This window comes from Streptomyces sp. NPDC026538, from assembly GCF_055567535.1.
Genome location: NZ_JBVHQG010000017.1, coordinates 57,672 through 114,129, shown reverse-complemented (window position 1 = coordinate 114,129; position 56,458 = coordinate 57,672). Strand labels below are relative to the sequence as shown.

The window sequence follows — 56,458 nt, the reverse complement described above, 5'->3', positions numbered from 1 at the left end:
AAGCTTGTCTTCGCCGGTACCCCCGAAGTCGCCGTTCCCGCTCTGGACGCTCTCATCGCCTCCGGGCGGCATGAGGTGGCCGCCGTGGTCACGCGGCCCGACGCGCCGGCCGGGCGGGGCCGCAGGCTGATCGCTTCGCCGGTGGCCGAGCGGGCGATGGAGGCCGGCATCGAGGTGCTGAGGCCGCTGAAGCCGCGCGATCCGGAGTTCCTGGAGCGGCTGAAGGCCATCGCGCCGGACTGCTGCCCGGTGGTGGCGTACGGAGCACTGCTGCCGCGGGTCGCGCTCGACGTGCCGGCCCACGGGTGGGTCAACCTGCACTTCTCGCTGCTTCCGGCGTGGCGTGGGGCGGCGCCCGTCCAGCACTCCCTCATGGCGGGCGACGAGATCACCGGCGCGTCCACCTTCCTGATCGAGGAGGGCCTCGACTCCGGGCCCGTCTACGGGACCGTCACCGAGGAGATCCGGCCCACCGACACCAGCGGCGACCTGCTGACGCGGCTCGCGTTCGCCGGGTCCGGGCTGCTCGCCGCGACCATGGACGGCATCGAGGACGGCACGCTCAAGGCGGTACCGCAGCCAACCGAGGGCATCACCCTCGCTCCGAAGATCACCGTCGAGGACGCCAGGGTCGACTGGTCGGCGCCCGCGCTGCGGGTCGACCGGTTGGTGCGCGGCTGCACTCCCGCCCCCGGTGCCTGGACCACCTTCCGGGGTGAGCGGCTCAAGCTGATCCATGTCGCGCCGGTGCCCGAGCGGACCGATCTCGCCCCGGCCGAGATCGCCGTCGGGAAGAACAGCGCGCACGTGGGGACGGGGTCGTACGCCGTGGAACTGCTCTGGGTGCAGGCCCAGGGCAAGAAGCCGATGCGGGCGGCCGACTGGGCGCGCGGTGTGCGCATCGGCGCCGGAGAGACCCTCGGCGACTGAGCCGCCCCTTCTCGGCAGCGGCCTTCCGGTGTGCGCGGCGTACGCTGGGAGTCGCATCATTCTCATACCCGGAGCACCTTTTTCGTGAGCCAGCAGTCCAGGGGGCCGCGTCGGCCCGCCAAGCCCTACCGCCGTCCCCAGAAGGACCCCGTCCGTCTCCTCGCCTTCGAGGCGCTGCGCGCCGTGGACGAGCGGGACGCGTACGCCAACCTCGTGCTGCCACCGTTGCTGCGCAAGGCGCGGGAGAAAGGCGACTTCGACGGGAGGGACGCGGCCCTCGCGACCGAGCTGGTCTACGGGACGCTGCGCCGGCAGGGGACGTACGACGCGATCATCGCCGAGTGCGTGGACCGGCCGCTGCGCGAGGTCGACCCGCCGGTGCTGGACGTGCTGAGCCTCGGCGCGCACCAGCTGCTCGGCACGCGGATCCCGTCCCACGCCGCCGTCTCCGCCTCCGTCGAGCTGGCCCGGGTGGTACTGGGCGACGGGCGTGCCAAGTTCGTCAACGCCGTGCTGCGCAAGGTCGCGCAGGACGATCTCGACGGCTGGCTCGCGCGGGTCGCACCGCCCTACGACCGGGACCCCGAGGACCATCTCGCCGTCGTGCACTCGCACCCGCGGTGGGTCGTCTCCGCGCTCTGGGACTCGTTGGGCGGGGGCCGCGCGGGGATCGAGGAACTGCTGGCCGCCGACAACGAACGGCCCGAGGTGACGCTGGTCGCCCGGCCCGGGCGGGCCACCCCCGAGGAACTGCTCGGCGAGGAGGCGGCCGTACCGGGGCGCTGGTCGCCGTACGCGGTGCGGCTCAGCGAGGGCGGGGAGCCCGGCGCCATCGAGGCCGTGCAGGAGGGGCGCGCCGGCGTGCAGGACGAGGGCAGCCAGCTGGTGGCCCTCGCGCTCGCCAACGCCCCGCTCGACGGCCCTGACGCGACCTGGCTCGACGGCTGCGCCGGGCCCGGCGGCAAGGCCGCGCTGCTCGCCGCGCTCGCCGCGGAGCGCGGGGCCGTGCTCCTCGCTGCCGAGAAGCAGCCGCACCGGGCCGGTCTGGTCGAGAAGGCGCTGTCCGGCAATCCGGGTCCGTACCAGGTGATCACCGCCGACGGCACACGGCCGCCGTGGCGGCCCGGCACCTTCGACCGGGTGCTGATGGACGTCCCCTGCACCGGTCTCGGCGCCCTCCGCCGGCGCCCGGAGGCGCGCTGGCGCCGTCGGCCCGAGGACCTCGACAGCTTCGCTCCGCTGCAGCGTGCGCTGCTGCGGACGGCGATCGACTCGGTGCGGGTGGGCGGGGTCGTCGGGTACGCCACGTGCTCGCCGCATCTGGCGGAGACGCGGGCGGTGGTGCAGGACGTGCTCAAGCAGCGGCCGGAGACGGAGCTGCTGGACGCGCGTCCCCTGCTGCCGGGCGTGGCCGCCCTGGGGGAGGGCCCGGACGTCCAGCTGTGGCCGCATCTGCACGGCACGGACGCGATGTACCTGGCGCTGATCCGGAGGACCGGCTGAGGCGGGGTTCCGCTTACCGGCGCGTGCAGGGTGCCGCCCGCTGCCACGGCTGGGGGTCCTGGAAGGACGCGCCTGGTGCAGCACCCCGTCAGGGGCGCGGGAAACCGCGCGATCAGGCACGAATCGCCTGCGCTGTCCGAACAACGGTCCCCATCCCGAACCTGGATCGGCCCTCCCCGCCAGGGCATGGCACGCTTGACGCATGGCCGCGCAGATCAACCCCAGCATCCTGTCCGCCGACTTCGCCCGCCTCGCGGACGAGGCCAAGGCGGTCGAAGGCGCCGACTGGCTCCACGTCGACGTCATGGACAACCACTTCGTCCCGAACCTCACGCTCGGCGTGCCGGTCGTAGAGTCCTTGGCCCGGGCCACGGACACCCCGCTGGACTGCCATCTGATGATCGAGGCCCCCGATCGCTGGGCACCGCAGTACGTCGAAGCGGGTGCCTCGTCCGTCACCTTCCACGTGGAGGCGGCGGCGGCCCCGGTGCGGCTCGCGCGCGAGATCCGTGCGAAGGGCGCCCGCGCCTCCATGGCGCTCAAGCCCGCGACGCCCATCGAGCCGTACGAGGACCTGCTCCCCGAGTTGGACATGCTGCTCATCATGACGGTGGAGCCGGGCTTCGGCGGCCAGGCGTTCCTCGACATCATGCTGCCGAAGATCCGCCGCAGCCGGGAGTTGATCAGCAAGCACGGGCTGGAGCTGTGGCTGCAGGTCGACGGTGGAGTTTCGGCGTCGACGATCGAGCGGTGCGCGGACGCCGGAGCCGACGTTTTCGTGGCAGGTTCCGCGGTGTACGGGGCAAACGACCCGGCAGAGGCGGTACGTGCACTACGCACCCAGGCCGAGACGGCCACGGCTGCCGCGTCCTGGGCGTGCGACCACTGAGGTACGGGAACGTGAACGGCTCCGATCAGGGCTGATCGACTGCGCCGGATCTGCAAGGATGAACGGCGTATCCAGAGTGTGAACAGCAGTGAGGAGATGGCCGTGTCGGGTATGTCGGCGGGCCGGTCAGCCATGCGGATGGGACCCGCTGAGCTGGTGCAGGCGGCGGCCATGGCCCGCCGCTTCTACCTTGAGGGCAAGTCCAAGATCCAGATCGCTGAGGAGTTCGGCGTCAGCCGCTTCAAAGTGGCCCGGGTACTGGAGACTGCCCTCGAAAGGGATCTCGTACGCATCGAGATCCGTGTGCCGGCCGAACTGGACGCCGAGCGCTCCGACGCGCTCCGCGCCCGCTACGGCCTGCGGCACGCCGTGGTGGTCGAGTCCCCGGCCGAGGCGGAGGAGACCCCCGACCCCGAGAACCTCGGAGAAGTGGCCGCCGACCTGCTCGGCGAGCTGGTCAACGAGGGCGATGTGCTCGGCCTCGCCTGGGGCCGATCCACCATCCACATGGCGGCGGCGCTCGACCGGCTGCCTCCGTGCACGGTGGTGCAGCTGACGGGCGTGTACGACGCCGGGACCTCCGAGCGCGGTTCGGTCGAGGCCGTCCGGCGCGCCGCCCAGGTGTCCGGCGGCGACGCCCACCCCATCTACGCGCCGATGCTGCTGCCGGACGCGGCGACCGCTGCCGCGCTGCGCAACCAGACCGGCATCGCCCGGGCCTTCGAGTACTTCGACAAGGTCACGGTCGCCTGCGTCTCCATCGGCTCCTGGGAGCGCGGCATCTCGACGGTGCACGACATGCTCAGCGACGAGGAGCGTGCGCACTACGCCACGCTCGGCGTCGCCGCCGAGATGGCCGCGCACCTCTTCGACGCCGAGGGCCGCCGGGTCGGACGCGACCTGGGGGAACGATGCATCACGGTCAAGGCCGACCAGCTGCGCCGTATCCCCGAGGTCGTCGCGATCGCGGGCGGGCAGCGCAAGGCGGCCGCGATCGACGCGGTGCTGAGGTCGGGGCTGGTCACCAGCCTCGTCACCGACACCTCGGCCGCCGACTACCTGATGACGGCGGGGCCGACGCCCAAGCCGACGCTGAACCGTTCCGACCCCGACGGTTCCTGACGGGGATCGCCGCGGTGGCATCGCCGACAACGCTGCCGCGGTGCTCCCCGCTGCCCCGCTCCGTGTCAGACGCCGGTCGTGAGCATCATCCGGAAACGGGCCTCGTCGCGCATCATGCGGTCGTGCGCGGCGGCCGCCTCCGCCGGCGGGGCCTCCTCTACCCAGGCCCGCACCCCGTGCCGCGCGGCGAGGCGGGGGTGTCCCCGACGCCCATGGCGTCTCCGCTCGGACGACCGTGCGCGGTACGGGAGTTGGTGACGAGCTGGGGCGAGGGCTGCTGCACGGGGGCCGCGCCGATGCCCACCACTAGCAGTTCACCGCCGGCCTTCAGACCGCCCGTCACGACGGCCATGGCTCAGGCGTCGGCCTGCGGCCTCACGAAGGCCTTCTCAGGGTTGGCCGGCGGCCTCACGAAAGGCCTTCTCAGGAAACGGGCTCCGCGGGACCGGCGGACAGCGCCGCGTCGATCAGGACGGCGGCGGCCTGCCGGGCGACCGCGCCCGCCGACGGGTCGCGGTCCATCCGTGCGGACAGGCCGCCCCCGTCGTACAGCAGGTGGAGCTGGCGGGCGAGGATCTCGGGATCCGGGGCGCCGGCCTCCCGGGCGAGGTCGGTGAACAACGCCCGGACCCAGGCGCGGTAGGTGTCGGAGACCTCTTCGATGGCGCTGCCGTGCTTGGCCTCCGCGCTGGCCGCCACGAAGGCGCACCCGTGGTAGCTCTGCTCGGCGAAGAGCGCGGCCTGCGCGTCGAAGACGGCCAGCAGCCGCTCCCGCGGATCGTCGGTGCCGTGGATGGCCCGCAGCAGGCGGGCGGACATCCGGGCGTACCGCGAGTCGAGATAGGCGCGGACGAGCTGTTCCTTGCCGCCGAAGGTGTTGTACAGCGAGGCCTTGGCGACCCCGGCGCGCTCGATGATCCGGTCGATGCCGACCGTCTGCACGCCCTCCGCGTAGAACAACTCGTTCGCGGCCGACAGCAGTCGCTCCCGGGCCGTGGGAGCCTTGGCAGTCGACGTCTTCGTCATGCCACCCACCTTCTCGACACTTCCACTCTACGACTGACCAGACCGGTCTACTCAGTCACCGGGACGCCGTGTCGGCACGCTCGGACTCCCGGGCGTCGACAGCGGGCGAGCCTCCGGCGGCCACCAGGACCCCGGGCGCGCTCTGCGGGCCGCGGCGCAGCAGCAGAGCGGCGAGGGCCAGCAGCGCCAGGGCGATGACCACCGCGCCGTACTCCTCGGAGGTCGGGACCAGCCCGCCGCCGTGCACCACCAGCGTTCCGGCGACGACGGAGGGGACGCCCATGCCGAGGTAGGCGACGACGAACAGCAGGGACAGCACGCCCGAGCTCTCGTGCGGCCTGGTCAGCGGCAGCACGGTGCGGATGCCGCCCTGGAAGCCGCTGCCGAAGCCGAAGCCGGCGACGGCCGTACCGACGAAGAACAGCACTGGTGCGCTCTGGCCGACGGCCAGCAGGGTGACGGCGACGCCGACGACCAGCGCTCCGATGCCGGTGTACATCACGGTCGTCGCCGTGGCAGTGCGCAGCACGAGGACGGAGGCGGCCGCCACGAACGCGAGGACGAAGAGGCCGAGGCCGCCGTAGACGGCGGAGTCGGAGCCGACCAGGGTGCGGACCAGGGCGGGGCCGAGGGAGCCGTAGAAGCCGGCGAGGGCCCAGACGGCGAAGATGACCGGGGCGGCCGCGAGGGCGGCACCGCGGACCGTGCGCGGAAGCTTGATCTCGGGCACCAGGCTCGCCAGGGCGCCGGGCTCACGGGTGACGGTCTCGTCGACCAGGGCGATGGCCACGGCCTGGGCCACGAACACACCCAGCAGGCCCAGGTAGATCGTGTGGGTCGGGGCGGGCAGGTACTGCACGACGAATCCGCTGACCAGGGCGCCTGTCGCGGTGCCCAGGCCGGGGGCGAAGGCGTTCGCCACGGTGCCCCGGGAGCGGTTGATGTCCATCATCGCGGCGCCGACCGCGCCGAGCGCGGCGCCGGTGGACAGGCCCTGCACGACCCGGGCGGCGAGCAGTTCGCCCACGCCTCCGGCGGTGGAGAACAGCACCATCGCGACGGCCTGCGCGGCGATCGCGGTGATCAGGACGGGGCGGCGGCCGACGTGGTCGGACAGCTTGCCGAGGACCAGCAGGCCGGTGAGCACGGCGATGGCGTAGATACCGAAGACCACGGTGGTGGTGATCGGACTGAAGCCCCATTCGGCTTGGTAGGAGGCGTAGAGCGGGGTGGGCGCGCTGGAGGCGGCGAGGAAGGAGACGACGACGGAGGCGAGCACGTAGAACGCCGCGCGCGGCGGGATCGGCTTGCTCGCCGGCTTGGTTCGCTCGTGCGGTGCGAGGTGGTTCATCGGGGAGATCCTTCGCGGGGCCGGGGCCGGATACCGTCGGTTGACAGATGGTGAGTGAGTAGACCGGTCTGTCTACATGTGCTGGTCAACCTCATAGACAGGTCTGTCTATTCCGGCGGCGCGAAAAAAAGTGCCGGCACCGCCGGATCGCTCGGCCCCGCGGATCCGGAAGGACGGCTCCCGCATCGCGGACCTCCTCCGGACTCCGTAGCGCACTCCGCGCAGTGCACTCCGCGAGCCGATCTCGACGCTGTCGCGTGGAGCGTCTGCGCCGACCGGGCGCCGCCGGCCCCGATTATGTGTACGACATACGTGTACGACCTACGTGCGCGGCTCATGTGTACGACGGGCCGAGCGCCGATCGCATCGGGAGGACGCGGTGAGCACTGAACCCCAGCCCGCACGGGAAGCCGAACCACAGCCGGTGCTAGGACCGTTGACCACCGCCGCGATCTTCCTGGTGGTCACCGTGCGCCCCGGGTACGAGGAGCGGGTACGGGAGGTGCTGGGCGATCTGAGCTCGCTGCGGCGCAGTTTCGGCTTCGGCGCCCCGGAAGCCGCCCTGAGCTGTGTCGCGGGGATCGGCTCCGAGGCATGGGACCGGCTGTTCGACCATCCGCGCCCGGCCGGACTGCGTCCCTTCCAGCCGTTGGAAGGCTCCCGGCACACCGCGGTCGCCACCCCCGGCGACGTCCTCTTCCACATCCGGGCCGGCCGCTTCGACCTCTGCTTCGGGCTGGCCGCCGAGATCATGCACCGGCTGCGGGACGCGGTGACCGTCGAGGACGAGGTGCAGGGCTTCAAGTACCACGACGCCCGCGACCTGCTGGGCTTCGTCGACGGCACCGAGAACCCGGTCGGCGCCGCCGCCCGCGGGGCCGTCCTGATCGGCGCGGAGGATCCCGCGCACGCCGGCGGCAGCTATGTGATCGTGCAGAAGTACCTGCACGACCTGGACGCCTGGAACGCACTGCCGGCCGAGACGCAGGAGCGGATCATCGGCCGTACCAAGGCCACCAACATCGAGCTGGAGGAGCCGGGCTCGCACGTCGACCTGAACACCGTCACCGGACCGGACGGCGAGGAGCAGGACATCCTGCGCGACAACATGCCCTTCGGCAGCCCCGGCCGGGGCGAGTTCGGCACCTACTTCATCGGGTACGCCCGTACCCCGGACGTCATCGAACGCATGCTGCGCAACATGTTCCTCGGCACGCGGGACGCCACCCACGACCGGATCCTCGACTTCTCCACGGCGGTCACCGGCACGCTCTTCCAGGTGCCGTCCGGCGACTTCCTCGACGACCTGCCCCCGGCTCCCGGGAAGGCATGACGCCGGTGCGCATTGTCACGCGGCGCACCGGTGGGATCTACTACACCGTGATCCCTACAACTCCTCCCGGGCGGTGCTGAGATGACGACGAGTCCGCATCTGGTCGTGCTCGACCTCGCCGGGGTCCAGGACAAGGCCGGTCTCATGGACCGCGCCGTCTCCGCCCTGAGCCTGCCCGACTGGTTCGGCCGCAACTGGGACGCCCTGGCCGACAGCCTGCGCGACCCCTCGGTCTGGCCGCCGGAGGCGGTCGACCGCGGACTCCTCCTGGTCGTGACCGGCTGGCAGGGCTACGCGGGGACCCGGCCGGACGAGTGGAAGACGGCCCAGGACGTGTTCGCCCAGGCCTCGGACGGCGAACCGAGACTCACGGTGGCGCTCGCCCTCGGCTGAGGCGGGAAGCCGTGCGCACCGCCCTTGGAGGTTCCTCCTAACCGCCGCTGACCTGCCTGGACGTTCGTCCTGGGCACCGCATACCGGTCGCCATGGGACAATCAAGTACGTGCTTTTCCCCCTGGCCGGCCGGTCCGGGGGTCACCTCTGATCGACCGGGATGTGCGGCACGTGCGTTTCCTCAATGACATCCAGCCCGCGTACGACCTGACGTACGACGACGTCTTCATGGTGCCGAGCCGCTCCGCGGTCGGCTCGCGTCAGGGCGTGGACCTCGACTCGCCGGACGGCACGGGCACCACCATCCCGCTGGTCGTCGCCAACATGACCGCGATCGCGGGTCGGCGGATGGCCGAGACGGTGGCCCGGCGCGGCGGACTCGTCGTGATCCCGCAGGACATCCCGATCGACGTGGTCACCGACGTCATCACCTGGGTGAAGAGCCGCCACCTGGTGCTGGACACCCCGATCGTGCTGGCCCCGCACCAGACCGTCGCCGACGCGCTGGCCCTGCTGCCCAAGCGGGCGCACAACGCGGGTGTCGTCGTCGACGAGGACGGCCGCCCCGTCGGCGTCGTCACCGACCGGGACCTCAGCGGCGTCGACCGCTTCACCCAGCTGGCCGAGGTCATGTCCCGTGACCTGCTGCTGCTCGACGCGGACATCGACCCGCGCGAGGCGTTCAACAAGCTGGACGCGGCCAACCGCCGCTACGCGCCCGCCGTCGACCGGGACGGCAAGCTGGCCGGCATCCTCACCCGCAAGGGCGCCCTGCGCGCCACCCTGTACACCCCGGCCACCGACGCGCAGGGCAGGCTGCGGATCGCCGCCGCCGTCGGCATCAACGGGGACTTCGCCGACAAGGCCAAGCAACTGCTCGACGCGGGCGTCGACACGCTCGTCATCGACACCGCGCACGGCCACCAGGAGTCGATGATCAGCGCGATCAAGCTGGTCCGCGGCCTCGACCCGCAGGTCCCGATCGCGGCCGGCAACATCGTCTCCGCCGAGGGCGTCAAGGATCTCGTCGACGCGGGCGCGGACATCATCAAGGTGGGTGTGGGCCCGGGCGCCATGTGCACCACCCGCATGATGACCGGCGTCGGCCGGCCGCAGTTCTCGGCGGTGCTGGAGTGCGCCGCGGAGGCGAAGAAGTACGGCAAGCACGTGTGGGCCGACGGGGGTGTCCGGCACCCGCGGGACGTCGCCATGGCACTGGCCGCGGGCGCCTCCAACGTGATGGTCGGCTCCTGGTTCGCCGGCACCTACGAGTCGCCGGGCGACCTCCAGCAGGCCGCCGACGGGCGGCTGTACAAGGAGTCCTTCGGCATGGCGTCCGCGCGGGCGGTGCGCAACCGGACATCCGACGAGTCGGCCTACGACCGGGCCCGCAAGGCGCTCTTCGAGGAGGGCATCTCGACGTCCCGGATGTTCCTCGACCCGGGCCGGCCGGGCGTGGAGGACCTGATCGACTCGATCATCGCGGGCGTGCGGTCCTCGTGCACCTACGCCGGTGCGGGGTCCCTGGAGGAGTTCGCCGAGAAGGCAATCGTGGGGATCCAGAGCGCGGCGGGCTATGCGGAGGGCAAGCCGCTGCACGCGAGCTGGAGCTGACCCAAAGAGGGTGCCTCGCCGTTTTCGGGTGCGGGGCCGTTGTGGTTGCTCGCGCCCACGCGGCGCAGCCGCATGTCGATACGGCCCCACGCCCCTTGCAGGGGCGCGTCGCACCCGGGGTGCAATGAATGTGCACCCTGCGACCACACACGCAACGATCTTGCGTGTACGAGCAAGGTTGCTGCATTACGCCCGTGAAGGGCTGGCTCATAGGGTCATGCGCTGTACGTGGCGTGGCCGGGACCCCGCTCGGTGGGGCCCGGCGGGATGGGCGCCGCCGGTCCCGGCCGCCCAGACCCGCAGCGACGAAGGAGCCGCGCGTGCTTGACCAAGGCGCACCCCCACGAACCGACGTTTCCCCCTCCGTCGGTGCCCGACTGATGCGGCGGAAGCCCGTCGAGCGGCTGGTGGCCGAAGGCGGGCAGGGCGAGGGGGGCACGCTCCGGCGTTCCCTCGGGCTCTGGCAGCTGACGATGATCAGCATCGGCGCCACCCTCGGCACCGGCATCTTCGTGGTCCTCGGCGAGGCCGTCCCCAAGGCCGGCCCGGCCGTCACCCTCTCCTTCGTGATCGCCGGGCTGACCGCGCTCTTCTCGGCGCTCTCCTACGCGGAGCTGGCGGGCACCATCCCGGTCGCCGGCTCCTCGTACTCGTACGCGTACGCAACGATGGGCGAGCTGATCGCCTGGGTCTGCGGCTGGTGTCTGCTCCTGGAGTACGGTGTCTCGGTCGCCGCGGTCGCGGTCGGCTGGGGCGAGTACCTCAACGAGCTGCTCGCCGGGACCATCGGCGTCACCCTCCCGAAGGCCCTGTCCGCGCCGCCCGGCGTCGACGGCGGTCTCTTCAACCTGCCGGCCCTGATCGTCGTGCTCCTCGCGATGGTGTTCCTGCTCGGCGGTGCCAAGGAGTCGGCGCGCGCCAACACGATCATGGTGTGTGTGAAGATCGCCGCGCTGGTGCTGTTCTGCGCCATCGGCTTCATGGGCTTCAGGTCCGGCAACTACGCGCACTTCATGCCGCTGGGCATGGCCGGCGTGAGCGCGGCCGGGGCGACGCTGTTCTTCTCGTACATCGGGTTCGACGCCGCCTCCACCGCAGGCGAGGAGGCGAAGAACGCGCAGCGCGACCTGCCCCGGGCCATCATGCTGTCGCTGGTCATCGTGACGGCGCTGTACGTCCTCGTCGCGGCCGTCGCCGTCGGCGCGAAGCCGTGGCGGCAGTTCAACGACTCCGAGGCCGCCCTCGCCCAGATCATGCGGGACGTGACCGGCCAGAGCTTCTGGGGCACCCTGCTGGCCGCCTGCGCGGTCGTCGCCATCGCCAGCGTCGTCCTGACCGTGCTCTACGGCCAGACCCGCATCCTCTTCGCGATGTCCCGGGACGGCCTGGTGCCCAAGGTGTTCGCCAAGGTCCACCCGAAGACCGGCGCGCCCCGGGCCAACACGGTGATCGTCTCCGTCTTCTGCGGGGTCCTGGCCGCCGCGATCCCGCTGGGGCAGTTGGCCGACGCCACCAGCATCGGCACGTTGTTCGCCTTCGGCCTGGTGAACATCGCGGTGGTGGTGCTGCGCCGGACGCGTCCCGCGATGCCCCGCACCTTCCGCGTCCCGCTGTCCCCGCTGCTGCCCGCGCTGGGCTTCGGATTCTGCGTCTGGATGATGGGCAGCCTCTCGGCCGTCACCTGGGTGGTCTTCGGAGTCTGGATGGCGGTCGGGCTCGTGTTCTACTTCGTATACGGCTATCGCCGGTCCCGTCTTGCAACACCTGAAAGCTGAACGACCCCTTGCTGAACGATCTCGACGAACGCATCGTGCACGCCCTCGCCGAGGACGCCCGCCGCTCCTTCGCGGACATCGGGCAACTGGTCGGCCTGTCCGCGCCTGCCGTCAAACGGCGCGTGGACCGGCTGCGCGCCACCGGAGCGATCACGGGTTTCACCGTGCGGGTCGATCCTGCGGCCCTCGGCTGGGAGACGGAGGGGTTCGTCGAGATCTACTGCCGGCGCAACACCTCACCGGAGACGATCCAGCGGGGGCTGGAGCGGTACCAGGAGGTGGTGGCCGCGTCCACGGTCACCGGTGAGGCCGATGCGGTCGTGCAGGTCTTCGCGTCGGACATGCGGCACTTCGAGAGGGTGCTGGAGCGGATCGCGGGGGAGCCGTTCGTGGAACGCACCAAGTCGGTACTGGTGCTGTCGCCGCTGCTGAGGAGGTTCTCCTCAGGCGCGCCGGGGTGAGGGGCGGGGAGGGCTCGGGGGGCGCGGTCGCGTGCCGGGTGCGGGTAGATCGTGGCTGATCGCGCAGTTCCCCGCGCCCCTGAAGGTGGGACCAGTTGAGTTGCTTTCAGGGGCGCGGGGAACTGCGCGAGCAACCCCCACCCACCCGCACCCGGCACACGACCGCACCCCCCCCGGCCCCCTATCCCGCGGTCATCCGCGCCAACGCGTTGCTGTCGATGGAGTTGTGCACGCTGAAGCTGACCGCGTCCGACCGGTATCGGTCGTCCGACCACTCCACCGGGCGCCCTTCCCGTGTCGTCGTCACCCGCCGCACCCGCAGCAGCGGGCTCGACCGGCGGACCCCCAGCAGTTCGGCGTCCCGTGCGCCGCAGGCGACCGCGTCGATGACGTGCTCGCCGTACGCGAAGACCAACCCCGTGTCCTCGTACAGGCGTTGAGTCACCGACGGGCACTCCGGCTCTATCGCCGCCACCGCCGGCGAGATCCAGTCCGCGTACACCGTCCGCTCCAGCAACACCGGTTCGCCGTCCAGGCCACGTACCCGGAGTACGTGCAACACCGGTGTGCCGAGGGGGAGTTGGAGGCGTACCACGTCCTCCTGGGTGGCGGGGCGGTACTCCTGGGACACCACGTGTCCGGTCGCCTCGCGGCCCATCGACCGCGCCCACTGCGCGAAGCTGCGCAGCTCCGCGAAGCTCTGGCTGCGGCGGCTGGCCAGCACCACCCGGCGGGCGCCCTGGCGGGAGCCGATCAACCCCTCGGAGGTGAGCGCGGCGACGGCCTGGCGGACGGTACCGCGGGACACGCCGTACTGCGCCGCCAGCTCCGTCTCCGAGGGCAGCCGGCTGCCGACGGTGTACTCCTCACGGTCGATGGCGCGCCGCAACTCGTCGGCGATCTCCTCGTGTCGCGCCGTCATGCTTCCCCTCTGATCAGGCTGTTGTGCACAGCGTGACCAGCCTAATCGACGTTCTTGGGTGATTCGTGTCAGCCGTGAATGTGCAGGGAATCAGGGGTCGGTGTTTGTGCTGTGTTCATGAACAGGTCACTCACGCCGGGCGTACTGGGGCCGACTTGTTCAGACAAGTTCGGTCGGCGCCGGTCACCGCGCCGCCCACCGCGCCACCCACCCTCGTGCGTACTCCCTGGAGAGACCGTGACCGTGTCCCTGCCGAGAACCGCCGTCCTTGGCGGCTCCCTCGCCGTCGTTGCCGCGCTCGCCCTGAGCGCCTGCGGCGCCGCCCCCGACAACGCGTCGTCCACCACCTCCGACGGCAAGAACGCCGCCACCGCCACCTCCGCCGCCGACCTCGGCGGCATGGACAAGCTGGTCGCCGCGGCGAAGAAGGAGGGCACGCTGCACATCATCGCCGTGCCCCGCGACTGGGCCAACTACGGCGCCATCATCGACGGCTTCAAGAAGAAGTACGGCATCAAGATCGAGGACGAGAGCCCCGACGGCTCCAGCCAGGACGAGATCACCGCCGTGACCTCGCGCAAGGGCCAGGACCGCGCCCCGGACGTCCTCGACCTCGGTTCCTCCTTCGCGCTCAGCGCGGCCCAGCAGGGGCTGCTCGCGCCGTACAAGGTCACCTCGTACGCCGACATCCCCACCGGTCAGAAGGACCCGCAGGCCCGCTGGTACAACGACTACGGCGGCTACATCTCCATCGGCTGCGACGCCAAGCGCGTCAAGACCTGCCCGACCACCTTCGCCGACCTTCTCAAGCCGCAGTACAAGGGGCAGGTCGCCCTCAACGGCAACCCGACCAAGTCCGGCTCCGCCTTCGGCGGCGTGTACGCGGCCGCGCTCGCCAACAAGGGCTCCTTCGACGACATCCAGCCCGGCCTCGACTTCTTCGCCAAGCTGAAGAAGAACGGCAACTACACGCCCGTCGAGTCCACCCCGGCCACCGTCGAGAAGGGCGAGACGCCCATCTCGATCGACTGGGACTACCTGAACGCCGGGTACGCCGACGAGTTCAAGTCCAAGGGCGTGGACTGGAAGGTCACCATCCCGACCGACGGCCAGTACGCCCAGTACTACTCCCAGGCCATCAACAAGGACGCCCCGCACCCGGCGGCCGCCCGCCTGTGGCAGGAGTACCTGTACAGCACCGAGGGCCAGAACCTGTGGCTCAAGGGCTACGCCCGCCCGGTCCTGATGACCTCCATGGAGTCGGCCGGTTCGCTGGACAAGACCGCCGCCGCCAAGCTGCCCGCGGTCACCGGCACGCCGTCCTTCCCGACCGAGGCCCAGCAGGACAAGGCCAAGACGGTCCTCGCGACGGGCTGGTCGAAGGCCGTCTCCGGATGACGGCCACGCTCACGCGGGCCGACGTGGCGTCCGCCGCTTCCCAGAAGCGGCGGCGCCGCGCCCCCGGCTGGCTGGCCGTCGTCCCGCTGCTCGTCTTCACGGCCGTCGCCTTCGGGCTGCCGGCCGTGGCCATGCTGAACGGGGCCTTCACGGTCAAGGACCCGGCGAGCGGGGTGTCCTCGTACACCGGGCGGAACCTCACGGACTCGCTCCAGGGGCCGTACCTCACCGCCCTCGTCGGCAGCGTCAAGCTGTCCGCGCTCTCCGCCCTGATCGCCGCCCTCCTCGGACTGCCGCTCGCGCAGGCCGTGGTCAGCTCGCGCTCCCGGGCACTGCGCGAGGCCGTGCTCACCGCCTCAGGTGTGCTCGCCAACTTCGGCGGCGTGCCGCTGGCCTTCGCGTTCGTGGCGACCCTCGGCAACGCCGGCGTGCTGACCACGCACCTGCACCTCACGGACCACGGCTGGAACCTCTACAGCTTCTGGGGCCTGGTCCTCGTCTACCTCTACTTCCTGATCCCGCTGATGGTCCTCACCATCACCCCGGCCCTGGACGGACTGCGGACGCAGTGGCGGGAGGCCGCGCTCAACAACGGCGCCACCGGTGTGCAGTACTGGCGGTTCGTGGCGCTGCCCGTGCTCGCGCCCTCGCTGCTCGGCGGGCTCGTGCTGCTCTTCGGCAGCGCCTTCGCCGCCTACGCCACCGCCGCCGCGATGGTCGGCAGCGCGGTCCCGCTGGTCACCCTGCAGATCGCCGACGCCCTCTCCGGCAACGTCCTGGTCGGCCAGGAGAACGTGGCCCTCGCCCTGAGCCTCGACATGGTGCTGGTGGCGGGCGTGGTGATGGCCGTGTACCTGCCCCTGCAACGACGGAGTGCCCGATGGCTCGACGCCTGACCCCCTGGCGCTGGGCCGTCCTAGGCCTCGCCGCCCTGTACTTCCTGGTCCCGCTGGGCGCCTCCGTCGTCTTCACCGTCGACGTGCCCGGCCAGGGCGTCACCTTCGACGCCTACACCCAGATCCTGTCCGCCGACGGCTTCCTCTCCAGCCTGCTGCTCTCGCTGGAGCTGGCCCTCGCCACCATCGTCGTCGTGCTGCTGCTGATGGTGCCCGCCGTGGTCGCCCTGCGGCTGAGCGCGCCGAAGCTGCGCCCCGTGGTCGAGATCGTCTGCTCGCTGCCGCTGGTGGTGCCGCCGATCGCGTTCGTCGCCGGCATCGCCAGCGTGCTCAAGTGGGGGCCGGACCATCTGTCCCGGACCCCGCTGTTCGAGACGTTCGTCGCCATCCAGAACCCGGACTTCCCGGTCGCCCTGGTCCTCGCGTACGTCGTGATGGCGCTGCCCTTCGTCTACCGGGCGCTCGACGCCGGACTGCGCGCGATCGACGTGCGCACCCTCGTCGAGGCCGCCCGCAGCTGCGGTGCCAACTGGCCGCAGGCCCTGGTCCGGGCCGTGCTGCCCAACCTGCGCGGGGCACTGCTCAACGCGGCCTTCCTCACCCTGGCGCTGGTGCTCGGCGAGTTCACCGTCGCGCGGCTGCTCGGCTTCCAGCCCTTCGCCGTGTGGATCTACAACGTCGGCGGCTCGCAGGCCCAGATGTCCGTCGCCGTGTCCGTGCTCAGTCTCCTGGTGACCTGGGCCCTGCTCCTCGCGCTCGCCGGTGCCGGCGGCCGTGACCGTACCGCTTCCTCCCGGGGATGAACCATGAGTGTCAGCACGCCTGAGAAGGCCACCACCGCCGCCACCGTCGAATTCCGCTCACTGCGACGGGAGTTCGGCGCCACCGTCGCCCTCGACGGACTCGACCTGACCGTCCGCCCCGGGGAGTTCCTGGCCCTGCTCGGCCCGTCCGGCTGCGGCAAGACCACCGCGCTGCGCATGCTCGCCGGGTTCGAACACCCCGACTCCGGCGCGGTGCTGGTGGACGGCGAGGACGTCACCTCGGTCCCGGCCCATCGCCGTGACGCCGGGATGGTCTTCCAGTCGTACAGCCTCTTCCCGCATCTGAACGCCGTCGACAACGTGGCGTTCGGGCTGCGCATGCGCAAGGTGCGCACGAGTGAACGGCGCACCCGCGCCTCTGAGTTGCTGGACCTTGTCGGGCTCGGCGACAAGGGGGAGCGGTTCCCGCACCAGCTCTCCGGCGGCCAGCAGCAGCGCATCGCGCTCGCCCGCGCCCTGGCCCTGCGCCCCCGCGTGCTCCTCCTCGACGAGCCGCTGTCGGCCCTCGACGCCAAGGTCCGGCTGAGCCTCCGCGAGGAGATCCGCCGCCTCCAGCAGGAACTCGGCATCACCACCCTGTTCGTGACGCACGATCAGGAGGAGGCGCTGTCCGTCGCCGACCGGGTCGCCGTGATGCGCGCCGGGCGGCTCGAACAGTGCGCCGAGCCCGCCGAGCTGTACGGCCGTCCGGCCACCGCCTTCGTCGCCGAGTTCGTCGGCACGATGAGCCGGATCCCGGGCACGGTCAAGGACGACCGGGTCGAGGTGCTCGGTCAGCGGCTGCCGGTCGACGGACAGGCGCCGGACGCGAGCGAGGTCGACGTGCTCGTACGGCCCGAGGCGGTCCAGGTGCGCGCGGACGGCACCGGTACGGCCACCGTCGTCGCCACCGCCTTCCTGGGCGCGGTCGTCCGGGTCACCGTACGGCTCGCCGACGGCACCGAGGCCAAGGCCGATCTGCCCGCCCACGAGGCCGCGGGTCTGGGCGCCGGAGCCGCGGTGAGCGTGTCGCTGCCCGAACGGCCGGTGCTCGTGGCGGACCGTACCCAGAAGTAACGCTTCCGGAAGTCCGGAAGCGTCCAGAAGCCCAGAAGTAAGGAATGACGACAACGTGACCCCCCACCCCCGACTCCCGCTCCAGGCCGTCCTGTTCGACATGGACGGAACGCTCGTCGACACCGAGCGACTGTGGTGGGAGGCGGTGGAACGCGTTGCCGGGCGGACGCTCGGCGAGGCCGACGAACCCGATGTGCTCGGCCGTCCGGTCGAGTACACCGCCCAGTGGCTGGCCGGCGGCACCGGCAGGTCCGGCGCCGACCTCGCGGCCGAGCTGCACCGTGAGTTCGCGGACCGCGTCCGCACCGGCATCGTGCCCCGCCCCGGCGCCCTCGATCTGCTGGACGCGCTCGCCGCGGCCGGCGTTCCCACCGCCCTGGTCACCGCGTCCCCACGCGCGGTCGCCGACCTCGTGCTCGCCGCGCTCGGCGGCGGCCGGTTCGCCGCCTCCGTCACCGCCGACGACACCGGCCGCACCAAGCCCGCCCCCGACCCGTACCTCGCCGCCTGCCGGGCCCTCGGCGTCGACCCGGCGGCCTGTGTCGCCGTCGAGGACACCGAGACCGGGGTGGCCTCCGCAGAGGCGGCCGGCTGTGCGGTGCTCGCCGTGCCCTCGCTCGCGCCGATCGGCGGCGCACCCGGCCGGACCGTCCGGGACACCCTCGTCGGCGTCACGCCGAAGCAGCTGAGCGACATGGCGGTACCCGAACTGCGGGTCATGTCCTGGAACCTGTGGCTCGGCGGCGGCCGGATCGACGACCACCGGGCCAAGCAGGTCAAGGCCGTCCTGGACGCCGGCGCGGACGTCGTCGGACTCCAGGAGACCGCCGGCACCTCGGCGCGGGAACTCGCCGAGGCCCTCGGCTGGCACCACCACACGGCCGGCGAGAACCTCGGGATCATCAGCCGGTACCCCATCACCGCCCGCCTCGGCGACCCGGAGGTCGGTTTCTACGGAGCCGCCGGGGTGCGGATCGCCCTGCGCCCCGGACTCGAGGTCGACATCTGGACCGCGCATCTGCACTACACCCCGTACGGGCCCTACGAGTTCCACTTCGACGGGCTCGGGCCGGCCGAGCTGATCGCCCACGAGGAGGTGCGGCTCGGGCAGCTGCGCGAGGCGCTGCGGCGGATCGGGGACGGTGCCGTGCCGGTGGTGCTCGTGGGGGACTTCAACTGCCCGTCCCACCTGGACTGGACGGACGTCGAGTGGCCGGTGACCAGGGCCGCCGAGCAGGCCGGGTTCCGTGACTCCTACCGGGAGGTCCATCCGGATCCGGTGACCGCGCCGGGACACACCTGGTCGCCGATCCACCCCGTGCGGGAGGACGGCAGCGGGCGGCCCGAGCCGCAGGACCGGATCGACTACGTGCTGCACAGGGGGCTGCGCGTACTCGACTCCCGGACCTACGTCAGCGGCGTCCCCGTGCCCTGGCCCGAGGTGGCGGGCAACGACTGGCCGTCCGACCACGCGGCCGTCGTCAGCACCTTCGCCGTGGGGCCCTGAATCGGGGTTACCGGGGGCAACCATTGCGGTCATCGGGGGCATCCCGTAGGTTGTGCCGGGCTCCTTACTCGCTGGTAACACCGGTAGGCAACCCATGCGCTGGCCCTCCGCCACCCTCCGGCCGGAGGGACCCCGATTCCGCTTCGCGCGCCGACCCACCACCGTGCGCGCGCGGATCGTGGCGCTCGCCCTCGCCCCGGCCGTCGCGCTGACGGCACTGTGGAGCTTCGCCATGGTCTCCGTCACCGCCGAACTCCGCGCGCTGATCCGGCTCCAAGGGGTGTACGACGACTACGGCACCCCCGTCGACACCGCCGTCGGGCAGATCCAGATCGAACGGCGGCTGTCGGCGGCCTACCTGGGCGCCCGGCTCGACACGGCGACCGCCGCCGACCTGCTGGCCCAGCAGCGGCGCACCGACCGGGCGGTGGACGCCATGCGGGACGCGGTCCGCGGCGGTGACCGCGGCCGGCTCACCGACCGGCAGCGCGCGGCCCTCGACGCGATGGTGACCGCCACCGGCAGGCTGGAGGGACTGCGCGAGCGGGTGCTGTCCCGGAAGATCACCTGGGACGGCGCCGTCACCGGCTACAGCGCCCTGGTGGAACCCGGCTTCGACGTCGAGTCCACCCTCACCGCCCTCCAGGCCGGACAGCTGGCCCGGGAGTCGCAGGTCGTCGTCGAGCTGGTGCGGGTACGGGAGTTCGTCTCGCGCGAGGACGCGCTGGTCGCGGGGGCCCGGGCCGCCGGACAGCTCACCGAAAGCCAGTACGGCAGCCTCACCGCGACCATCGAGGACCGCCGTGTCTTCCAGCGGACCTACGTCCCCGACCTGCCCTCCGACTCGAGGGCGCTGTTCGAGCGGTTCCAGCGCGGCGGGCTGTACGGCTCGCTGGTGCGCGGCGAGGACGCGCTGCTGCGGGCCGGTGCGGACCGGGCCGGTGCGGCCGTCGCCGCGGACACCTGGCGGTCGACCACCGACCGGGCCGTCAAGCAGTACATGCTGCTGTGCACCGACTCGGCGCGGAACTCCGCCGCGCGCGGACGGGCCTTCGCCTACCGGGAGCTGACCAAGGCGGCCGTCGTCGGTGTGGTCGGGCTGGCGGCGGTGGGGCTCTCGCTGTGGTTCGCGGTACGCGGGGCGCGCCGCATCTCACGCCGTCTGGAGATGCTGCGGGACGCGGCCGACCTGCTCACCGCACACCAACTTCCCACTTTGATGAGCCGCTTGAGCGCCGGTGAGGACGTGGACGCGGTCACCGAGGCGCCGCCGCTGGCCGCCGGGGAGGCCGGTCGCGACGAGATCGGGGACGTCGGCCGGTCGTTCAACAGGGCGCGGCTGGCCGCCGTCGAGGCGGCGGTGAAGCAGGCCACGCTGCGCAGGGGCCTGTTCGCGGTCCTCCTCAACATCGCGCGCCGCAACCAGGCACTCGTCCACCGCCAGCTGAAACTCGTCGACACCCTGGAGCGGCGCACCGACGACCCGGCCGTCCTGGGCGAGCTGTTCCGCATCGACCATCTGACCACCCGGATGCGCCGGCACGCGGAGAGCCTGATCATCCTCTCCGGCGCGACTCCCGGGCGGCGCTGGCGACGGCCCGTGCCCGTCGCCGACGTGGTGTCCTCGGCGGTGGGCGAGATCGAGGACTACCCACGGGTCGTGGTGCCGCCGATGCCCGAGGTCGGGGTCGCCGCGGACGCGGTCGCCGACGTCGTGCACCTGGTCGCCGAGCTGCTGGAGAACGCCACGGTGTTCTCGCCGCCGCACACCCAGGTCACCCTGCGCACCGGCCGGGTCGGCCACGGCTTCACCCTGGAGATGGACGACCGGGGCCTCGGCCTGGACGCCGACCAGCTCGCCGAGGCCCACCGCACCCTCACCGACCCCGAGGCCTTCGACCCGACCCGCCACGACCGCCTCGGCCTCTATGTCGTGGGCCGCCTGGCCGCCCGGCACGGCATCGAGGTGACCCTGCGGGAGTCGCCGTACGGGGGTACCACCGCGGTGGTGCTGCTGCCGGCGGCGGTGCTGGCGGAGGTGGAGCCGGAGAGCGGCCGGCGGGGCGGCGAGCGAGGGCGGCGGGCGTCCGCGGAGGACCACGGCAGCCGGCCCACGCGTGCGGAGGGCCGACCCGCGTCGGCCATCGGCGTCCTGCCGCCCCACGGCGGCACGGCGGTCGCGGGGGAGGCCCCGGCGCTCGGCGGAGCGGCCGCGTCGGTGCCGGCCGGCGGGGCCGGAGCGGGCCACGACACGGAGCCCCGGCCGAGCCGGACCGAGGATCCCGCCCCCGACGTGCCCCCGGCCCTGCCCACCCGCACCCGCCAGGCCTCCCTCGCCCCCGAACTGCGCGCCGCGGGCCCGCCGGCCCCGGCCCCGGCCGCCGGGCGCGATCTGGACGCCGACGAGATGCGGGCGGTCTTCGGAGCCTTCCAGCGCGGCCTGGACCGAGGGCGCAGGGGGTTGCCGACCGGACCCGAGGAGCCGGACCACATCGAGGAGAGGACGCGCCCCGACCATGACCAGTGACACCCAGCCCCCGCCCCCCGACTCGGCTGCCGGTCCCGGTTCGGCCGCCGGTTCCGGCTCGGTCGCCGACCCCGGTGGTGCGGCCTCCGTTTCCCGGCCCGCCGTCGGCCCGCCGGCTGCTGTCGGCTCAGGGCCCGGCGCCCAGCCCGGCAGTGACCTCGGCTGGCTTCTCGACGACCTCGTCGCCCGGACCGACCACGTCCGGCAGGCCGTGCTGCTCACCGCGGACGGGCTTCCGCTCAGCCACTCCGAGGGCATGCGACGGCGGGACATCGAGCATCTCGCGGCCGTCTGCTCCGGCTTCCACAGCCTGGCCCGCTCGGCGGGGGACCGGTTCGGCGCCGGTGAGGTACGGCAGACCATGGTGATGCTGGACGACGCCTACCTCTTCGTGACCCCGGCCGGGCACGGCAGCCGGCTCGCCGTCCTCAGCGACGTCCGCACCGACGTCGGCCAGCTGGCCCACGAGATGGCCCTGCTCGTCCGCCGCCTCGGCCGCCACCTGGACGCGGCCGCACGCTCGACCCCCTGACCCTCCGGTGAGCGACGAGCACTGGTACGAGGACGAGACCGGCTCGCTGGTCCGCCCCTACACCGTGACCCGGGGCCGTACCGAGCCCTCCGGACGGCACACCATCGACCTGATGTCCCAGGTCACGGCGGTGGACGCGGACCCGGCCGAGCCGGACGTCGACCATGCCAGGACCGCCCTGCTCGCCCTGGTGCGGCGCGGCGCCCGCCCGGTCGTCGAGCTCGCCGCGGACGCCGACCTGCCGCTCACCGTCGTACGCGTCCTGCTCGGCGACCTCGCCGAGGCCGGCCTGGTCCGCATCGACCGGCCGCGCCGCGTGGCACCGGCCGGCCCGGGAGCCGACCCCGCGCTGCTGAAGGAGATCGTCGAGCGGCTGAGGGAGCTCTAGCGGTGCGTCCGGCGCAACGAATCGCCGCCGGACACCTGTATGACGCAACGAACCGCTCGGCCACGCGCAACGGCTCCTCCTTGTCCGGCCCGGTCCGCCGACTTACCGTCTAAAGGGCCCCAGAGACCCCCTCCGCACCCGGTGAGGACCCGTATGCGCACCGCCCTGCTCCAGAGCTCCGGCCGCCCCGGCTCGACCGTCGAGAACCTCAAGGCGCTCGACGAGGCCGCCGGCCGGGCCGCCGCCGCGGGCGCCGCGCTGCTCGTCGCACCCGAGATGTTCCTGACCGGCTACGCGATCGGCGACGACATCGCCCGCCTCGCCGAGCCCGCCGACGGCGACTGCGCGGACGCGATCGCCGAGCTGGCCCACCGGCACGGCCTGGCGATCGCCTACGGCTACCCGGAGCGCGCAGGCGACGCCGTCCACAACTCCGCCCAGCTGATCTCAGCCGACGGCACCCGGCTGGCGAACTACCGCAAGACCCACCTCTTCGGCGGGTTCGAACGCGACCACTTCACGCCCGGCGAGCAGGCGGTCGTCCAGGCCGAGCTGAACGGCCTCACCGTCGGGATCATGATCTGCTACGACGTGGAGTTCCCGGAGCTGGTCCGCGCCCACGCCCTGGCCGGCACCGACCTGCTCCTCGTCCCCACGGCGAACATGCACCCGTTCCAGCTCGTCGCCGAGTCCCTGATCCCGGTGCGGGCCTGGGAGAACCAGATGTACGTGGCCTATGCCAACCGGGTCGGTCACGAAGGGGAGTTCGAGTTCTTCGGGCTCTCCACGCTGGCCGGACCCGACGGGGTCGCCCGCACCCGCGCCGGCCGCGGCGAGGAACTCGTCCTCGCCGACCTCGACCCCGCCCTCCTCGCCGCCTCCCGCGCGGCGAACCCGTATCTGAAGGACCGCCGCCCCGGCCTCTACGGGTCCCTGAGCTGACCTCCGCCCCCCGCTCTTCTCTTCCTCTTTCAGCTTTTCGCAAGGAGCCCGTACCCCATGACGTCCACCGTGCCCAACGCCGTCGAGCACGCAGACGAGCAGCAGCCGCCGATCACCATGTTCGGGCCGGACTTCCCGTACGCGTACGACGACTTCCTCGCCCACCCGGCGGGCCTCGGCCAGATACCCGCGGCCGAGCACGGCACCGAGGTCGCGGTCATCGGCGGCGGGCTGTCCGGCATCGTGGCCGCGTACGAGCTGATGAAGATGGGCCTGAAGCCGGTCGTGTACGAGGCCGACCAGATCGGCGGACGGCTGCGGACCGTCGGCTTCGAGGGCTGCGACCCCTCGCTGAGCGCCGAGATGGGCGCGATGCGCTTCCCGCCGTCCTCCACCGCCCTCCAGCACTACATCGACCTGGTGGGCCTGGAGACCCGGCCCTTCCCCAACCCTCTCGCGGAGGCGACCCCTTCGACCGTCGTCGACCTCAAGGGCGAGTCGCACTACGCCGAGACGGCCGCCGACCTGCCGCAGGTCTACCGTGACGTCGCCGACGCCTGGAACAAGTGCCTCGAAGAGGGCGCCGACTTCTCCGACATGAACCGCGCCATGCGCGAGCGGGACGTGCCGCGCATCCGCGAGATCTGGTCCCGGCTCGTCGACAAGCTCGACAACCAGACCTTCTACGGCTTCCTCTGCGACTCCGAGGCCTTCAAGTCCTTCCGGCACCGGGAGATCTTCGGCCAGGTCGGTTTCGGGACGGGCGGCTGGGACACGGACTTCCCGAACTCGATCCTGGAGATCCTGCGGGTCGTCTACACCGAGGCCGACGACCACCACCGCGGGATCGTCGGGGGCAGCCAGCAGCTCCCGGTCAGGCTCTGGGAGCGCGAGCCGGAGAAGATCGTGCACTGGGCGTACGGCACCTCGCTCGCGAAGCTGCACGCGAACGGCGCACCCCGCCCCGCCGTGACCCGGCTGCACCGCACCACCGGCAACCGGATCACCGTGACGGACGCGAACGGCGACATCCGCACCTACCAGGCGGCGATCTTCACCGCCCAGTCCTGGATGCTGCTCTCCAAGATCGCCTGCGACGACTCGCTCTTCCCGATCGACCACTGGACCGCGATCGAGCGCACCCACTACATGGAGTCCTCGAAGCTGTTCGTCCCCGTCGACCGGCCCTTCTGGCTGGACAAGGACGAGGAGACCGGCCGGGACGTCATGTCGATGACGCTCACCGACCGGATGACCCGCGGCACCTACCTCCTCGACGACGGCCCGGACAGGCCGGCCGTCATCTGCCTCTCCTACACCTGGTGCGACGACAGCCTGAAGTGGCTGCCGCTGTCCGCGAACGAGCGGATGGAGGTGATGCTGAAGTCGCTCGGCGAGATCTATCCCAAGGTCGACATCAGGAAGCACGTCATCGGCAACCCGGTGACCGTCTCCTGGGAGAACGAGCCCTACTTCATGGGCGCGTTCAAGGCCAACCTGCCCGGCCACTACCGCTACCAGCGGCGCCTGTTCACGCACTTCGTGCAGGACCGGCTGCCCGCGGACAAGCGGGGCATCTTCCTCGCCGGCGACGACATCTCCTGGACGGCGGGGTGGGCCGAGGGCGCCGTCCAGACCGCGCTGAACGCGGTCTGGGGCGTCATGCACCACTTCGGAGGCGAGACCGACCCGGCCAACCCGGGCCCCGGTGACGTCTACGACGAGATCGCGCCGGTCGAACTCCCCGAGGACTAGACCCCGGCAGCCCGGGCCTTCTCGTACACCTCCGCGGCGACTTCCTTGAGTTCCCGGGCGTCCCGCGGAGTGGTCTGGAGGTCGAGAAGGATCTCCTCCAGGCCGACCGCCGCGTGCGCCACCAGGTCCTCCACGATCTGGTCGGCGCTGCCCTGGAAGGGCTGGCGGTCCGGGCCGTCGTAGGGCTTGCCCGTGTACACGGCGTTGACCCGCACGACCGTCTGGATTGGTTCCGTGCGGCCGCGTTCGGCCGCCAGTTCCTGCAACTCCCGCCACTGGGACGCCAGCTGCTCGGCGCCCATGCCCACCGGCAGCCAGCCGTCGGCGTGGTCCACCAGCCGCCGCCGGGCCTTCTTGTTGCCCGCGGCCAGCAGGATCGGGATCGGCCGGGCGGGCTTGGGGCCGACCACGGCGGAGGCGATCTTCGTCAGCCGGCCGTCGTACTGCACCGGGTCCGGGCCCCACACCGCCCGGCACACCTCGATCAGTTCGTCGAGCACACTGCCGCGCTCCTCGAACGGCCGGATTCCGGCGGCCGCGTACTCGTCGAGCGACCAGCCGGTGCCCAGGCCCGCGATCACCCGGCCGCCGCTCGCCGCGTCCAGCGAGGCCAGCGACTTGGCCAGCTGGAAGGGAACATGCAGCGGCGCCACCAGCACACTGCTGCCCAGCCGGGCCCGCTCGGTGGCCGCGGCGGCGAGGGCGAGCGTGACCAGGGGCTCGGCCACGTCCCGGTACGCGTCCGGCCAGGCGAGGCCCTCGATGCCGTACAGGCCCTGGGTGGCGGGCTCCGGGAAGAGGGCCCGCTCGAAGACCCACAGGCTGTCGTAGCCGATCTCCTCGGCGGTACGGGCCACGTCGGGAACGTCCGTGCCGAGGGAATACTGCCGCATCTGGGGGAGGCTGAGGCCCAGCCGAGTCGTCATACCGGTGCTCCTTCGCATTCGGGTGCGTGCCGTCGATGTAAGGCGATCACAAGGGGACCCCGAGGCGGCTCGCACATGGATCGGATCAGGCCACCTCAGCCGCGCAGCGGGGTGAGCAGCATCCGGCCCGCCAGCCCCACGGCCGCGTCCAGCCGCTCGGTGAACTCCTCGGCCAGATCACCGAACCGGCGCAGCGCCCACAGCGCCCGCGCCGCCGACCAGGTCGCGTCCCGGGCCCGCTCCAGGCTCCAGGAACCGAGCAGATGGGTCAGCGGATCGGCGATCTGGAGCAGGTCGGGACCCGGCATCAGATCCTCGCGGATGCGCTCCTCCAGCGAGACGAGGAGTTCGCCCACGCGGTCGAACTCGTCCTCCAGGTCGGCCGGTTCGCAGCCGAGCGTACGACAGCTGTCCACCACGGCCAGCGCCAGGTCGTGCCCGATGTGCGCGTTGATGCCCGCGAGCGCGAACTGCAGCGGCCGTACACCGGGATGCCGGCGGAGCTGGAACAGCGGCCGCCAGCAGGCCGGCGGACGGCGGTCGCCCGCGGCCGCGTCCACGGCCGCCAGGTACCGCTCGGCGAACCGCACGTCCAGCGTCGCCGCGGCTCTCGGGTCCCCGAACCGGCCCGCTTCCAGGCGCCGTTCGACCTCCTCCGTGACGGAGAGGTAGACGCGGTTGAAGACCGCGACCCCGTCCCGCCCGGGCAGGGCCGCGTCCAGCGCGCGCATCCGGGAGACGACGGTGCCGACCGGGGCGGTGAGGTGTTCCGTCTGGGCCATGGGGGAAGGGTCCCAGCCCTAGGCTGCCGAGCGTGCCGACGGGCCCGGCGCGTCCCCGGAACGGGGGACGGACCCGTCGCGCGGGAGGGGGAGCGCAGCGTGCCTGGCTCACATGCCCGGCCCGGCGGTGAGGGCAGGCGGGCGGTCGTGCTCGCCGTCGCCTCGGTCGTGGCCGCCGTCGGCACCGCGACCGGGATGCTCTCGGCGCTCGGCGAGGACGGCGGCGGGAGAGCCGGTCAGGCCGGGCCGGCGGTGGTGCGTACGACAGGGGAGAGTACGACGGCGGTGCGTACGACGGGTTCGGTGCCCCGGGACTCGGTGTCACCGGAGACGGCACCGTCGCGTACGCCGTCCGCCCCGAAGCCCGCACCGACTTCCCGGCGGACCACGGCGACGCCGGCCGCTCCCGCGGTGCGCGGGCAGCAGGCGCCCCGCCTGTACCGCCACCCCGACTCGCAGGTCGCCGACTGGGTCCGCGCCCACCCGGACGATCCGCGCGCCGCCGTCATCGCGAACCGCATCGCCGGCCGGCCGGCCGCCGTGTGGTTCGCCGACTTCGCCCCGGCGACCGTCGCCTCGCGCGTCCGCGCCGTCACCTCGGCGGCCTCCGCCCAGGGCCGCGTCCCGGTGCTGGTGCCGTACGCGATCCCGGACCGGGACTGCGGCGGGGCCTCGCAGGGCGGGGCGCCGGATCTGCGTGCGTACGACCGCTGGATCGACGCCTTCGCGCGCGGGCTCGGCTCCGGCGAGGTGATCGTGATCCTGGAGCCGGACTCCGTCGCCCAGGCCGGGTGCCTCTCCGCCGCCCGCCGTGCCGCCCGGTTCGCCGCGCTGGCGCGCGCCGGCCGGGTGCTCAAGGCGGCCGGTCCGAGGACCCAGGTCTACTACGACGCCGGGCACTCCGGCTGGAACCCGCCCGCCCGGCAGGCGGCCCTGCTGCGGCAGGCCGGAGCCAGGTCGGGCGACGGCATCTTCAGCAACGTCTCCAACTTCCGTACCACCGCCGCCGAGATCGCCTACGACCGTGAGGTGCTCGGCGCCCTCGGCGGCCCGGCCTCGCTCGGCGCGGTGATCGACACCAGCCGCAACGGCAACGGCCCCCCGGCGAACGGTGCCTGGTGCGACCCGGCGGGGCGGCGGATCGGGCAGGCGCCCACGCTCCACACCGGTCAGGCGCGGATCGACGCCTATCTGTGGGTGAAGCTGCCGGGGGAGTCCGACGGCTGCAAGGGTGCCGCCGGGACCTTCACGCCGTCGTACGCCTACGACTTGGCGTCGTCGTAGGAGCTGGTGCCCTCGTCGAGCAGCGGTTCCGGCCCCTTGAGGTGGGCGGGGGCGAGGGCGCGCAGGACGTGGTAGCCGACGATGACGACCAGTGTGCCGAGGGCGATGCCGCTGAGGGAGAAGCTGTCGGTGAACTTCATGCTGACGTTGCCGACGCCGATGATGATGCCCGCGGCGGCCGGGACCAGGTTCAGCGGGTTGCGCAGATCGACCTTGGCGTGCAGCCAGATCTGGGCGCCGAGCAGTCCGATCATGCCGTACAGGATGACGGTGATGCCGCCGAGCACCCCGCCCGGGACCGCGGCCACCACCGCGCCGAACTTGGGGCAGACGCCGAAGAGCAGCGCGAAGCCGGCGGCGGCCCAGTAGGCGGCGGTGGAGTAGACCCGGGTCGCGGCCATCACGCCGATGTTCTCGGAGTAGGTGGTGTTGGGCGGCCCGCCCACGGCGGTGGAGAGCATGGAGGCGACCCCGTCCGCCGAGATCGCCGTGCCGAGCCGGTCGTCGAGGGGGTCGCCGGTCATCTCGCCGACGGCCTTGACGTGTCCGGCGTTCTCCGCGACGAGGGCGATCACCACCGGGAGGGCGACGAGGATCGCCGACCACTGGAAGGACGGTCCGTGGAAGGACGGCAGCCCGATCCAGTCCGCCTTCCCGACACCGGAGAGGTCCAGCCGCCAGTGGTCGGTGACCTTGCCGCCCGGGCCCGTGGAGTGGATCCTGCCGAAGATCCGGTCGAGGGCCCAGGACAGGACGTATCCGAAGACCAGGCCCAGGAAGATCGCGACACGTGACCAGAAACCACGCAGACAGACGACGGCCAGACCGGTGAAGGCCATCACCAGCAGCGCGGTCCACTGGTCCTGCGGCCAGTAGGTGGAGGCGGTCACCGGGGCCAGGTTGAAGCCGATCAGCATCACGACGGCGCCGGTGACGATCGGCGGCATCGCGGCATGGATGATCCGGGCGCCGAAGCGCTGGACGGCCAGTCCGACCAGGAAGAGCACGGCGCCGACCACGAAGACCGCGCCGGTCACGGTGGCGCTGGTGCCGCCCTGGGCGCGGATGACGGCCGCGACCCCGACGAAGGACAGGGAACAGCCCAGGTAGCTGGGGACCCGGCCACGGGTCGCGAGCAGGAAGATCACGGTCGCGACGCCGGACATCATGATGGCGAGGTTGGGGTCCAGGCCCATCAGCACCGGGGCGACGAAGGACGCGCCGAACATGGCCACCACGTGCTGGGCGCCGAGCCCGATCGTACGGGGCCAGGAGAGCCGTTCGTCGGGGCGTACCACCGCTCCGGGCGCGGGCGTGCGCCCGTCGCCGTGCAGTTTCCAGCGCACGCCGAGATCCATGGTGGGGGTTCGCTTTCTTCGAAGTGCTGTGAGGACGGCTTCGTACGTGAAGACGGTCCGAACCATTGTCATGGCTACCTGGCGGTCCTACGCTCGCACGGTCCCACTCGTGAACCACGTTCACGTATCTGATTTTCGGCTGCTTCCTGTCTGATCGGAGTGCTCGATGAGTGGAAGATCCCGCGCGGCCTTCGTCCTGACGGCTCTGGCGGCCATCGGGGCCGTCCTCGTCCCCTCCGCCCATGCGACCGCGAGGGCACCGAAGGCGCCCGACACCGCCGTGCTCGACGGCGCTCGCCTCCAGCGGACCAAGGCTGATCTCGACCACGGCGACCCCCGACTCCGACGCGCCGTCGAGGACTTGACGGCCCGCGCCGACGCCTGGCTGGGCCAGGGCCCCTGGACGGTCGTCGACAAACCGAAGCCCGCGCCCGGCGGAGACGTCCACGACTACCTGAGTCAGGCCCCCTACTGGTGGCCCACCACCACACCCACCGCCGACAACCCCTGGGGCTGCCCCTACGTCCAGCGCGACGGTCAGCGCAATCCCGAGGTCGACACCGGCACTGACCGCCAGGACGTCGAGAAGGTCTTCGACTCGACCTACGACCTCTCCCTGGCCTGGTACTACACGGGCAAGCGGCAGTACGCGGAGAAGGCCGGACAGGTCCTGCGCACCTGGTTCCTCGACCCGGCGACCCGGATGAACCCGAACCTCGACCACGCCCAGTTCATCCCGTGCAAGTACGACGGCCGCGCCATCGGCATCATCGACTTCTCCCAGTCGTACACGAGCGTGGTCGACGCCCTCGCCATCCTCGCCACCGGCGCACCCGGCTGGAGCGCCGGGGACCGTGCCGGGATGCGCAGTTGGAACACGGACTTCCGGGACTGGCTGGAGAACAGCGCCTTCGGCAAGGAGGAGGGCGCCGCCGCCAACAACCACGGCACCTTCTACGACATGCAGCTCGCCGCCCTCGCCTACGCGACCGGCGACAGGGCACTGGCGAAGAAGACCGTGCTGGACGCCCGGGCCAGGCGGATCGCCCCGCAGATCGCGGCCGACGGGAGTCAGCCGCAGGAGCTGGCCCGGACCAGGAGCTGGCACTACTCGACCTTCGACCTGGTCGCCTACACCCGGCTCGCGGCCATCGGCCGGCATGTCGGGGTGAACCTCTGGACCTACCGGGGGCCGGACGGACAGAGCCTGTTCAAGGCCGTGGACTATCTGCTGCCCGCCGCGACCGGGGCCACTGCGTGGCCCCATCCCGAGCTGGAGTTCTACCGCTACGCGGCGTCCGACGTCGTCCACGCGGCGGCCGACGCCGGCGACAAGGCGGCCCAGCGGGCGGTACGACTGCTGGAGGCCCCGCCCGGCGGCGACCTCTGGGCGCTGCGGCCGGCCGCCGAGCAGCTCGACTCGATCGCGGGCTGAGGCCGCCGACGGGGCTCCTGAGCGCTCGCTTAGACTGGCGTCAGCTGAAGGTCAGCGCAATGTCAGCAAACGCCCAGGAGCCCCACCCGTGACCGCCGAAGCCCCGACCGCCCCCGCCCTCTCCTACGGCCGGCTGATCCCCGTCACCGTCCACTTCGACGACCTCGACGCGCTCGGGCTGCTCCACAACGCCCGCTACCCGGTGATGGTCGAGCGGGCCTGGGCCGAGCTCTGGCAGGGACACGGCTTCGCCTTCGAGGGCGACTGGGCCGCGGCCGAGGACGCCTGCAACGCGGTCAAGGAGCTCCGGATCGGCTACGAGGCGCCGGTCACCCGGCCAGGCGCCTACGCCGTCCACCTCTGGCTGGAACGGCTCGGCAACACCGGCCTGACCTACGGCTTCCGGTTCTGCTCGGTGGACGGCGCGACCACCTACGCGCACGGCACCCGGGTCCTGGTCCGGCTGGACGCGGCCACCCTGCGCCCCGCCCCCTGGAGCGAGCGCTTCAGGGCCGCGGGTCGGGAACTGCTGCGGCCGGCGGGCTGACCTCCGCCCGCACCCCGCGTTCCCCTGCCCGCAGCACGCCCGCGAACACCACCAGACCGCAGGTCAGCGCCGTGACCACACCGAACGACACCACCAGGCTGGTGGCCTGGGCGACCCCGCCGATCAGACTGGGTGCGACCAGCCCCGACGTGTAGGTGATGGTCGCGACGCCCGCGATGGCCTGACTCGGGTTGGGCCCGGCGTGCCCGGCCGCCGCGAAGCACAGCGGTACGACGACGGCGATGCCGAGGCCCATCAGCGCGAACCCGGTCATGGCCACCGCCGGATGCCCGGCGAGGACGATCAGCAGCCCGCCGAGCGCGGCCAGCACACCCCCGGCGCGCACGGTACGCACCGTGCCGAAGCGGTTCACCACCGCGTCCCCGCTGATCCGGGCGATCGCCATGGTCAGCATGAACCCCGTGGTGGTGGCCGCCGCGAGCCCCGCCGAACTGTCCATCCGGTCCCGCAGGAACACCGCCGACCAGTCCAGGCTCGCCCCCTCCGCGAACACCGCGCAGAAGCCGACCGCGCCGATCAACAGCGCCGACCGGGGCGGCAGCGCGAACCGCGGCGGCGGCTCCTCGTCCTCGGCGGGCTGTACGTCCAGCACCCAGCCGGCCGCCAGGACACCCAGCGCGGTGAGGGTGGCGGCGGCCAGCGCGAAGTGCAGCCGGGCGTCCGAGCCGAGATGTGCGGCGAGGGTGCCCGCCGCCGAGCCGATCAGGGCCCCCGCGCTCCACATGCCGTGCAGCCCCGACATGATCGACTTCCCGAGCAGTCGCTCCACCTCCACGCCGAGCGCGTTCATCGCGACGTCGGCCATGCCCGCGCTGGCGCCGTACGCGAACATCGCCAGGCAGAGCGTGTACAGGTTCGGCGCGAGGGATGGCAGGACCAGCGACAGCGTCCACATCGCGATCAGCCCGCGCAGCGCCGTACGGCTGCCGAAACGATGGCTGATCCGGCCCGCCAGCGGCATCGAGCAGGAGGCGCCGAACGCGGTGAAGGCGAGCGCGAAGCCGAGCTGGCCCGCGCTCAGGCCGGCATGGTCCTGGATCCAGGGCACCCGGGTCGCGAACGAGCCGGTGACGGCACCGTGCACGGTGAACACGGCCGCCACGGCGTACCGCGCCCGCTTCACCTCGTGCTGCTCGTGGTCCACGTCTTTCATGGTCCTGCCCCTCCCCGGGTGGGTGCCGCCCCGCTGCCGCGCCGTAAACTATCAGGGACCCTGCCTGATAGATAGGGAGCGATGTGGCCGTCCTGGGCCGCGTCGATCTGGGAGGATGCCCGTCATGCCCGCATCACCGAGCACCGCCCGGGCCATCAACGACCGGCTCGCGCTGACCCTGCTCCAGCAGGAAGGCCCGCTGACGGCAGGGCAGTTGAAACAGCTGACCGGGCTGTCCCGGCCCACCGTCGCCGACCTCGTCGAGCGGCTCGCCGAGTCCGGCCTGATCGCGGTGGTCGGCGAGTCCGGCGAACAGCGCCGGGGACCGAACGCCCGGCTGTACGGCATCGTCGCCGACCGGGTCTGTCTGGCCGCCCTCGACGTGCGCACCGAAAGCGTCTCGGTGCTGGTGTCCGACCTGGTGGGGCGGGTGCTGGCCGAAGGGACGGTGCCGGTCGGGCCGGAGGCGGGAAAGGCGGCCGCGGGGGAGGCGGCGGCCGTCGAGCAGGCGGTGGAACTGGTCGAACGGGCGATCAAGGAGGCGGGGGCCGCCGGCGGCGGGCGGTTGCACACCGTCGGCATCGGGGCGCCGGGGCTCATCGATCCGGCGAGCGGCGAACTCCGCGACTCGGCGGGCCTGCCGGCCTGGCACCGCCGGCTGGTCGCCGCCGTGCAGGAGCGGTTCCCGCAGGCCCGGGTCAGCGTCGAGAACGAGACCAATCTGGCCGCCCTCGCCGAACAGCGGGAGGGCGCCGCCCGCGACCGCGACACCTTCGTGCTGCTCTGGCTGGGACACAGCTGCGGCGCCGCCGTCGTCCTGGACGGCTGCCTGCGCCGGGGCGCCTCCGGCGGCACGGGCGAGATCGGCTTCCTGCCGGTGCCGGGCACCCGCGCACTGCCGTCGGCGACGGACTGCGCGGGCGGCTACCACTCCCTGGTGGGCGCGACCGCGATCACCGAACTGGCCGAGGAACACGGCTTGGACCCGGCCGGGTTGACGGGTCCCGAGCCCGCGGCGGCGTGGCTGGTGGGGGAGGCGGCGCGGCGCACGGACGCGGACGATGAGATGACCCGAGGGCGCCGTGAAGCTGACAGCGGCTCGGCAGCGTCCCGAAGGGGCGCGGGGAACTGCGCGACCAGCCACATCGGACCCGCGGACGCCCGCCAACCCCACCCGGCAGACTCCGCCCGCTTCCTCGACGCCCTCGCCGACCGCATCACCGTAGGCGTGGCAGCCGTCGTAGCCGTCCTGGACCCGGGCTGCGTGGTCCTCGGCGGCGAGATCGGCTCGGCCGGCGGCGCCGCGCTCGCCGCCCGCGTCGAGGAGCGGCTGCGCCGGATGTCCCCGCTGGCCACCGAGGTGCGCGCGAGTGCCCTCGGCGGCGGGGCCGTGCTGCGCGGAGCGCTTCTGACGGCCCGGGAGCGCGCGCAGGACGAACTGTTCGCGCCGCAAAACCGCTGACCTGACCGGCCTGGTGGGTGACCCGGCGACGGGCAAGGGCCGTCGTCACCGCCGCCGGGCTCGCTCGAACGATAAATGGACTAGACCAGTAGGGTCAATAGCTGCGGATCGAGTCAAGATGCCTGGTCCGAGGGCCCGTTGGGCGCCGCTCGCGCATATGACGTCCCGTCAGGCAAGTCCAGTGACCCAGTCTGTGAGGCAGCCCACACGGTTCCCCTGCATGGACCACTCCCGGGCGTGGCAGACTGGCCGTGTACCAGAAGCAGCGCACTCCGGGGTCGGTGAAACTCCGAACCGGCGGTTATAGTCCGCGACCCGTCCGCTTCCAGCGGCCGGTTGACCAGGTGAAATTCCTGGACCGACGGTTAAAGTCCGGATGGGAGGCAGTGCGCGGCGGGCGAGCATGTATCTGTGCGCGCCGCCGTATCTGGTCTCGTCCGTGACGGACGGGACCTTGTCGGCGTCGCTCCCGGTGTGCTCTTCCGTCCTTTCTGTCGTTCGTCGACAGGCCCCGGAGTCCGTGCCCCGTTGAGGCAGGAGGACCCGGGAAGTGTTCACCGGAATCGTCGAAGAGCTGGGTGAGATCACCGCCGTCGAGAACCTCGGCGACGCCTCCCGTTTCCGGCTCCGTGGCCCCGTAGTGACCGAGGGCGCACAGCACGGCGACTCCATCGCCGTGAACGGGGTCTGTCTGACCGTCGTGGAGCACGACGGCGACGAGTTCACCGCCGACGTCATGCAGGAGACCCTCAAGCGCTCCTCCCTCGGCGCGCTGGACGTCGGCTCCCGCGTCAACCTGGAGCGCCCCACCGCCGTCGGCTCCCGGCTCGGCGGCCACATCGTGCAGGGCCACGTCGACGGCACCGGTCAGGTGCTGGCGCGCACGCCCTCCGAGAACTGGGAGATCGTCAAGGTCTCGCTCCCGGCCGACCTCGCGCGGTACGTCGTCGAGAAGGGCTCCATCACCGTCGACGGCATCAGCCTCACCGTCGTCGAGGCCGGCCCCGACTACTTCACCGTCAGCCTCATCCCGACCACCTTGGACCTGACCACGCTCGGCCGCAAGCAGCCCGGCGACCCGGTCAACCTCGAGGTCGACATCGTCGCCAAGTACGTGGAGCGCCTGCTCGCGAACACGCGGGGAGCAGGCCGGTGAACTGGCTGAACTCCGAGGCCTTCGTCCTGTTCGGCCAGCACATCCTCTGGTCGGACATGATCGGCAACATCCTCGGCCTGGTCGCCCTCGCCCTCGGCTGGCGCCGCAACCTGTGGAGCTGGCCGGTCCAGTTCGCCTCCGGCCTCATCCTCTTCGGCGCCTTCTACGGCCACCTCACCGGCAGCGCCGGCAAGCAGGCCGTCGTCATGGTCGTCGCGTTGTACGGCTGGTGGCAGTGGAACCGCAACAAGGGCCGGGCCGAAGACGGCGGTGACGGCCACATCGCCCCCCGGTTCGCCACCTGGCGCGAACGCGGCGCGATGGTCGCCGCCGCGGCCGTCGGCACCGTCGCCGTCGCCCTGCTCTTCAAGGCCTACCCGTCCCTGTCCTGGGACCCCTGGCCGGACGCCTACATCTTCGTCGGCACCGTCGTCGCCATGTACGCCCAGGCCCGCGGCATGGTCGAGTTCTGGATCGCCTGGCTCCTGGTCGACCTGGTCGGCGTCCCCCTCAACTTCGCCAACGGCTATGCCTTCTCCGGCTTCGTCTACGTCATCTACGGCGCGCTCGTCCTGTGGGGCATGCGCGACTGGTGGCTGCGCTCCCGCCAGGGCTCGCGGCCCGCTCTGGAAGGGGCACCCGCATGACCGCCCACCCGTCGCCCGCCACCACCCCACACGAGACGCTTCGCGCCGTCCCTCTTGTCCCACCGATTCTCTACCGCACCGACGGCGTCGAGGACCTCACCCTCGACCCGGTCGAGCAGGCCATCGCCGACATCGCGGCCGGCCGCCCGATCGTGGTCGTCGACGACGAGGACCGCGAGAACGAGGGCGACCTCGTCATCGCCGCCGAGAAGGCCACCCCCGAGATCATCGCGTTCATGATGAGCGAGTGCCGCGGCCTGATCTGCGCCCCCATGGAGGGCGCCGAACTCGACCGGCTCCAGCTGCCGCAGATGGTCGACGACAACACCGAGTCCATGAAGACCGCGTTCACCGTCTCCGTGGACGCCTCCGCCGCGCACGGTGTCACCACCGGCATCTCCGCCGCTGACCGCGCCACCACGCTCCAGCTGCTGGCGAGCGGCGGCGCCGAGCCGACGGACTTCGTCCGCCCCGGCCACGTCTTCCCGCTGCGCGCCCGGCCCGGCGGCGTCCTCACCCGCGACGGCCACACCGAGGCCGCGGTCGACCTGGCCCGGCTCGCGGGCCTGCGCCCGGCCGGTGCCATCGTCGAGATCGCCGGTGAGGACGGCCGTATGCTCCGGCTCCCCGAGCTGATCCCGTTCGCCCGCAAGCACGGCCTGACGATCATCTCCATCGCCGACCTGATCACCTACCGCCGCTCCGCCGAGCCCACCGTCCGCCGCGAGGCCGAGGTCAACCTGCCCACCAAGCACGGGACCTTCACGGCGTACGGCTACCGCTCCACCACCGACGGCGTCGAGCATGTCGCCCTCGTCCACGGCGAGATCGGCGACGGCGAGGACGTCCTGGTCCGGGTGCACTCCGAGTGCCTCACCGGAGACGTCTTCGGCTCCGCCCGCTGCGACTGCGGCCCCCAGCTCGACGCAGCCCTGGACCGCATCCAGGACGAGGGCCGGGGTGTCGTCGTCTACCTGCGCGGACACGAGGGACGCGGCATCGGGCTGCTGTCCAAGCTGCGCGCCTACGAACTCCAGGAGCGCGGCCGCGACACCCTCGACGCCAACCTCGAACTCGGCCTGCCCGCAGACGCCCGGGACTACGGCGCCGGCGCCCAGATCCTGGCCGACCTCGGCGTGCACAGCGTGCGCCTGATGACCAACAACCCCGACAAGAGCGACGCGCTGCTCAGCCACGGCCTCAAGATCATCGGCCGGGAGCCGATGCCCGTACAGGCGGGCGAGCACAACCTCCGCTACCTGCGCACCAAGCGGGACCGGATGGGCCACGACCTGCCCTGGCTGGACACCCCCGCCGTGTCCGGCTGCGGCAACCAGTAAAGAAACAGCACTGAGGAGAGACGTGAGCGGCAAGGGTGCACCGGAGTTGTCCGTACGCAATGTCAGCGACCTGCGGGTCGCCGTCATCGCGGCCCAGTGGCACGAAAAGGTGATGGACGGTCTGGTGGACGGCGCCCTGCGCGCCCTGCGCGACCTGGGGATCGACGAGCCGACCCTGCTGCGGGTCCCCGGCAGCTGGGAGCTCCCGGTCGCCGCCAAGGTCCTCGCGGGCCGCGGCTACGACGCGGTGGTCGCCCTCGGCGTCGTCATCCGCGGCGGCACCCCCCACTTCGAGTACGTGTGCCAGGGCGTCACCCAGGGCCTCACCCAGGTCTCCGTCGAGACCGGTGTCCCGGTCGGCTTCGGCCTGCTCACCTGCGACAACGAGGAGCAGGCCCTGGACCGGGCCGGCCTGGAGGGCTCCAACGAGGACAAGGGCCACGAGGCGGTGACGGCGGCGGTCGCGACGGCGGCCACCCTCCGCTCAGTATCTGAACCCTGGCACTGAGCGACGCCGCGTTTGGCGTAGTCTGGCGCTCACCATGTCCAACAAGACTTTCGAGGAGCTCTTCACCGAGCTCCAGCACAAGGCCGCCCACGGCGACCCCGCCACGTCCCGCACCGCCGAGCTGGTCGGGAAGGGGGTCCATGCCATCGGCAAGAAGGTCGTCGAAGAGGCCGCCGAGGTCTGGATGGCCGCCGAGTACGAGGGCAAGGAAGCAGCCGCCGAGGAGATCTCGCAGCTGCTGTACCACGTCCAGGTGATGATGGTCGCCCGCGGAATCTCGCTGGACGACGTCTACGCCCACCTGTAGAACCTTTCCGACAAATCCCCCTTTTCGAGCAAAGGAAGCCGACCTCATGCTGCGCATCGCCGTCCCCAACAAGGGTTCCCTCTCAGGCCCTGCGGGGGACATGCTGCATGAGGCCGGCTACCGGCAGCGCAGGGAGTCCAAGGAACTCCGCATCGTCGACCCGGTCAACGACGTCGAGTTCTTCTACCTGCGTCCCCGGGACATCGCGATCTACGTCTCCTCCGGCCGCCTCGACATCGGCATCACCGGCCGTGACCTGCTCATCGACTCCGGCGCCCACGCCGAGGAGATCCTGCCGCTCGGCTTCGCCCGCTCCACCTTCCGTTTCGCCTCCAAGCCGGGCGCGGCCGACGGCCTGGCGGACCTGAAGGGCAAGACGGTCGCCACCTCCTACGAGGGCATCGTCGCCAAGCACCTCGCCGACAGCGGTGTCGAAGCCTCCGTCGTCCACCTGGACGGCGCCGTCGAGACCGCCATCGAACTGGGTGTCGCCGAGGTCATCGCCGACGTCGTCGAGACCGGCACCTCGCTGCGCAACGCGGGTCTGGAGGTCTTCGGCGAGCCGATCATGACCTCCGAGGCGATCGTCATCCGCCGGGCCGGCGCCGACATCGAGGAACCAAAGGTCCAGCAGTTCCTGCGGCGCCTCCAGGGCGTCCTGGTCGCGCGGACGTACGTGATGATGGACTACGACTGCCGGGTCGAGCAGCTGGAGAAGGCCGTCGCCCTCACCCCGGGCCTGGAGTCCCCGACCGTCTCCCCGCTGCACAACGAGGGCTGGGTCGCCGTCCGTGCCATGGTTCCCACCAAGGACGCGCAGCGGATCATGGACGACCTGTACGACATCGGCGCCCGCGCCATCCTGACCACGGCCATCCACGCCTGCCGCCTCTGAAACGCCCGCGAGAGATGTCCGAGCTTCCTTCCCTTCCCGTCACCTTCCGGCCGGGCCACACCCGCGTGATCCTGCTCACCGCGGGCGCCGCCATGTTCGCCACCATCTCCGGGGTCGCGCTGCTCCTCGAACAGCTCGGCCCGGGGGAGCAGCTCAGCTTCGTCCTCACCGGCGCGCTGATCTTCTGGGCGCTGGCCCAGCTGGCCCGGGTGAAGGTGGTCGCCGACGAGTCCGGGGTCACCGTCGTCAACATCGCCAGCAAGCGGCGGCTGGAGTGGGCGGAGATCGTCCAGGTGAACCTCCGCCCGGGTGACCCGTGGGTGTTCCTGAACCTCAGCGACGGCACCAGCCTGCCCGCGCTCGGCATCCAGCCGGGCATCGCCAAGCAGCGCGCCATCGCCGACGCCAAGGCCCTGCGGGCCCTCGCCGAGGCCCACGCGATCCACGACCCCGAGCAGCACCAGGGCTGAAATCACGCAACTTCGGGGCCACCTCGGGGTCGTCCACACTGCCGTTGTGGGCCCTGTCTTGATTAATCTGTTGGCGGAGGCTTTTCACGTCCCGCCTCCACCCCTGTCGCGCGCCCTGCGCACAGGGGTTCCTGCTACCCGAGGAGTGACCCTCTCCGGCGATGGACGGATCGTCCTGTAGTACCTGCGCCGCCCCCTCCCGACATACCGCGGACCCCCCATTCGAGGTCCGCGACGATGCGGAGGCGGCGGCATCATGACCACCCCCCTGCTGCTCCTGGCAGCCGCGTTCCTGCTCATCCTCGCCAACGGCTTCTTCGTGGCCGCCGAGTTCGGCCTGGTGACCGTGGAGCGACCCGAGGCCGAGAAGGCCGCCGCCGACGGCGACAAGCGCGCCGGTACGGTCGTCGAGTCGCTGAGGGAACTGTCCTTCCAGCTCTCCGGCACCCAGCTCGGCATCACCATCACCTCCCTGGTCGTCGGCATGCTCGCCGAACCGGCACTGGCCGAGCTGCTGCGCGGCCCGTTCACCGCGATCGGACTCCCCGAGGGCGCCGTCTCCGGTGTCTCGGTCGTCATCGGCATGCTGCTGGCCTCGGCGATCCAGATGGTGATCGGCGAACTCGTGCCCAAGAACTGGGCGGTCTCCAAGCCGCTCCAGGTCGCGCGCTTCGTCGCCGGCCCGCAGGCCCGCTTCTCGCGCCTGTTCCGCCCGGTCATCGCCGCGCTGAACACGGTCGCCAACCGGCTCGTCCGCGCCCTCGGCGTCGAACCCGCCGAGGAACTGGCCTCCGCCCGCACCCCGGGCGAGCTGGTCTCGCTGGCCCGGCACTCCGCGCAGGCCGGCGCGCTGGAGCAGGACACGGCGGACCTGTTCGTCCGCACCCTGTCCTTGGGGGAGCTGACCGCGCAGCACGTCATGACCCCCCGAGTGAAGGTCAGCGCGCTCCAGGACTCGGCGACCGCCGAGGACGTGGTCAACCTCACCCGGGCCACCGGCCTGTCCCGCTTCCCGGTCTACCGGGAGAAGATCGACGAGATCGTCGGCATGGCCCACCTCAAGGACGCCCTGGCGGTCTCGGTCCACGACCGGCTCCGCACTCCCGTCGGGCGCATCGCCCGCAAGGCGCTGCTCGTCCCCGAGACCCTGCCGGTCCAGCCGTTGCTCGCCCGGCTCCGCTCCGAGCAGCCCATCGCGGTCGTCGTCGACGAGTACGGCGGTACGGCCGGGGTGGTCACCCTGGAGGACATCGTCGAGGAACTCGTCGGCGAGGTCCGCGACGAGCACGACAGCCCGGACGCGCCGGAACTCGCGGCCGCCCCGCCGCAGGACGGCAAGCCCGCCTGGGACGTCGACGGCAGTGTCCGCGTCGACATCCTCCAGCGGATAGGCCTCGACGTGCCCGAGGGCCCGTACGAGACGGTCGCCGGCCTGGTCGCCGACCTGCTCGGCCGGATCCCGGCGCCCGGCGACCGGGCCGAGCTGCCCGGCTGGCGGCTGTCGGTCCGCCGGGTCGGCCACTACCGCGCCGAGCGGGTCCGCCTGGTCCGCACCGCCCCCGCCGTCGCGGAGGCCGTCCGATGAGCGTCCTCCAACTGGTCTTCGCCGCCCTGCTGGTGCTCACCAACGGCTTCTTCGTGGGCGCGGAGTTCGCCCTGGTCTCGGTCCGCCGCAGCCAGATCGAACCGCTGGGCACGGCCAGGGCACGCCAGGTCCTCTACGGCCTGGAACGCCTCCCGCAGATGATGGCCGCGGCCCAGTTCGGCATCACCGTCTGCTCGCTGACGCTGGGCGCGGTGGCCGAGCCGACCGTGGCGCACCTGCTGGAGCCGGTGTTCGAGGCCGTGCACCTGCCCGAGGGCGTGATCCACCCGCTGGGCTATGTGATCGCGCTGGCCGGAGTCGTCTTCTTCCACCTCGTCATCGGCGAGATGGTGCCGAAGAACCTGGCGATGGCGGCGCCCGAGAAGGCGGCGCTGTGGCTGAGCCCCGGCCTGGTGGCGTTCGCCCGTGTGTGCCGGCCGATCACGGTCGCCCTGGGCGCCTGTGCCCAGGGCATCCTGAAGCTGTTCCGGGTAGAGCCGAAGGACGAGGTCGAGGCCGTCGTCACCAGCGAGCAGCTCAACCGGCTGCTCGAGGACTCCGGCCAGGCGGGCCTTCTCGATCCGGAGGAGCAGGAGCGGCTGGAGGACGCGCTGGAACTGGGCTCCCGCCCGGTGACGGACGTACTCCTGCGCCGCGAGTCCCTGATCACGGTCCCTCCGTCCGTCACCCCGGGGCAGATCGTCGAGCTCACCGCCCGCACCGGTTACTCCCGCTTCCCGGTCTCCGCCGAGTCCGGTGCGTTCATGGGCTACGTGCACGTGAAGGACGTACTCGACCTGGAGGACTCGGACCGGGCGGTGCCGCAGCAGCTGTGGCGCCCGATGACGACCCTGCGGGCCGAGCTGCCCCTCGACGACGCGCTCACGGTGATGCGCCGTGCCGCGACGCACCTGGCGCAGGTGGCCGACGGCCACGGCAGGGTCCTGGGGCTGGCGGCGCTGGAGGACGTGCTGGAACTGCTGGTGGGCGAGGTGACGGACCCGGCACACCGGGAGGAACGGCCGACCAGGCCGCCCGAGCCCCGGGCCAGCGGCGAGCCGGAGGAAGTCGCGGTGGGCTGAGCATCACGGGGAGCCGCGTCCCGGCGACGGCCGGTCACGCGGCTCCCCGCGTCCCACCAGGGGCACCGCGCCTCGACGTGGTGGAGGTACCGACGTCGGGCCGCCCATGAGCGCTGCCGTCAGGGCATGCGCGAGCCCGAACAGCCACCCACCCCCTCCTTGGGCGCACGCAGGTATGCCGCGTTTGCAATTAACCGGCGTCTGCAATTATTGTGGTCGTGTCTTCGGCACCCCCGAATTCGTCAAGGAAGGCCTGCTGCCCGACGTCGCCGCAGGCTTGGGCCGCACCCCGCGCCGCCGCCGCGCAGTCCGCGCTCCGGCCACGGGCGGCCGCCCGTCGCCGCGCACCACTGGCCGCGCGCCGACGACGAACAACACGGACCATCGACTACGTACCCACGGACGATCGCCCCCGGCGCCTTTGGCGACCCGTGTGATCGACAAGGACAGGGAGAACTTCGTGACCTCCATCCCCGCCGTCACCCTCAACAACGGCGTCACCATGCCGCAGCTCGGCTTCGGTGTCTTCCAGGTCCCCGACGAGGAGACCACCGCCGCCGTCGCCGGCGCCCTGCGGGCCGGCTACCGCAGCATCGACACGGCCGCGATCTACGGCAACGAGCGCGGCGTGGGTCAGGCGCTCGCCGACTCCGGCATCGCCCGCGACGAGCTGTTCGTCACCACCAAGCTGTGGAACACCGATCAGGGCTACGACACCACGCTCGCGGCCTTCGACGCCTCCCTGGACAAGCTCGGCCTGGACCACGTCGACCTGTACCTCATCCACTGGCCGACCCCGGCCCGCGACCTGTACCTCGACACGTGGCGTGCGCTGGAGAAGCTGTACGCCGACGGGCGCACCCGTGCCATCGGAGTCTCCAACTTCCAGCCCTCGCACCTGGAGCGCCTGCTCGGTGCCGCCGCCGTCGTCCCGGCCGTGAACCAGATCGAGCTCCATCCGGGCCTCCAGCAGGCCGAGCTGCGCGAGTTCCACGCCCGGCACGGCATCGTCACCGAGGCGTGGAGCCCGCTCGCCCAGGGCGCCGTCCTCGATGACGAGGCGGTCACCGCGATCGCCGCCGCGCACGGCAAGAGCCCGGCCCAGGTCGTGCTGCGCTGGCACCTGCAGATCGGCAACGTGGTCATCCCGAAGTCGGTCACGGAGACCCGTATCCGCGAGAACTTCGACGTGTTCGACTTCGAGCTCGGCCCGCAGGAGATCGACGCGCTCACCGCACTCGACCGCGGCCTGCGCACGGGCCCGGACCCCGACACCCTCAACTAGCCGGCACCCGGGCCGACACCCCACCACCAACGACGCCCCCGCTTCGTACCCCCCACGCGGCAACGCAGATTGAGGCACCACCATGAGCATCCGCTCCCTCCTGCCGGGCCGTATCGGCTTCGGCACCGCACCGCTCGGCAACATGTTCCGCGCCATTCCCGACGACGAGGCCGCCGCCACCGTGCAGGCCGCCTGGGACCAGGGCATCCGCTACTTCGACACCGCGCCCCTGTACGGCGCGGGACTGGCGGAGATCCGGCTCGGCGAGGTCCTCGCCGACAAGCCGCGCGACGAGTACGTCCTGTCCACCAAGGTCGGCCGGGTCGTCCTCGACGAGGTCGAGGACCCCGCGAGCCGTGAACTCGGCGAGAAGGGCGCTCTGTTCGAGCACGGCCGTCCCAACAAGATGGTCAACGACTACAGCGCGGACGCGACGCTGCGCTCCGTCGAGGACAGCCTGAAGCGCCTCAGGACGGACCGCCTCGACATCGTCTGGGTGCACGACGTCGCCCAGGACTTCTACGGCGACGACTGGGTCGGCGTGTACGAGAGCGCCCGCACCGGCGCTTTCCGCGCCCTGACCCGCCTGCGCGACGAAGGCGTCATCAAGGCCTGGGGCCTCGGCGTCAACAAGGTCGAGCCGCTGGAGATGACGCTGGACCTGGACGAGCCGCAGCCCGACGCGTTCCTGCTGGCCGGCCGCTACACGCTGCTCGACCACTCGCGCGCCCTCCAGCGCCTGCTGCCGGCCGCGGCCGGGCAGAACGTCGACATCGTGGTCGGCGGCCCCTACAGCTCCGGCATCCTCGCCGGCGGCAGCCACTTCGAGTACGCCGAGGCGCCCGCGCACATCGTGGACAAGGTCGGCCGGATCAAGGTGCTCGCGCAGCAGCACGGCATCGGCATCAAGTCCGCCGCGCTCCAGTTCGTGCTGGCCCACCCCGCCGTCGCCGCGGCCATTCCCGGCGCGACCCGGCCCAGCCGTATCGCCGAGGACCTCGCCGCGCTCGTCGAGCCCGTCCCGTACGGCTTCTGGAAGGCCCTGCGCGAGCAGAAGATCATCGCGCACGACGCGCCGGTACCCCTGAAGGACGCCTCGTGACCGCCGCCCGCGCCACCCTCGACGTGCGGCAGTCCGCCGACCGGGTCTGGCGGCTCATCGGCGGCTTCCACGCCCTGCCCGACTGGCTGCCGTACATCACGCGGAGCCGGTCGAGCGAGGGCGGCCGGCTGCGCACGCTGACGAACGCCGAGGGCGCCGTCATCGTCGAACGCCTCCAAGCCTTCGACGAGACAGCCCGCAGTTACACCTACTCGATCGAGCAGGCCCCCTTCCCCGTCACGGATTACCGTTCCACGCTGCAGGTCGTCGACCGCGGCGGCGACGGATGCCGGGTGGAGTGGTCGGGCACGTTCACCGCGGACGGTGTCACCGACGCCGAGGCGACCGCGCTCTTCGAGGGCATCTACCGGGACGGCCTGGCCGCTCTGGCGGAGACCCTCGCCGCCTGACCGGGGCGGGCGCCGGCTGCCGAGAGCGGCCGGGATCCCGGCGATCCCGGCCCTCCCGGTCAGGCATGCCGCGGCGGCGGGGCGCGGCTCACACCGGCGTGGCCGTGTCACCCGGAGGCCGGCGGAGCAGGTGCAGACAGACGACCGAGGCGACGACGGTCCGCCGATCGGAGGCGTCCAGGCGGGCGTCCACCTCGACCACGTACTGCTGCAACCCGATCCACGAGTCGATGGTGCTCACCGTGACCCGGCCGAGGATCTCCGGCGCCGGGCCTGCTTCCGGATCGGTCTCCGTGAGATGCCACTCGGCGTACAGGAGGCCAGGCCGCGCGAGGAGGAGCCGGCGTCCCCCCTCCGTCCGGAGGCCCAGTCGGCGGGACTTGACGAGTCCATGGGCATCGACGGTGCCGACCTCCCGGTCCGCGGCATCGACGAAGCGGAACCGCGCCGGTCCGAACTGCTCGATACGGACGATGAACTCGCCGGACGTCCCGGTGAGGACGGAGTGCGCGTCGTCGGTGTACGTGACGTGGCCGAGCGGGGTCCCCGTCGCGGTGGACAGGACCAGGCCTGGCCCCGTGTATCTGCGCCACCATGACCGCTTCGGCTGCCCCACCACGACGGTCTCCAGCTCGAACAGACCGGCCTGCGGCATCGGTCCTTCTTCGCCCACCACGGCATCCCCCTCGACCCGGTACGTCTCCCGCCACCTGGCAGGGCACGCCGACCGGGCGGTGCCTGAGCGGTAGCGCAGGAGACGCGCACCTACATACCGGCCGGATCCTGCGGCCCCCGCCCCGACAGCACTTCCCCGTAGGCCTGCATCAGGTCCGGCAGCCGCAACGTCGCCAGGTCGTCCCGCGACAGCACCCCCGGATACACCGACAACCGCAGATCCCGATACGCACAGCTCTTCTCGTACAGCGTCCGCAGGAACCGCCCGTTGCCCAGCTCGTCGATCCACCCCTGGTCGACCACGTGCCCGGCGATCGACCGCAGCTCCTCCAGCGCCTCCTCGTCCCACGCGTCACCGTTCTCCGTGGCCAGCACCTCGCCGATCGAGGTCAGCTCCAGGGGCCGGTAGGAGGGAAAGTCCACGCGGGTCGTGAAACGGGAGGAGAGACCGGGGTTGGCGGCCAGCAGCCGGTCCATGCCCTCCGGATAGCCGGCCAGGATCACCACCAGGTGGTCGCGGTTGTCCTCGGCCCGCTTCAGCAGCACCTGCAGGGCCTCGTCGCCGTACGCGTCCCCCTTGCCGTAGCCGGAGTTGGACAGCGAGTACGCCTCGTCCACGAACAGCACCCCGCCGATCGCGGAGTCGATCAGCTCGTTCGCCTTCACGGCGGTCTGGCCGAGGTACTCGCCCACCAGATCGGCCCGCTGCGCCTCCACCAGGTGGTCGCCGCCCAGCAGCCCCAGCGCGTAGAACACCCGCCCGAGGATCCGGGCGACGGTGGTCTTCCCGGTGCCCGACGGCCCGGAGAAGACGAAGTGCCGCTTCGGCGGCTGCACCGGCAGCCCCTGACCGGCCCGCAGCCGGGCCATGTTCAACTGTGCCGACAGCGCCTTGACCTGCCGCTTCACGGGCTCAAGCCCGACCATGCGCTCCAGCTCGGCGAGCGCCTCCTCGAGTAACGCGGGGTCGGTCGGCCCGGCCGGCAGCGGAGGCGAGGGCGCGACCTTCTCGCGCACCGCCGGATCGACCACCGACGGCATCGCCCCGGCCGGCGGCTCCGCCTCCCCGAACCGCAGATCGCGACCTTCCGCGCCGAAGAGCGGGTCGAGCATGTCCGGCCCGTCCACGACGTCCTGACCGGCGCCGGTGAGCGTGATCGCAGCGAGGTCGGCGCTGTCGTCGTACCCGTCGCCCTCGGCGATCGCGGCCAGCCGCGCCGAGGTGTCCATGAACGCGGGGTCGACCCGGTGCACGGCCCGGTAGAGGGGGAGCGCGGCGGCGCTGCGCCCGGTGCCCTCGTGCGCCCGCGCCAGCCAGTAGCGCAGTTCCTTGCGCTGCGGCTGCTCGCTGCGGCAGCGCATCAGCGCCGCCGACAGCAACGGTTCGGCCTGGCCGTACATTTCGAGGCGGACCCGGGCCATGCCGCCGAAGAGGCCCGCCTCGATGCCCAGCATGGGATCGTCGAGGAGCGGGTCGGTGTGCCGTACCAACTGCTCCCAGTCCTTGACCAGATAGGCCCGGCAGGCGTGCAGGAAGCGGACCTGGGGGTCGGCGTCCACGGGCGGCAGCCCGGCGAGGGCCCGGTCGAGTTCCGGGACGTGCCGGCCGTCCAGCCAGTGGGAAGCATGGGCAAGCAGCAGATCGCGTGGGTTCTCCAGGACCGGCTGCACCCACCAGCCCAGCCAGTACCAGGAGTTGAGCGCACGGCGGTGCCGGGCGCGCTGATCGCCGAAGCGGTCCCGGTGGCGGAACATTCTGAGCAGCGCGGTCGTCGTGTCGACGCGCAGCGCGTGCAGTCCGAGCCAGGCGTCGGCCATCCCGGGATCCATCCGTACCGCGGCCCGGAACTCCTCCTCCGCCTGCGGATAGGCGCCCATCGTGTAGGCGTCCACGCCTCGCACCCAGGCGAGGTCGGCCGGGGCCTCGAGGCCCTGCGTGCCGAATTCCATCACGTCCCCCACAAACCGTGCCCCCGTGGTTGGCCCCCGGGCTCCCCCCGATGGCCGCCGTTGGTCGAACCGCTGTGCCGCGGACCGGAGTTGCAGATGCGCGAAGCAGCCGTTCGAAGGTCGCACCGAGGGCATCGTACCTGCGGTTCCACCGCCCCCGAAGGGTGCCGCACAGGCCGTTTGGCGAGCTGGGAGCAGACCGGGCGCACGTCGCTCGGTGACCGAGGGTGAGCGAGAAAGCGCACGCGGCGCACACAAAAGGGGTAAAGGACAGAACGAAGCCCCCGATCACGGGGGAACAACCGGGGGCCTCGCGTCTGTGGGGCGGCTCCCTAGGGCCGCTCATTCAGAACGTAAGTCCTGTACGGCCCTTGGGTCAAGCCGAGTTGAGGTACTGAGGCAACTTCTTACGGGCGCGTCTTCACAAGTTCAGCACACCGCCGACGGCCCATCACGGTGGGTGACCGACTGGTCCGGTCCAACGGTGTTCTCCTGTCCCGGAAGTACCTCGTACCCCTTCTGTGACTGTGTTACCAAGAGGTCGGCGTAGGGCCTGGAGGGGTCCTCGGCGAAGTGCGCGTGTTCCGCCCTGACCCATTCGACCCAGAAGTCCCGCTGTTCCGTCCCGTCCCGCAGCCTGCCCCGGGTCCAGGACTCCTCCGACGGCATCTCCATCCACAGCAGCCGTGCCAGGAACGGGCGCAGCGCCCGACGCCCGGCGCCGACACCCTCGACGAGGATCACCGGGGCCGGCGGCAGCGGCCGGGGCGGCCCGAAGGCGCGGGCGCGCCAGTCGTAGGGCCTGTAGTGGGCGGTGTCGCCGCGGCCGAGCGGCTCGATCACCTGGGTCAGCAGCCGTCCGGTCCAGGCGAACAGCTCCTCGTGGCTGGCGATGTCGTCGAGATGGAGCACCGGCGCCCCGCCCAGCGCGGTGGCCAGCCGCCCGGCGAAGGTGGTCTTCCCGGAGCCGGCGTGCCCGTCGACGGCGACGAGACGGACCGGGCCGCAGGAGGGCGGCAGGCTCTGGAGCGCGATGGCGAGGCGGTGGATGACGATTCCCGGGGTGTGCTGAGGTGCTGTGTGGTGTGGTGTCGCGCGGTGTGGGGTGTTTTCCGGAAACATTCTAGTAGTGCGGCGCATAGCGGGCGTTTACGGCCTCCGGAAAGTAGCGGCTTGAACTAATTTCGAGCCGTTCTCCGGCGTCCCCGTTAATATTTCCGACCCGCTGACCGATATGTCGAAATCGGACGTTCCCGGTGCGTCCGCCGCTGAGTAGGGTGCCTTCTGCGCGACTGCGAAGCGTCGAACGGGGACGGACAGGGGAAGATGGCCGCGGAGTTATTCGAGGGGCAGTACGTATGGCATCCGGCGGCCGATGACCGCTTGCTCGCGGGTGTTTGCGTGGATGTGCGCGCCGGGAGATATCGCAGCGCCCGCGAGGCCCTGGCCGAGACCCGTGCCGACTTCGCCCTGCGCGCCCACCGATCCCTGGTCCTGGCCTCCGAGGCGGCCGGCACCGACCTGGTCGAGCGCTGGCTGGCCGAGGAGCCGAGCCCCGAGTCCGCGCTGATGTGGGCCCGGGTGGCCGTGCAGCGGGCGATCCGGGCGGCCGACGCCGGCGACGAGCGCGCCGAGGCGCTGGAGCGGATCGCCCTCGCCGCCTGCGACCGGGCCTCCGCCATGAACCCCGCCGATCCCACACCCTGGGCCGCCAAGCTGGCCATGGCCCGGCTGCACCGCCCGCACGACCCCGCCCCGAGCGGCCTGCTGACCTCGCCGCCCGGCCCCTGGCGGCTGTTCGCGCACACGCTCGCCCTCGACCCCTGGCACCGCGAGGCCCACCACCGCTTCCTGTCCTTCTTCTTCACCCGCTACGGCGGTTCGGTCAACGCCGCCTGGGACGTCGCCGCCTTCCTCGCCCAGCGGGCCCCCGCCGACTCGGCGATACGGCTGCTGCCCCTGGTCGCGCTGGTGGAGAGCCACAACCCCACCCAACTGCTCGCCGAGCGGGTCTGGGAACAGCCGCAGTGGCGCGCCACCGCACTGTCGATCTACCACAACTGGCAGCCCGCGGCCGCCGGTTACCGCTTCACCCCGGTGCTCGACCTGGCCTACCTCGCGCACGCCCTGGTCATGGCCCAGTGTGAGTTCGAGGCCCGGGCGGTCTTCACGGCCATGGGGCGGTACGCCTCACGGATGCCCTGGAGCGTCTTCGGAGAGCCCGCCGAGCAGCTCTCCCGGGCCCGCCGAGCCTGCGGCCTGCCCACCCCCTCATAGAGAGACCTCCACAGACCTCGCAGAGAGACCCTCGCAGACCTCGCAGACCTCACAGAGAGACCTTCACAGAGAGAAAGGCCGGTACGTGTCAGAACGCACAGCGGACCCCGTCGCCCTCGACGACGATGCGACCCTGCACGCGATGGGTTATCCGCGGAAACTCACCCGCCGATTCCAGGCGTTCGACAATTTCGCTATCTCCTTCACCATCATCAATATTCTCTCCGGGATCTTCTCGTCCTTCGGATTCGGTATGAACGCGGGCGGCCCCCGCATTCTCGTGTTCGGCTGGATCGGCGTCTGCGTGATGGTGCTGTGCATCGGTGCAGCCATGGCGGAAGTCGCCTCTGCCTATCCGACGAGCGGCGCGCTGTATTTCTCGGCCGGTAAACTCGCCAAACGCCACAAGGGCGCCTGGTCCTGGTACACGGGCTGGCTGAACTTCGTGGGCCAGATCGGCGGTACCGCGGCCACCGGATACGCGGCCGCCACCTTCATCCAGGCCTTCATCGCCCTGCAGTGGTCCTCGTACACCCCGACCGCCCACCAGACGGTCCTGATCACGGCCCTGGTCATCGTGGTCCAGGGGCTCGCCAACACGTACACCGTCCAGCTCGTCGCCGTACTGAACCGCATTTCCGTGTGGTGGCTGCTGATCGGACTCGTGGTGATCGTGAGCACACTGATCGTGATGCCGGCCCAGCATCAGTCGGCATCCTTCGTGACGCATTTCGTGAACAACACCGGCTTCACCAACGGTCTTTACGGCGGCATGCTCGGCCTGCTGGTCACCAGCTGGACCTTCACCGGCTTCGACGGCAGCTTCCACATGTCCGAGGAAACGGTCCGGGCGACCGTGAACGCCCCCAGGGGGATCATCCGCTCGATCGGCTATTCGGCGATCACGGGTCTCGTCCTGATGCTCGCGCTGGTGTACAGCATCGGCGACTACGACAAGGTGGCGAGCTCTTCCGCGCCGCCCGTCCAGATTCTCATCGACGGACTGGGCATGGGCTGGGCGAAGGCGATGCTGCTCGTCGTCATCGGCGCCATGCTCTTCTGCGGTCTCGCCAACCTCACCAGCAACACCCGGCAGATCTTCGCCTTCTCCCGGGACGGCGCCATGCCCGGCTCCCACCTGTGGCACTCGGTCTCGCCCCGCACCCGTACCCCCGTCAAGGCCGTATGGCTCGCGGTGGCCTGCTCCCTCGCCCTGATCGTGCCGGGTTGGTGGTCGCACACGGCGTTCACCGCGATCGTCAGCGTCAACGTCGTCGGGCTGTTCCTCGCCTACGCCGTGCCAGTGTTCCTGCGGCTGCGCCTGGGCGACGAGTTCCAGCCGGGGCCGTGGAACCTGGGCCGCTGGAGCAGGCCGGTGGGCTGGCTGGCGGTCACCTGGATCCTGCTGAGCAGCGTCCTGTTCATGCTGCCGCAGGCCTCGCCGATCACCGTCGACACCTTCAACTACGCGCCGATCGCCCTGGCCGTCGTCCTGGTCGTGGCCACCGCCTGGTGGTTCGCCACCGCCCGCCGCCGCTTCCAGGGTCCGGTCAGCTACGGCCGCCCGGACGAGGTCGCCGCGATGGACCTCATCTGACGGCGGTGCGGGAGGCCCCGGTGGAGGGGCACCGGCGCTGGGCGCCGGGGCCCTTTCAGCGGACGAGACCAATATTGGTGGGCGTGGCATGGGCTGAAGTGCTGGCAGGGGCATGCCCCCTGCTCCATAGTTGGCGCACCGGACCAGCCGCGTCGCGCACACCTGGGGGTCTTCCACCCATGAGCAGAGCCGAACAGCCCTCCCGCAGAACAGTTCTGGCCGCCGCGGCCTCCGTCGCGGCGGCCGCCGTCGCCCAGGGAGTGGTCCCGGCGGTCCCCGCGGCCGCGGCGTCGGACACCGACACCGAGGACACCGGCCGGGCCCGGACCCGCCCGGTCGACTACCACTCGTGGACCACCTACAGCGACTGGCGGACCGGCACCGCCAAGGGCGTCCGGGCCGTCTCCGGGCGCCGTCCCGGCGTGGTGATCGGCACCCCCGCCGGCACCACCTCCTACACCGACCCGCACACCGGCACCACCGCCGGCTGGGAGTACGGCACCTGGACCGGCCCGGTGCGCCGGCTCACCGTGCCCGCCACCGAGACCATCGCCTCCTGGAACGCGGACACCCCGGCCGGCACCTGGATCCAGGTCGAACTGCACGGCACCTACTCCGACGGCACCGCGACCCCCTGGTACGTGATGGGCCGCTGGGCGGCCGGCGACCAGGACATCAGGCGGACCTCGGTGGACGGCCAGACGGACGGCAGGAGCACCATCTGGACGGACACCTTCGCCATCGACGACGCCACCACCGGCCTGCGTCTGACCTCGTACCAGCTGCGCCTGACCCTCTACCGCAGGCCCGGCACCAAGCTCACCCCGACCGTCTGGCGGCTCGGCGCCATGGGCTCCGACATCCCGGACCGCTTCACCGTCCCGGCCTCCGTCCCGGGGCTGGCCCAGGAGCTGAAGGTCCCGCGCTACTCGCAGGAGATCCACAAGGGCCAGTACCCCGAGTACGACAACGGCGGCGAGGCCTGGTGCAGCCCCACCTCCTCGCAGATGATCGTCGAGTACTGGGGCGGCCGGCTCACGCCCGAGCAACTGGCCTGGGTCGACCCGGCGTACGCCGACCCCCAGGTCTGCCACGCGGCCCGCTACACCTACGACTACCAGTACGCGGGCTGCGGCAACTGGCCGTTCAACGCCGCCTACGCGTCCACCTACAAGGACCTGCAGGGCGTGATAACGCGACTCGGCTCGCTCACCGACCTGGAGACGCTGATCGCGGCCGGCATCCCGGCCATAACGTCCCAGTCGTTCCTGGCGAGCGAGCTGACGGGCGCCGGTTACGGCACCTCGGGGCACCTCATGACGGTGATCGGCTTCACCGCGGACGGCGACGTGATCGCCAACGACCCGTGCTCGGCCGACGACGACGCGGTCCGCCGGGTCTATCTGCGGCGGGAGTTCGAAAATATCTGGCTGCGGACCAAGCGGTACAACGCCTCCGGCAAGGTCGCCTCCGGCACCGGGGGCGTCTGCTACCTGTACTTCCCGGCCTGCCCGACCCCGAGCCAGCTCAAGGCGCTCGCGGCGGTGGGCGTGCGCTGACCAGGCACGACGGCGGCCCCCGGACGGACGGGGGCCGCTTTCCTGTGACCAAGCTCTCCGCCGCAAAAGCCGCAATCGGTGGCATGGTGGACGGCATGACCACGCACTCCACCACCGCCGCCCGTGCCCGTACCGGCGGCCCCAAGGACGACGGCCCGAAGGTCCTGGAACACGTCATGGGCTGGACCCTTGTCGTGGTCATCGCCATGTTGGTGACCCAACTCGGGCTGCTGTGACCTGACCCACAACCCGACCTGGCATACTGCGGATGTCCCGCAGCCTGCTGAGACCAGGGTCTAAATTGAATATTAGTCAACAGCGTGCCACCGCCCGTCCCCGGGCGCGCGGCACCGAGCGCTCCGTGGCCCGTCGTGCCGAACTCATCGCCATCGGGCGGAAGTTGTTCGCCGACACCTCGTACGACGCGCTCTCCATGGACGACATCGCCAGGCAGGCGCATGTCGCCAAAGGGCTGATCTACTACTACTTCCAGTCCAAGCGGGGCTACTACCTGGCGATCATCCAGGACTCGGTCGCCGACCTGGTCACCTATGCCGGGAGCGGCGTGGAGCTGCCCCAGGTGGACCGCGTCCACCGCACCATCGACAGCTATCTGCGCTATGCCGAATACCACCAGGCCGCGTACCGCACGATCGTCAGCGGCGGCGTCGGATTCGACGCCGAGGTGCACTCCATCCGCGACGGGGTGCGCGAGGCGATGGTCGGGACCATCGCCGAAGGCGCCTACGGCCGAAGCGACATCGCCCCGCTCGCCAGGATGGGCCTGCTCTCCTGGCTGTGCAGCGTGGAGGGCGCGACCCTCAGCTGGATCGAGCACCCCGAACTCTCCCGCGACACCATGTGCGAACTGCTGGTCAAGACGCTCGGCGGCACCATGCGCGCCATCGAGGAACTGGACCCCGCCTACCCCGCACCGGCCCCGGCCCGCCGGGACGCCTGACACGTACAAGGGGCGGAGGTCTCGTGGAACCCCCGCCCCAAGCCCCCCGTGACGGGGGTCAGTTGACGGCCTTGATCAGCTCACCGCCTGCGGTGTCGCCGCTCAGCTCCCAGAGGAAGGTGCCGCCCAGGCCCTGCTGGTTCTTGTACGTCATCTTGGTCCCGATGGTCGCCGGGGTGTCGTAACTCCACCAGTTGCTGCCGCACTTGGCGTACGCCGTGCCGCCCACCGTGCCGGTCGCCGGGCACTTGGTCCTGAGCACCTTGTAGTCCTCGATGCCCTGCTCGTAGGTCCCCGCCGCCGGGCCGCTCGCCGTGCCGCCGGGCGCCGCCTGGGTCACCCCGGTCCAGCCGCGGCCGTAGAAGCCGATGCCGAGCAGCAGCTTGGACGCCGGGATGCCGAGGCCCTTCAGCTTGGCGATCGTCGCCGAGGTGGAGAAGTCCGCCTTCGGGATGCCGGAGTAGGAGTTCAGCGGCGAGTGCGGGGCCGTCGGCCCGGTCGCGTCCCAGGCGCCGAAGTAGTCGTACGTCATCGGGTTGTACCAGTCGACGTACTGCGCCGCGCCGGCGTAGTTCGCCGCGTCGATCTTGCCGCCGCTGGTCGCGTCTGCGGTGATCGCGGCGGTGACCAGGGCGCTGCTCCCGAACTTCGAGCGCAGCGCCGCCATCAGGTTCTTGAACGCGTCCCGGCCGCTGGTGTCACAGGTGTTGCCGCAGGCGTTCGGGTACTCCCAGTCGATGTCGATGCCGTCGAAGACACCCGCCCACTTGGAGTTCTTCACCAGGTCGTAGCAGGACTGGGCGAAGGCGGCCGGGTTCCTTGCGGCCTCGCCGAAGCCGCTCGACCAGGTCCAGCCGCCGAAGGACCAGAGGATCTTCAGGTTCGGGTGCTTCTTCTTCAGCTTCAGCAGCTGATTGAAGTTGCCGCGCAGTGGCTGGTCCCAGGTGTCCGCGACCCCGTCCACCGACTCGGCGGCGGTGTAGGCGCGGTCGGTCGCGGCGTACGAGTCGCCCATCGCGCACTTGCCGCCGGTGACGTTGCCGAAGGCGTAGTTGATGTGGGTGAGCTTCGCGGCGGAGCCCGAGGTCTCGACGTTCTTGACCAGGTACTTGCGGTCGTAGATGCCCCATTCCGTGAAGTAGCCGACGACCTTCGAACCGGCCTGCACCTGGGGAGCGGACGGGGCGGCCGCGGACGCGGTGCCCGCGCCGGCCAGCAGCCCGGCGCCGAGGACGGCACAACAGACCGCGGAGAGCAGCGCCCGGAACCGGGAGCGGTGAGGGGTGTGCATCGGGTGTCTCCTCCTGGGGGAGAGGGGAACGCGCGCCGATTGGCATGAACGCGGTAAAGCGTTGGTCATGAACCTTAGGAGGACTAGACCAGTCGGGTCAATGGTTCGGACCAATTTCGGGGCGGCCGAATGTTGTCCTGGAATTCGAGAAGTAAGCGGTCGTTAACTGGTGACGGAAGGTCCCCGATCGGGCATACTCACTGCGCAGCCGCTGGTCAGCAGCTTCCGTGACCCGGAACGCCGACCGCGGCCGCACTTGAACGACAGGCGGAGCCGCCCCTACCCGACGGGCCGTGACCGCTGGTGCCCGACAGGGAGGAGACCGACGCCATGTCCGACCGCGACCCGCAGCCGGTGGAGCGTCAGCTGCCCACGGAAGAAGCGAGGGACCTGATCTCGCTCGTCCGGGAGATCGCACAGCGTGAGATCGCGCCCCGGGCGGCCGAGGAGGAGGACGCCGGACGCTTCCCGCGCGAGGTCTTCACGCTGCTCTCCGAGTCAGGCCTGCTCGGCCTGCCCTACGACGTCGAGTACGGCGGCGGCGACCAGCCCTACGAGGTGTACCTCCAGGTCCTGGAGGAGCTGGCCAGGGCCCGTCTCACCGTCGGCCTCGGCGTCAGCGTGCACACCCTCGCGAGCTATGCGCTCGCCGCCTACGGCACCAAGCAGCAGCAGGTCGAGCACCTGTCAGCGATACTCGGCGGCGGCCTGCTCGGCGCCTACTGCCTGTCCGAGCCGGCCTCCGGCTCCGACGCCGCCTCCCTGCGCACGAAGGCGGTCAAAGACGGCGACGACTGGGTGATCAACGGCACCAAGGCCTGGATCACGCACGGCGGCATCGCCGACTTCTACACGGTCATGGCCCGCACCGGCGGGGAGGGCTCGCACGGGATCACCGCCTTCCTGGTCCCCGGTGACGCCGAGGGCCTGAGCGGCGCCGTTCCGGAGAAGAAGATGGGCATGAAGGGCTCGCCCACCGCCCAGGTCCACTTCGACGACGTCCGGGTCCCGGACGAGCGGCGGCTCGGCGAGGAGGGCCAGGGCTTCGCCATCGCGCTGTCCGCACTGGACTCCGGCCGGCTCGGCATCGCCGCCTGTGCCATCGGCCTCGCCCAGGCGGCCCTGGACGAGGCGGTCGCCTACGCCACCGGGCGGCGGCAGTTCGGGCACCCCATCTCCGACTTCCAGGGCCTGCGGTTCATGATCGCCGACATGGCCACCCAGATCGAGGCCGGCCGCGCTCTGTACC

The 56,458-nt window shown here is 71.5% G+C and carries 52 protein-coding genes, 1 pseudogene and 1 riboswitch (2 of these 54 only partly in view); of the genes and pseudogenes, 41 read left to right on the top strand and 12 right to left on the bottom strand.

All coding sequences use genetic code 11. The annotated features are described in order from the left end of the window. The 4 genes from fmt to ACZ4N4_RS43410 form a co-directional block, all read left to right on the top strand. On the top strand, positions 1–930 hold the 3' portion of the coding sequence (gene fmt, locus ACZ4N4_RS43425) for a methionyl-tRNA formyltransferase (protein WP_467599655.1). The gene continues 3 nt to the left of window position 1, outside the view; the window shows 930 of its 933 coding nt (coding positions 4–933); its start codon lies beyond the left edge, outside the window; it ends in the stop codon at positions 928–930. Positions 931–1,014: 84 nt separating this feature from the next. Continuing rightward, positions 1,015–2,433, top strand: a complete 1,419-nt coding sequence (locus ACZ4N4_RS43420) for an RsmB/NOP family class I SAM-dependent RNA methyltransferase (protein ID WP_467599652.1) — start codon at positions 1,015–1,017, stop codon at positions 2,431–2,433. A 202-nt stretch (positions 2,434–2,635) separates the two neighbouring features. After that, positions 2,636–3,322 carry a ribulose-phosphate 3-epimerase gene (gene rpe / locus ACZ4N4_RS43415; protein ID WP_453577095.1) on the top strand — a complete coding sequence of 229 codons (687 nt, stop codon included), beginning with the start codon at positions 2,636–2,638 and terminating at the stop codon, positions 3,320–3,322. Positions 3,323–3,400: 78 nt separating this feature from the next. Then, a complete protein-coding gene (locus tag ACZ4N4_RS43410) occupies positions 3,401–4,444 on the top strand; it encodes a sugar-binding transcriptional regulator (protein ID WP_360495407.1) in 1,044 nt (347 codons plus the stop codon). 157 nt (positions 4,445–4,601) lie between these two features. On the opposite strand, the gene ACZ4N4_RS43405 is transcribed toward ACZ4N4_RS43410, so the two are convergent. The 3 genes from ACZ4N4_RS43405 to ACZ4N4_RS43395 form a co-directional block, all read right to left on the bottom strand. Further along, a complete protein-coding gene (locus tag ACZ4N4_RS43405; RefSeq protein ID WP_467599648.1) occupies positions 4,602–4,796 on the bottom strand; it encodes a hypothetical protein in 195 nt (64 codons plus the stop codon). Between the two features lie 71 nt (positions 4,797–4,867). Continuing rightward, positions 4,868–5,470 (bottom strand): TetR/AcrR family transcriptional regulator, encoded by a 603-nt coding sequence (locus tag ACZ4N4_RS43400; RefSeq protein WP_453577089.1) that lies wholly within the window; start codon positions 5,468–5,470, stop codon positions 4,868–4,870. Between the two features lie 55 nt (positions 5,471–5,525). Further along, the gene (locus ACZ4N4_RS43395) at positions 5,526–6,821 is read right to left on the bottom strand and encodes an MFS transporter (RefSeq protein ID WP_467599645.1); all 1,296 of its coding nucleotides are present in this window, start codon (positions 6,819–6,821) and stop codon (positions 5,526–5,528) included. Positions 6,822–7,200: 379 nt separating this feature from the next. Between ACZ4N4_RS43395 and ACZ4N4_RS43390 the strand changes: the two genes are divergently transcribed. The 5 genes from ACZ4N4_RS43390 (at position 7,201) to ACZ4N4_RS43370 (ending at position 12,397) form a co-directional block, all read left to right on the top strand. Continuing rightward, positions 7,201–8,154: a Dyp-type peroxidase gene (locus ACZ4N4_RS43390; protein ID WP_467599642.1), complete on the top strand. Its 954-nt coding sequence runs from the start codon at positions 7,201–7,203 to the stop codon at positions 8,152–8,154. A gap of 81 nt (positions 8,155–8,235) precedes the next feature. Next, complete coding sequence (locus ACZ4N4_RS43385; protein ID WP_467599639.1) at positions 8,236–8,547, top strand: barstar family protein; 312 nt, start codon at positions 8,236–8,238, stop codon at positions 8,545–8,547. A gap of 171 nt (positions 8,548–8,718) precedes the next feature. Next, a complete protein-coding gene (locus tag ACZ4N4_RS43380; protein ID WP_467599636.1) occupies positions 8,719–10,161 on the top strand; it encodes a GuaB1 family IMP dehydrogenase-related protein in 1,443 nt (480 codons plus the stop codon). Positions 10,162–10,481: 320 nt separating this feature from the next. Continuing rightward, entirely contained in the window at positions 10,482–11,936 is a 1,455-nt protein-coding gene (locus ACZ4N4_RS43375; protein WP_467599633.1) for an amino acid permease, read from the top strand. Positions 11,937–11,944: 8 nt separating this feature from the next. Continuing rightward, positions 11,945–12,397 carry an Lrp/AsnC family transcriptional regulator gene (locus tag ACZ4N4_RS43370; RefSeq protein ID WP_403373727.1) on the top strand — a complete coding sequence of 151 codons (453 nt, stop codon included), beginning with the start codon at positions 11,945–11,947 and terminating at the stop codon, positions 12,395–12,397. A 181-nt stretch (positions 12,398–12,578) separates the two neighbouring features. Here ACZ4N4_RS43370 and ACZ4N4_RS43365 read toward each other — a convergent pair whose 3' ends face one another. Then, positions 12,579–13,319 (bottom strand): GntR family transcriptional regulator, encoded by a 741-nt coding sequence (locus tag ACZ4N4_RS43365; RefSeq protein WP_450759129.1) that lies wholly within the window; start codon positions 13,317–13,319, stop codon positions 12,579–12,581. A gap of 237 nt (positions 13,320–13,556) precedes the next feature. Here ACZ4N4_RS43365 and ACZ4N4_RS43360 point away from each other — a divergent pair, with 237 nt between their 5' ends. The 10 genes and pseudogenes from ACZ4N4_RS43360 (at position 13,557) to ACZ4N4_RS43315 (ending at position 25,144) form a co-directional block, all read left to right on the top strand. After that, on the top strand, positions 13,557–14,717 hold the full coding sequence (locus ACZ4N4_RS43360) for an ABC transporter substrate-binding protein (protein WP_453576472.1): 1,161 nt from the start codon (positions 13,557–13,559) through the stop codon (positions 14,715–14,717). Beyond that, entirely contained in the window at positions 14,714–15,613 is a 900-nt protein-coding gene (locus ACZ4N4_RS43355; protein ID WP_453576474.1) for an ABC transporter permease, read from the top strand. Before ACZ4N4_RS43360 ends, ACZ4N4_RS43355 begins: the two co-directional genes overlap by 4 nt. Continuing rightward, positions 15,598–16,416, top strand: coding sequence for an ABC transporter permease (locus ACZ4N4_RS43350; protein WP_467599629.1), 819 nt, complete (start codon positions 15,598–15,600; stop codon positions 16,414–16,416). The genes ACZ4N4_RS43355 and ACZ4N4_RS43350 overlap by 16 nt, the downstream gene beginning before the upstream one ends. A gap of 3 nt (positions 16,417–16,419) precedes the next feature. Then, positions 16,420–17,493, top strand: coding sequence for an ABC transporter ATP-binding protein (locus ACZ4N4_RS43345; RefSeq protein WP_467599626.1), 1,074 nt, complete (start codon positions 16,420–16,422; stop codon positions 17,491–17,493). A 55-nt stretch (positions 17,494–17,548) separates the two neighbouring features. Beyond that, the gene (locus ACZ4N4_RS43340; RefSeq protein ID WP_467599623.1) at positions 17,549–19,000 is read left to right on the top strand and encodes an HAD-IA family hydrolase; all 1,452 of its coding nucleotides are present in this window, start codon (positions 17,549–17,551) and stop codon (positions 18,998–19,000) included. 94 nt (positions 19,001–19,094) lie between these two features. Further along, on the top strand, positions 19,095–21,527 hold the full coding sequence (locus tag ACZ4N4_RS43335; RefSeq protein ID WP_467599620.1) for a sensor histidine kinase: 2,433 nt from the start codon (positions 19,095–19,097) through the stop codon (positions 21,525–21,527). Between the two features lie 139 nt (positions 21,528–21,666). Further along, positions 21,667–22,059 (top strand): annotated as a pseudogene (locus ACZ4N4_RS43330) (roadblock/LC7 domain-containing protein); the annotation flags it as partial. A gap of 7 nt (positions 22,060–22,066) precedes the next feature. Further along, positions 22,067–22,447: a DUF742 domain-containing protein gene (locus ACZ4N4_RS43325; protein WP_453576485.1), complete on the top strand. Its 381-nt coding sequence runs from the start codon at positions 22,067–22,069 to the stop codon at positions 22,445–22,447. A 153-nt stretch (positions 22,448–22,600) separates the two neighbouring features. Continuing rightward, positions 22,601–23,389, top strand: coding sequence for a carbon-nitrogen hydrolase family protein (locus tag ACZ4N4_RS43320; RefSeq protein WP_467599617.1), 789 nt, complete (start codon positions 22,601–22,603; stop codon positions 23,387–23,389). A gap of 57 nt (positions 23,390–23,446) precedes the next feature. Further along, positions 23,447–25,144 carry a flavin monoamine oxidase family protein gene (locus tag ACZ4N4_RS43315; RefSeq protein ID WP_453576489.1) on the top strand — a complete coding sequence of 566 codons (1,698 nt, stop codon included), beginning with the start codon at positions 23,447–23,449 and terminating at the stop codon, positions 25,142–25,144. Here the strand turns inward: ACZ4N4_RS43315 and ACZ4N4_RS43310 are convergent. Together ACZ4N4_RS43310 and ACZ4N4_RS43305 are read right to left on the bottom strand one after the other, a co-directional pair. Beyond that, entirely contained in the window at positions 25,141–26,070 is a 930-nt protein-coding gene (locus ACZ4N4_RS43310; RefSeq protein ID WP_467599614.1) for an LLM class F420-dependent oxidoreductase, read from the bottom strand. The genes ACZ4N4_RS43315 and ACZ4N4_RS43310 overlap by 4 nt on opposite strands. A 95-nt stretch (positions 26,071–26,165) precedes the next feature. Then, positions 26,166–26,852 carry a DUF5995 family protein gene (locus ACZ4N4_RS43305; protein WP_453576494.1) on the bottom strand — a complete coding sequence of 229 codons (687 nt, stop codon included), beginning with the start codon at positions 26,850–26,852 and terminating at the stop codon, positions 26,166–26,168. Between the two features lie 147 nt (positions 26,853–26,999). Between ACZ4N4_RS43305 and ACZ4N4_RS43300 the strand changes: the two genes are divergently transcribed. Continuing rightward, complete coding sequence (locus tag ACZ4N4_RS43300; RefSeq protein WP_467599695.1) at positions 27,000–28,136, top strand: glycoside hydrolase family 6 protein; 1,137 nt, start codon at positions 27,000–27,002, stop codon at positions 28,134–28,136. Here the strand turns inward: ACZ4N4_RS43300 and ACZ4N4_RS43295 are convergent. Then, a complete protein-coding gene (locus ACZ4N4_RS43295) occupies positions 28,115–29,494 on the bottom strand; it encodes a uracil-xanthine permease family protein (RefSeq protein ID WP_453576497.1) in 1,380 nt (459 codons plus the stop codon). The two genes, ACZ4N4_RS43300 and ACZ4N4_RS43295, sit on opposite strands and share 22 nt — an antisense overlap. Positions 29,495–29,660: 166 nt before the next feature. Between ACZ4N4_RS43295 and ACZ4N4_RS43290 the strand changes: the two genes are divergently transcribed. Both ACZ4N4_RS43290 and ACZ4N4_RS43285 read left to right on the top strand, forming a co-directional pair. Beyond that, positions 29,661–30,929, top strand: coding sequence for an alginate lyase family protein (locus ACZ4N4_RS43290; RefSeq protein ID WP_467599611.1), 1,269 nt, complete (start codon positions 29,661–29,663; stop codon positions 30,927–30,929). Positions 30,930–31,017: 88 nt separating this feature from the next. Continuing rightward, positions 31,018–31,476 (top strand): acyl-CoA thioesterase, encoded by a 459-nt coding sequence (locus tag ACZ4N4_RS43285; RefSeq protein WP_453576502.1) that lies wholly within the window; start codon positions 31,018–31,020, stop codon positions 31,474–31,476. Here the strand turns inward: ACZ4N4_RS43285 and ACZ4N4_RS43280 are convergent. Then, entirely contained in the window at positions 31,436–32,650 is a 1,215-nt protein-coding gene (locus ACZ4N4_RS43280) for an MFS transporter (protein ID WP_453576505.1), read from the bottom strand. The genes ACZ4N4_RS43285 and ACZ4N4_RS43280 overlap by 41 nt on opposite strands. A 124-nt stretch (positions 32,651–32,774) precedes the next feature. On the opposite strand from ACZ4N4_RS43280, the gene ACZ4N4_RS43275 reads away from it, so the two are divergent. The 13 genes from ACZ4N4_RS43275 (at position 32,775) to ACZ4N4_RS43215 (ending at position 44,899) form a co-directional block, all read left to right on the top strand. Beyond that, a complete protein-coding gene (locus ACZ4N4_RS43275) occupies positions 32,775–34,112 on the top strand; it encodes an ROK family transcriptional regulator (protein WP_467599608.1) in 1,338 nt (445 codons plus the stop codon). Between the two features lie 263 nt (positions 34,113–34,375). Then, positions 34,376–34,506, top strand: a riboswitch (FMN riboswitch). A 156-nt stretch (positions 34,507–34,662) separates the two neighbouring features. Continuing rightward, positions 34,663–35,268: a riboflavin synthase gene (locus ACZ4N4_RS43270; protein ID WP_467599605.1), complete on the top strand. Its 606-nt coding sequence runs from the start codon at positions 34,663–34,665 to the stop codon at positions 35,266–35,268. After that, positions 35,265–35,915 (top strand): nicotinamide riboside transporter PnuC, encoded by a 651-nt coding sequence (gene pnuC / locus ACZ4N4_RS43265; RefSeq protein WP_467599602.1) that lies wholly within the window; start codon positions 35,265–35,267, stop codon positions 35,913–35,915. The genes ACZ4N4_RS43270 and pnuC overlap by 4 nt, the downstream gene beginning before the upstream one ends. Further along, entirely contained in the window at positions 35,912–37,255 is a 1,344-nt protein-coding gene (locus ACZ4N4_RS43260; RefSeq protein ID WP_467599599.1) for a bifunctional 3,4-dihydroxy-2-butanone-4-phosphate synthase/GTP cyclohydrolase II, read from the top strand. The genes pnuC and ACZ4N4_RS43260 overlap by 4 nt, the downstream gene beginning before the upstream one ends. 22 nt (positions 37,256–37,277) lie before the next feature. After that, positions 37,278–37,763 carry a 6,7-dimethyl-8-ribityllumazine synthase gene (gene ribH / locus ACZ4N4_RS43255; RefSeq protein WP_351933793.1) on the top strand — a complete coding sequence of 162 codons (486 nt, stop codon included), beginning with the start codon at positions 37,278–37,280 and terminating at the stop codon, positions 37,761–37,763. Between the two features lie 34 nt (positions 37,764–37,797). Beyond that, positions 37,798–38,070: a phosphoribosyl-ATP diphosphatase gene (locus ACZ4N4_RS43250; protein WP_030946750.1), complete on the top strand. Its 273-nt coding sequence runs from the start codon at positions 37,798–37,800 to the stop codon at positions 38,068–38,070. Between the two features lie 46 nt (positions 38,071–38,116). Continuing rightward, positions 38,117–38,965 carry an ATP phosphoribosyltransferase gene (gene hisG, locus ACZ4N4_RS43245; RefSeq protein WP_467599596.1) on the top strand — a complete coding sequence of 283 codons (849 nt, stop codon included), beginning with the start codon at positions 38,117–38,119 and terminating at the stop codon, positions 38,963–38,965. A gap of 14 nt (positions 38,966–38,979) precedes the next feature. Further along, positions 38,980–39,435: a PH domain-containing protein gene (locus tag ACZ4N4_RS43240; RefSeq protein ID WP_453576521.1), complete on the top strand. Its 456-nt coding sequence runs from the start codon at positions 38,980–38,982 to the stop codon at positions 39,433–39,435. Positions 39,436–39,691: 256 nt separating this feature from the next. Then, positions 39,692–41,020 carry a hemolysin family protein gene (locus ACZ4N4_RS43235; RefSeq protein WP_453576523.1) on the top strand — a complete coding sequence of 443 codons (1,329 nt, stop codon included), beginning with the start codon at positions 39,692–39,694 and terminating at the stop codon, positions 41,018–41,020. Continuing rightward, complete coding sequence (locus ACZ4N4_RS43230; RefSeq protein WP_453576526.1) at positions 41,017–42,102, top strand: hemolysin family protein; 1,086 nt, start codon at positions 41,017–41,019, stop codon at positions 42,100–42,102. Before ACZ4N4_RS43235 ends, ACZ4N4_RS43230 begins: the two co-directional genes overlap by 4 nt. A 502-nt stretch (positions 42,103–42,604) precedes the next feature. Continuing rightward, positions 42,605–43,387 carry an aldo/keto reductase gene (locus tag ACZ4N4_RS43225; protein ID WP_467599692.1) on the top strand — a complete coding sequence of 261 codons (783 nt, stop codon included), beginning with the start codon at positions 42,605–42,607 and terminating at the stop codon, positions 43,385–43,387. An 82-nt stretch (positions 43,388–43,469) separates the two neighbouring features. Then, positions 43,470–44,489, top strand: coding sequence for an aldo/keto reductase (locus tag ACZ4N4_RS43220; RefSeq protein ID WP_467599592.1), 1,020 nt, complete (start codon positions 43,470–43,472; stop codon positions 44,487–44,489). After that, positions 44,486–44,899, top strand: a complete 414-nt coding sequence (locus ACZ4N4_RS43215) for an SRPBCC family protein (protein ID WP_467599589.1) — start codon at positions 44,486–44,488, stop codon at positions 44,897–44,899. The genes ACZ4N4_RS43220 and ACZ4N4_RS43215 overlap by 4 nt, the downstream gene beginning before the upstream one ends. 88 nt (positions 44,900–44,987) lie before the next feature. Here the strand turns inward: ACZ4N4_RS43215 and ACZ4N4_RS43210 are convergent, their stop codons facing one another. The 3 genes from ACZ4N4_RS43210 to ACZ4N4_RS43200 form a co-directional block, all read right to left on the bottom strand. Beyond that, positions 44,988–45,554, bottom strand: coding sequence for a hypothetical protein (locus tag ACZ4N4_RS43210; protein ID WP_467599586.1), 567 nt, complete (start codon positions 45,552–45,554; stop codon positions 44,988–44,990). A gap of 110 nt (positions 45,555–45,664) precedes the next feature. Continuing rightward, positions 45,665–47,524, bottom strand: coding sequence for an AAA family ATPase (locus tag ACZ4N4_RS43205; RefSeq protein ID WP_467599583.1), 1,860 nt, complete (start codon positions 47,522–47,524; stop codon positions 45,665–45,667). 429 nt (positions 47,525–47,953) lie between these two features. Continuing rightward, on the bottom strand, positions 47,954–48,646 hold the full coding sequence (locus tag ACZ4N4_RS43200; protein WP_467599581.1) for a uridine kinase family protein: 693 nt from the start codon (positions 48,644–48,646) through the stop codon (positions 47,954–47,956). 204 nt (positions 48,647–48,850) lie between these two features. Between ACZ4N4_RS43200 and ACZ4N4_RS43195 the strand changes: the two genes are divergently transcribed. The 5 genes from ACZ4N4_RS43195 (at position 48,851) to ACZ4N4_RS43175 (ending at position 53,918) form a co-directional block, all read left to right on the top strand. After that, positions 48,851–49,801 (top strand): hypothetical protein, encoded by a 951-nt coding sequence (locus tag ACZ4N4_RS43195; RefSeq protein WP_467599578.1) that lies wholly within the window; start codon positions 48,851–48,853, stop codon positions 49,799–49,801. Positions 49,802–49,943: 142 nt separating this feature from the next. Further along, positions 49,944–51,398, top strand: coding sequence for an amino acid permease (locus tag ACZ4N4_RS43190; protein WP_467599689.1), 1,455 nt, complete (start codon positions 49,944–49,946; stop codon positions 51,396–51,398). A 179-nt stretch (positions 51,399–51,577) separates the two neighbouring features. Further along, entirely contained in the window at positions 51,578–52,957 is a 1,380-nt protein-coding gene (locus tag ACZ4N4_RS43185; protein ID WP_467599575.1) for a peptidase C39 family protein, read from the top strand. Between the two features lie 95 nt (positions 52,958–53,052). After that, on the top strand, positions 53,053–53,193 hold the full coding sequence (locus tag ACZ4N4_RS43180) for an SCO1431 family membrane protein (RefSeq protein ID WP_351735532.1): 141 nt from the start codon (positions 53,053–53,055) through the stop codon (positions 53,191–53,193). A gap of 65 nt (positions 53,194–53,258) precedes the next feature. Next, complete coding sequence (locus tag ACZ4N4_RS43175; RefSeq protein WP_467599572.1) at positions 53,259–53,918, top strand: TetR/AcrR family transcriptional regulator; 660 nt, start codon at positions 53,259–53,261, stop codon at positions 53,916–53,918. A gap of 58 nt (positions 53,919–53,976) precedes the next feature. Here the strand turns inward: ACZ4N4_RS43175 and ACZ4N4_RS43170 are convergent, their stop codons facing one another. Next, a complete protein-coding gene (locus ACZ4N4_RS43170) occupies positions 53,977–55,209 on the bottom strand; it encodes a glycoside hydrolase family 18 protein (RefSeq protein ID WP_467599570.1) in 1,233 nt (410 codons plus the stop codon). A gap of 330 nt (positions 55,210–55,539) precedes the next feature. On the opposite strand from ACZ4N4_RS43170, the gene ACZ4N4_RS43165 reads away from it, so the two are divergent. Continuing rightward, positions 55,540–56,458, top strand: partial view of an acyl-CoA dehydrogenase gene (locus tag ACZ4N4_RS43165; protein ID WP_467599567.1) — the 5' portion only. The gene runs 254 nt beyond the window's last position; the window shows 919 of its 1,173 coding nt (coding positions 1–919); its start codon is at positions 55,540–55,542; its stop codon lies beyond the right edge, outside the window.

Excerpts from the sequence above, each read along its gene's own strand:
- hisG (WP_467599596.1), top strand. The coding sequence starts at position 38,117 with ATGCTGCGCATCGCCGTCCCCAACAAGGGTTCCCTCTCAGGCCCTGCG.
- ACZ4N4_RS43315 (WP_453576489.1), top strand. The coding sequence starts at position 23,447 with ATGACGTCCACCGTGCCCAACGCCGTCGAGCACGCAGACGAGCAGCAG.
- ACZ4N4_RS43350 (WP_467599629.1), top strand. The coding sequence starts at position 15,598 with ATGGCTCGACGCCTGACCCCCTGGCGCTGGGCCGTCCTAGGCCTCGCC.
- ACZ4N4_RS43405 (WP_467599648.1), bottom strand. The coding sequence starts at position 4,796 with ATGGCCGTCGTGACGGGCGGTCTGAAGGCCGGCGGTGAACTGCTAGTG.
- ACZ4N4_RS43365 (WP_450759129.1), bottom strand. The coding sequence starts at position 13,319 with ATGACGGCGCGACACGAGGAGATCGCCGACGAGTTGCGGCGCGCCATC.
- ACZ4N4_RS43185 (WP_467599575.1), top strand. The coding sequence starts at position 51,578 with ATGAGCAGAGCCGAACAGCCCTCCCGCAGAACAGTTCTGGCCGCCGCG.
- ACZ4N4_RS43230 (WP_453576526.1), top strand. The coding sequence starts at position 41,017 with ATGAGCGTCCTCCAACTGGTCTTCGCCGCCCTGCTGGTGCTCACCAAC.
- ACZ4N4_RS43280 (WP_453576505.1), bottom strand. The coding sequence starts at position 32,650 with ATGAAAGACGTGGACCACGAGCAGCACGAGGTGAAGCGGGCGCGGTAC.
- ACZ4N4_RS43400 (WP_453577089.1), bottom strand. The coding sequence starts at position 5,470 with ATGACGAAGACGTCGACTGCCAAGGCTCCCACGGCCCGGGAGCGACTG.
- ACZ4N4_RS43355 (WP_453576474.1), top strand. The coding sequence starts at position 14,714 with ATGACGGCCACGCTCACGCGGGCCGACGTGGCGTCCGCCGCTTCCCAG.
- ACZ4N4_RS43220 (WP_467599592.1), top strand. The coding sequence starts at position 43,470 with ATGAGCATCCGCTCCCTCCTGCCGGGCCGTATCGGCTTCGGCACCGCA.
- rpe (WP_453577095.1), top strand. The coding sequence starts at position 2,636 with ATGGCCGCGCAGATCAACCCCAGCATCCTGTCCGCCGACTTCGCCCGC.
- ACZ4N4_RS43205 (WP_467599583.1), bottom strand. The coding sequence starts at position 47,524 with ATGGAATTCGGCACGCAGGGCCTCGAGGCCCCGGCCGACCTCGCCTGG.
- ACZ4N4_RS43310 (WP_467599614.1), bottom strand. The coding sequence starts at position 26,070 with ATGACGACTCGGCTGGGCCTCAGCCTCCCCCAGATGCGGCAGTATTCC.
- ACZ4N4_RS43190 (WP_467599689.1), top strand. The coding sequence starts at position 49,944 with ATGGGTTATCCGCGGAAACTCACCCGCCGATTCCAGGCGTTCGACAAT.
- ACZ4N4_RS43260 (WP_467599599.1), top strand. The coding sequence starts at position 35,912 with ATGACCGCCCACCCGTCGCCCGCCACCACCCCACACGAGACGCTTCGC.
- ACZ4N4_RS43275 (WP_467599608.1), top strand. The coding sequence starts at position 32,775 with ATGCCCGCATCACCGAGCACCGCCCGGGCCATCAACGACCGGCTCGCG.
- ACZ4N4_RS43395 (WP_467599645.1), bottom strand. The coding sequence starts at position 6,821 with ATGAACCACCTCGCACCGCACGAGCGAACCAAGCCGGCGAGCAAGCCG.
- ACZ4N4_RS43335 (WP_467599620.1), top strand. The coding sequence starts at position 19,095 with ATGCGCTGGCCCTCCGCCACCCTCCGGCCGGAGGGACCCCGATTCCGC.
- ACZ4N4_RS43305 (WP_453576494.1), bottom strand. The coding sequence starts at position 26,852 with ATGGCCCAGACGGAACACCTCACCGCCCCGGTCGGCACCGTCGTCTCC.
- ACZ4N4_RS43235 (WP_453576523.1), top strand. The coding sequence starts at position 39,692 with ATGACCACCCCCCTGCTGCTCCTGGCAGCCGCGTTCCTGCTCATCCTC.
- ACZ4N4_RS43180 (WP_351735532.1), top strand. The coding sequence starts at position 53,053 with ATGACCACGCACTCCACCACCGCCGCCCGTGCCCGTACCGGCGGCCCC.
- ACZ4N4_RS43225 (WP_467599692.1), top strand. The coding sequence starts at position 42,605 with ATGCCGCAGCTCGGCTTCGGTGTCTTCCAGGTCCCCGACGAGGAGACC.
- ACZ4N4_RS43195 (WP_467599578.1), top strand. The coding sequence starts at position 48,851 with ATGGCCGCGGAGTTATTCGAGGGGCAGTACGTATGGCATCCGGCGGCC.
- ACZ4N4_RS43385 (WP_467599639.1), top strand. The coding sequence starts at position 8,236 with ATGACGACGAGTCCGCATCTGGTCGTGCTCGACCTCGCCGGGGTCCAG.
- ACZ4N4_RS43210 (WP_467599586.1), bottom strand. The coding sequence starts at position 45,554 with ATGCCGCAGGCCGGTCTGTTCGAGCTGGAGACCGTCGTGGTGGGGCAG.
- ACZ4N4_RS43295 (WP_453576497.1), bottom strand. The coding sequence starts at position 29,494 with ATGGATCTCGGCGTGCGCTGGAAACTGCACGGCGACGGGCGCACGCCC.
- ACZ4N4_RS43290 (WP_467599611.1), top strand. The coding sequence starts at position 29,661 with ATGAGTGGAAGATCCCGCGCGGCCTTCGTCCTGACGGCTCTGGCGGCC.
- ACZ4N4_RS43320 (WP_467599617.1), top strand. The coding sequence starts at position 22,601 with ATGCGCACCGCCCTGCTCCAGAGCTCCGGCCGCCCCGGCTCGACCGTC.
- ACZ4N4_RS43200 (WP_467599581.1), bottom strand. The coding sequence starts at position 48,646 with ATGTTTCCGGAAAACACCCCACACCGCGCGACACCACACCACACAGCA.
- ACZ4N4_RS43250 (WP_030946750.1), top strand. The coding sequence starts at position 37,798 with ATGTCCAACAAGACTTTCGAGGAGCTCTTCACCGAGCTCCAGCACAAG.
- ACZ4N4_RS43345 (WP_467599626.1), top strand. The coding sequence starts at position 16,420 with ATGAGTGTCAGCACGCCTGAGAAGGCCACCACCGCCGCCACCGTCGAA.
- ACZ4N4_RS43240 (WP_453576521.1), top strand. The coding sequence starts at position 38,980 with ATGTCCGAGCTTCCTTCCCTTCCCGTCACCTTCCGGCCGGGCCACACC.
- ACZ4N4_RS43170 (WP_467599570.1), bottom strand. The coding sequence starts at position 55,209 with ATGCACACCCCTCACCGCTCCCGGTTCCGGGCGCTGCTCTCCGCGGTC.